This is a genomic window from Cupriavidus sp., assembly GCF_057315035.1.
Map to the genome: position 1 here is coordinate 57,121 of NZ_DBHKYV010000007.1, position 57,671 is coordinate 114,791.

46 protein-coding genes (2 of these 46 only partly in view) are annotated in these 57,671 nt (G+C 64.2%); 24 read left to right on the top strand and 22 right to left on the bottom strand.

Annotated features, from left to right (window positions below; genetic code table 11):
- Both ispH and hpnH read left to right on the top strand, forming a co-directional pair.
- Positions 1 to 578, top strand: partial view of a 4-hydroxy-3-methylbut-2-enyl diphosphate reductase gene (ispH, locus tag ACO550_RS12435; RefSeq protein ID WP_315592116.1) — the 3' portion only. Its footprint begins 421 nt before the window's first position; the window shows 578 of its 999 coding nt (coding positions 422-999); its start codon lies off the left edge, out of view; its stop codon occupies positions 576 to 578.
- Positions 579 to 611: 33 nt separating this feature from the next.
- Entirely contained in the window at positions 612 to 1,769 is a 1,158-nt protein-coding gene (gene hpnH / locus ACO550_RS12440) for an adenosyl-hopene transferase HpnH (protein ID WP_315592056.1), read from the top strand.
- 67 nt (positions 1,770 to 1,836) lie between these two features.
- On the opposite strand, the gene ACO550_RS12445 is transcribed toward hpnH, so the two are convergent.
- Positions 1,837 to 2,466 carry an ABC transporter substrate-binding protein gene (locus tag ACO550_RS12445; protein ID WP_315592055.1) on the bottom strand — a complete coding sequence of 210 codons (630 nt, stop codon included), beginning with the start codon at positions 2,464 to 2,466 and terminating at the stop codon, positions 1,837 to 1,839.
- 163 nt (positions 2,467 to 2,629) lie between these two features.
- Here ACO550_RS12445 and hpnN point away from each other — a divergent pair, with 163 nt between their 5' ends.
- Both hpnN and ACO550_RS12455 read left to right on the top strand, forming a co-directional pair.
- Entirely contained in the window at positions 2,630 to 5,356 is a 2,727-nt protein-coding gene (gene hpnN, locus ACO550_RS12450; protein WP_315592054.1) for a hopanoid transporter HpnN, read from the top strand.
- An 89-nt stretch (positions 5,357 to 5,445) separates the two neighbouring features.
- Positions 5,446 to 6,312 carry an MlaA family lipoprotein gene (locus ACO550_RS12455; RefSeq protein WP_315592053.1) on the top strand — a complete coding sequence of 289 codons (867 nt, stop codon included), beginning with the start codon at positions 5,446 to 5,448 and terminating at the stop codon, positions 6,310 to 6,312.
- A gap of 193 nt (positions 6,313 to 6,505) precedes the next feature.
- Here ACO550_RS12455 and ACO550_RS12460 read toward each other — a convergent pair whose 3' ends face one another.
- From ACO550_RS12460 to ACO550_RS12500, 9 genes are all read right to left on the bottom strand, one after another.
- Positions 6,506 to 8,869, bottom strand: coding sequence for a CHASE2 domain-containing protein (locus ACO550_RS12460; protein ID WP_315592052.1), 2,364 nt, complete (start codon positions 8,867 to 8,869; stop codon positions 6,506 to 6,508).
- A gap of 128 nt (positions 8,870 to 8,997) precedes the next feature.
- The gene (locus tag ACO550_RS12465) at positions 8,998 to 9,699 is read right to left on the bottom strand and encodes a response regulator (RefSeq protein WP_315592051.1); all 702 of its coding nucleotides are present in this window, start codon (positions 9,697 to 9,699) and stop codon (positions 8,998 to 9,000) included.
- Between the two features lie 226 nt (positions 9,700 to 9,925).
- A complete protein-coding gene (gene pelG, locus ACO550_RS12470) occupies positions 9,926 to 11,296 on the bottom strand; it encodes an exopolysaccharide Pel transporter PelG (protein WP_315592050.1) in 1,371 nt (456 codons plus the stop codon).
- Position 11,297: 1 nt separating this feature from the next.
- On the bottom strand, positions 11,298 to 12,893 hold the full coding sequence (gene pelF, locus ACO550_RS12475; RefSeq protein ID WP_315592049.1) for a GT4 family glycosyltransferase PelF: 1,596 nt from the start codon (positions 12,891 to 12,893) through the stop codon (positions 11,298 to 11,300).
- A complete protein-coding gene (locus ACO550_RS12480; RefSeq protein WP_315592048.1) occupies positions 12,890 to 13,876 on the bottom strand; it encodes a lipopolysaccharide N-acetylglucosaminyl transferase in 987 nt (328 codons plus the stop codon). Before ACO550_RS12480 ends, pelF begins: the two co-directional genes overlap by 4 nt.
- A 3-nt stretch (positions 13,877 to 13,879) precedes the next feature.
- The gene (locus ACO550_RS12485) at positions 13,880 to 15,343 is read right to left on the bottom strand and encodes a PelD GGDEF domain-containing protein (RefSeq protein ID WP_315592047.1); all 1,464 of its coding nucleotides are present in this window, start codon (positions 15,341 to 15,343) and stop codon (positions 13,880 to 13,882) included.
- A 30-nt stretch (positions 15,344 to 15,373) separates the two neighbouring features.
- Positions 15,374 to 15,922: a penicillin-binding protein activator LpoB gene (locus ACO550_RS12490; protein WP_315592046.1), complete on the bottom strand. Its 549-nt coding sequence runs from the start codon at positions 15,920 to 15,922 to the stop codon at positions 15,374 to 15,376.
- 42 nt (positions 15,923 to 15,964) lie between these two features.
- The gene (locus ACO550_RS12495) at positions 15,965 to 20,173 is read right to left on the bottom strand and encodes a tetratricopeptide repeat protein (RefSeq protein WP_315592045.1); all 4,209 of its coding nucleotides are present in this window, start codon (positions 20,171 to 20,173) and stop codon (positions 15,965 to 15,967) included.
- Positions 20,136 to 23,009, bottom strand: coding sequence for a bifunctional glycoside hydrolase 114/ polysaccharide deacetylase family protein (locus ACO550_RS12500; RefSeq protein WP_315592044.1), 2,874 nt, complete (start codon positions 23,007 to 23,009; stop codon positions 20,136 to 20,138). The genes ACO550_RS12495 and ACO550_RS12500 overlap by 38 nt, the downstream gene beginning before the upstream one ends.
- A gap of 931 nt (positions 23,010 to 23,940) precedes the next feature.
- Here ACO550_RS12500 and ACO550_RS12505 point away from each other — a divergent pair.
- The 8 genes from ACO550_RS12505 to ACO550_RS12540 all read left to right on the top strand — a co-directional run bounded on the left by ACO550_RS12505 (position 23,941) and on the right by ACO550_RS12540 (position 31,777).
- Entirely contained in the window at positions 23,941 to 24,144 is a 204-nt protein-coding gene (locus ACO550_RS12505) for a cold-shock protein (RefSeq protein ID WP_315592043.1), read from the top strand.
- 118 nt (positions 24,145 to 24,262) lie between these two features.
- Positions 24,263 to 24,793, top strand: a complete 531-nt coding sequence (locus ACO550_RS12510) for a BON domain-containing protein (protein ID WP_315592042.1) — start codon at positions 24,263 to 24,265, stop codon at positions 24,791 to 24,793.
- Positions 24,794 to 24,880: 87 nt separating this feature from the next.
- The gene (hpnD, locus tag ACO550_RS12515) at positions 24,881 to 25,729 is read left to right on the top strand and encodes a presqualene diphosphate synthase HpnD (protein WP_315592041.1); all 849 of its coding nucleotides are present in this window, start codon (positions 24,881 to 24,883) and stop codon (positions 25,727 to 25,729) included.
- A gap of 74 nt (positions 25,730 to 25,803) precedes the next feature.
- Entirely contained in the window at positions 25,804 to 27,813 is a 2,010-nt protein-coding gene (shc, locus tag ACO550_RS12520) for a squalene--hopene cyclase (protein WP_315592040.1), read from the top strand.
- A 5-nt stretch (positions 27,814 to 27,818) separates the two neighbouring features.
- Positions 27,819 to 28,505 (top strand): phosphorylase, encoded by a 687-nt coding sequence (locus ACO550_RS12525; protein ID WP_315592039.1) that lies wholly within the window; start codon positions 27,819 to 27,821, stop codon positions 28,503 to 28,505.
- A gap of 201 nt (positions 28,506 to 28,706) precedes the next feature.
- Positions 28,707 to 29,696, top strand: coding sequence for a tripartite tricarboxylate transporter substrate-binding protein (locus ACO550_RS12530; RefSeq protein WP_315592115.1), 990 nt, complete (start codon positions 28,707 to 28,709; stop codon positions 29,694 to 29,696).
- Between the two features lie 21 nt (positions 29,697 to 29,717).
- Complete coding sequence (locus ACO550_RS12535) at positions 29,718 to 30,917, top strand: CoA transferase (protein WP_315592038.1); 1,200 nt, start codon at positions 29,718 to 29,720, stop codon at positions 30,915 to 30,917.
- Positions 30,914 to 31,777 (top strand): citryl-CoA lyase, encoded by an 864-nt coding sequence (locus ACO550_RS12540; protein WP_315592037.1) that lies wholly within the window; start codon positions 30,914 to 30,916, stop codon positions 31,775 to 31,777. The genes ACO550_RS12535 and ACO550_RS12540 overlap by 4 nt, the downstream gene beginning before the upstream one ends.
- A 74-nt stretch (positions 31,778 to 31,851) precedes the next feature.
- On the opposite strand, the gene ACO550_RS12545 is transcribed toward ACO550_RS12540, so the two are convergent.
- From ACO550_RS12545 to imuA, 3 genes are read right to left on the bottom strand one after another with little or no spacing between them, the layout of a single operon-like run.
- Positions 31,852 to 35,301 carry an error-prone DNA polymerase gene (locus ACO550_RS12545; protein ID WP_315592036.1) on the bottom strand — a complete coding sequence of 1,150 codons (3,450 nt, stop codon included), beginning with the start codon at positions 35,299 to 35,301 and terminating at the stop codon, positions 31,852 to 31,854.
- Between the two features lie 9 nt (positions 35,302 to 35,310).
- On the bottom strand, positions 35,311 to 36,882 hold the full coding sequence (locus tag ACO550_RS12550; RefSeq protein WP_315592035.1) for a DNA polymerase Y family protein: 1,572 nt from the start codon (positions 36,880 to 36,882) through the stop codon (positions 35,311 to 35,313).
- On the bottom strand, positions 36,815 to 37,675 hold the full coding sequence (gene imuA / locus ACO550_RS12555) for a translesion DNA synthesis-associated protein ImuA (protein WP_315592034.1): 861 nt from the start codon (positions 37,673 to 37,675) through the stop codon (positions 36,815 to 36,817). Before imuA ends, ACO550_RS12550 begins: the two co-directional genes overlap by 68 nt.
- Before the next feature lie 220 nt (positions 37,676 to 37,895).
- On the opposite strand from imuA, the gene ACO550_RS12560 reads away from it, so the two are divergent.
- A complete protein-coding gene (locus ACO550_RS12560) occupies positions 37,896 to 38,219 on the top strand; it encodes a hypothetical protein (RefSeq protein WP_315592033.1) in 324 nt (107 codons plus the stop codon).
- Between the two features lie 13 nt (positions 38,220 to 38,232).
- Here the strand turns inward: ACO550_RS12560 and ACO550_RS12565 are convergent, their stop codons facing one another.
- The 7 genes from ACO550_RS12565 to ACO550_RS12595 all read right to left on the bottom strand — a co-directional run bounded on the left by ACO550_RS12565 (position 38,233) and on the right by ACO550_RS12595 (position 46,357).
- Positions 38,233 to 38,835, bottom strand: coding sequence for a nitrogen fixation protein NifQ (locus ACO550_RS12565; RefSeq protein WP_315592032.1), 603 nt, complete (start codon positions 38,833 to 38,835; stop codon positions 38,233 to 38,235).
- A 98-nt stretch (positions 38,836 to 38,933) separates the two neighbouring features.
- On the bottom strand, positions 38,934 to 39,431 hold the full coding sequence (locus ACO550_RS12570) for a DUF1579 family protein (protein ID WP_315592031.1): 498 nt from the start codon (positions 39,429 to 39,431) through the stop codon (positions 38,934 to 38,936).
- A gap of 180 nt (positions 39,432 to 39,611) precedes the next feature.
- On the bottom strand, positions 39,612 to 39,998 hold the full coding sequence (locus ACO550_RS12575) for a DUF2880 domain-containing protein (RefSeq protein WP_315592030.1): 387 nt from the start codon (positions 39,996 to 39,998) through the stop codon (positions 39,612 to 39,614).
- Between the two features lie 77 nt (positions 39,999 to 40,075).
- Positions 40,076 to 43,192, bottom strand: coding sequence for a CusA/CzcA family heavy metal efflux RND transporter (locus ACO550_RS12580; RefSeq protein WP_315592029.1), 3,117 nt, complete (start codon positions 43,190 to 43,192; stop codon positions 40,076 to 40,078).
- A 6-nt stretch (positions 43,193 to 43,198) separates the two neighbouring features.
- The gene (locus ACO550_RS12585; protein ID WP_315592028.1) at positions 43,199 to 44,356 is read right to left on the bottom strand and encodes an efflux RND transporter periplasmic adaptor subunit; all 1,158 of its coding nucleotides are present in this window, start codon (positions 44,354 to 44,356) and stop codon (positions 43,199 to 43,201) included.
- Positions 44,357 to 44,358: 2 nt separating this feature from the next.
- The gene (locus tag ACO550_RS12590; protein WP_315592114.1) at positions 44,359 to 45,750 is read right to left on the bottom strand and encodes a TolC family protein; all 1,392 of its coding nucleotides are present in this window, start codon (positions 45,748 to 45,750) and stop codon (positions 44,359 to 44,361) included.
- A 187-nt stretch (positions 45,751 to 45,937) separates the two neighbouring features.
- A complete protein-coding gene (locus ACO550_RS12595; protein WP_315592027.1) occupies positions 45,938 to 46,357 on the bottom strand; it encodes an auxiliary protein of the heavy metal cation-transporting efflux system HmyCBA in 420 nt (139 codons plus the stop codon).
- Positions 46,358 to 46,824: 467 nt separating this feature from the next.
- On the opposite strand from ACO550_RS12595, the gene ACO550_RS12600 reads away from it, so the two are divergent.
- The 9 genes from ACO550_RS12600 (at position 46,825) to ACO550_RS12640 (ending at position 53,332) form a co-directional block, all read left to right on the top strand.
- Positions 46,825 to 47,739 carry a dihydrodipicolinate synthase family protein gene (locus tag ACO550_RS12600; protein WP_315592026.1) on the top strand — a complete coding sequence of 305 codons (915 nt, stop codon included), beginning with the start codon at positions 46,825 to 46,827 and terminating at the stop codon, positions 47,737 to 47,739.
- 105 nt (positions 47,740 to 47,844) lie between these two features.
- Complete coding sequence (locus ACO550_RS12605) at positions 47,845 to 48,513, top strand: TRAP transporter small permease (protein ID WP_485994864.1); 669 nt, start codon at positions 47,845 to 47,847, stop codon at positions 48,511 to 48,513.
- A 1-nt stretch (position 48,514) separates the two neighbouring features.
- Entirely contained in the window at positions 48,515 to 49,780 is a 1,266-nt protein-coding gene (locus ACO550_RS12610; RefSeq protein WP_315592025.1) for a TRAP transporter large permease subunit, read from the top strand.
- Between the two features lie 66 nt (positions 49,781 to 49,846).
- Positions 49,847 to 50,848 (top strand): TRAP transporter substrate-binding protein DctP, encoded by a 1,002-nt coding sequence (locus ACO550_RS12615; protein ID WP_315592024.1) that lies wholly within the window; start codon positions 49,847 to 49,849, stop codon positions 50,846 to 50,848.
- 123 nt (positions 50,849 to 50,971) lie between these two features.
- Positions 50,972 to 51,661 (top strand): FCD domain-containing protein, encoded by a 690-nt coding sequence (locus ACO550_RS12620; RefSeq protein ID WP_315592112.1) that lies wholly within the window; start codon positions 50,972 to 50,974, stop codon positions 51,659 to 51,661.
- Between the two features lie 219 nt (positions 51,662 to 51,880).
- Positions 51,881 to 52,246, top strand: a complete 366-nt coding sequence (locus tag ACO550_RS12625) for a hypothetical protein (protein ID WP_315592023.1) — start codon at positions 51,881 to 51,883, stop codon at positions 52,244 to 52,246.
- 8 nt (positions 52,247 to 52,254) lie between these two features.
- Entirely contained in the window at positions 52,255 to 52,401 is a 147-nt protein-coding gene (locus ACO550_RS12630) for a hypothetical protein (protein WP_315592022.1), read from the top strand.
- A gap of 425 nt (positions 52,402 to 52,826) precedes the next feature.
- Positions 52,827 to 53,126 carry an RRXRR domain-containing protein gene (locus ACO550_RS12635; RefSeq protein WP_315592021.1) on the top strand — a complete coding sequence of 100 codons (300 nt, stop codon included), beginning with the start codon at positions 52,827 to 52,829 and terminating at the stop codon, positions 53,124 to 53,126.
- Positions 53,123 to 53,332, top strand: coding sequence for a hypothetical protein (locus ACO550_RS12640; protein WP_315592020.1), 210 nt, complete (start codon positions 53,123 to 53,125; stop codon positions 53,330 to 53,332). The genes ACO550_RS12635 and ACO550_RS12640 overlap by 4 nt, the downstream gene beginning before the upstream one ends.
- 35 nt (positions 53,333 to 53,367) lie before the next feature.
- On the opposite strand, the gene ACO550_RS12645 is transcribed toward ACO550_RS12640, so the two are convergent.
- The gene (locus ACO550_RS12645; protein ID WP_315592019.1) at positions 53,368 to 54,276 is read right to left on the bottom strand and encodes a LysR substrate-binding domain-containing protein; all 909 of its coding nucleotides are present in this window, start codon (positions 54,274 to 54,276) and stop codon (positions 53,368 to 53,370) included.
- A 172-nt stretch (positions 54,277 to 54,448) separates the two neighbouring features.
- On the opposite strand from ACO550_RS12645, the gene ACO550_RS12650 reads away from it, so the two are divergent.
- On the top strand, positions 54,449 to 55,513 hold the full coding sequence (locus tag ACO550_RS12650) for a hypothetical protein (RefSeq protein ID WP_315592018.1): 1,065 nt from the start codon (positions 54,449 to 54,451) through the stop codon (positions 55,511 to 55,513).
- A gap of 5 nt (positions 55,514 to 55,518) precedes the next feature.
- A complete protein-coding gene (locus tag ACO550_RS12655) occupies positions 55,519 to 56,673 on the top strand; it encodes a BamA/TamA family outer membrane protein (protein WP_315592017.1) in 1,155 nt (384 codons plus the stop codon).
- Positions 56,674 to 56,735: 62 nt separating this feature from the next.
- Here the strand turns inward: ACO550_RS12655 and ACO550_RS12660 are convergent, their stop codons facing one another.
- On the bottom strand, positions 56,736 to 57,671 hold the end of the coding sequence (locus ACO550_RS12660; protein WP_315592016.1) for a PhoX family protein. It continues 1,053 nt past the right edge of the window; 936 of the gene's 1,989 nt are visible here — the last part of the coding sequence; its start codon lies beyond the right edge, outside the window; the stop codon is at positions 56,736 to 56,738.

Below are 57,671 nucleotides of genomic sequence, written 5' to 3' on the forward strand. Positions count from 1 at the left end.
TCCAGAGTGAAGCCGACGTGGCACAATTGGAACTGGCGGTCGATGCCCCGGTGGCATATATCACCCAGACCACATTGTCCGTGGACGACACCCGTAATATCATTGCGGCGCTCGGTCGGCGTTTCTCCGATCTGGTTGGACCGGATACGCGCGATATCTGTTATGCGACGCAGAACCGCCAGAGCGCGGTGCGGGAATTATCCACGAGGGTGGATGTCATTCTCGTGATCGGCGCCACCAACAGTTCGAATTCGAACCGGCTACGAGAAATCGGCACGGAAAGCGGTGTGCCGAGTTACCTGATTGCCGACGGCAGCGAACTCGATCCCGACTGGGTGCGGGGCGCTGGCGTGATAGGCATTACCGCGGGCGCCTCGGCGCCCGAAGACATGGTGGAAGACGTCATCGAGGCCTTGCGCCGCCTTGGTCCGGTCGAGGTATCGACCATGAAAGGGATCGAGGAACATGCCGAATTCCGCCTGCCGGCTGAATTAGCCGATGCAACGCTGGCCCCAGGGGCCAGGAAGACAACTGATATCAGTGACGCCCAGCTTGCCGACCAGACGGCGACAAGCTGAAGTGAAAAGCTGAACCTAACAGGAAGCACCCCCTTGGCCATTCCGTTTCTGCAGGTCGCCCGCGTAGGCGCCTACATCGCACGCAAGCATCTCTCCGGGCAAAAGCGTTATCCGCTGGCCCTGATGCTCGAGCCACTCTTCCGCTGCAACCTGGCCTGCTCGGGCTGCGGCAAGATCGACTATCCGGATCCCATCCTGAACCAGCGCCTGTCCGTGGCCGAGTGCCTGGAAGCCGTGGACGAGTGCGGCGCACCGGTGGTTTCCATTGCCGGCGGCGAGCCGCTGCTGCACAAGGACATGCCGGAGATCGTGCGAGGCATCATTGCCCGCAAGCGCTTCGTCTACCTGTGCACCAACGCGCTGCTGATGGAAAAGAAGATCGACCAGTACCAGCCGAGCCCGTATTTCGTGTGGTCGATCCACCTGGACGGCGACCGCGAGATGCACGATCACTCGGTCAACCAGGAAGGCGTGTACGACCGTTGCGTCGAAGCCATCCGCATGGCCAAGGAACGTGGCTTCCGCGTCAACATCAACTGCACGTTGTTCAACGACGCCAAGCCGGACCGCGTGGCCAAGTTCTTCGACTCGGTCAAGGCGATGGGCGTGGACGGCATCACGGTGTCGCCTGGCTACGCCTACGAGCGCGCTCCGGACCAGCAGCACTTCCTGAACCGCAACAAGACCAAGCAACTGTTCCGCGACATCCTGTCGCGTGGCAATGCCGGCAAGAACTGGGCGTTCAGCCAGTCCACGATGTTCCTGGACTTCCTGGCCGGCAACCAGACCTACAAGTGCACGCCGTGGGGCAACCCCGCGCGCACCGTGTTTGGCTGGCAGCGTCCGTGCTACCTGGTGGGCGAAGGCTACGTGAAGACCTTCAAGGAACTGATGGAAGGTACCGACTGGGATGCCTACGGCGTTGGCAACTATGAAAAGTGCGCCGACTGCATGGTGCATAGCGGCTTCGAAGCCACGGCCGTGGCCGACACGTTCTCACATCCGCTCAAGGCGCTTGGCGTAAGCCTGCGTGGCGTGAAGACCGATGGTCCGATGAAGCCGGACCTGCCGCTCGACAACCAGCGCCCGGCCGAGTACGTGTTCTCGCGCCACGTGGAAATCAAGCTGTCCGAAATCGGCAACCTGAAGAAGGCCCAGGGCAGCCGCGCCGAGGCCGTGCAGGCCAACTGACAACTGATACGTCAGCGGCGCTCTCCCTCTCCCGGTTCATGGGAGAGGGGAATCTCCCCTCTCAGGCTCAAGCCCGTGCGTTGTGACTGGTCAGGTACTTGACCAGTCCATCCACACCATCTCGCGCCACGATGTCCGCAAACTGCTTGCGATAGACCTCGATCAGCCAGGCGCCCATCATGTTGATGTCATAGATCTTCCAGCCGTCGTTGCCGCGCTGTAGCCGGTAGTCGATCAGCATCTCGTCGCCATTGTTGAGCACGCGTGTAGCCACTACCACGTCGTTGGCATTGCTACCGGTCTTGGCTGGCTTGTAGGTGAACTTCGGGCTTTGCTCGCGCAACTGCGACAGCGACACTGCGTAGCTACGTACCAGCAGCGCCGTGAACTGTTCCTGGAGCGTTTTTTGCTGCTCAGGTGTAGCCTGCTTCCAGGCATTGCCCACGGCCAGGCGCGTGGTGCGGCCAAAGTCGGTGTAGGGCAGGAACTCGCGTTGGACCACGGCGGTAATTTTTGCAAGATCGCCGGCACGCGTTTCCGGATCGGTCTTGATCTTGGTGATCACACCCTCCACCGCCGACTGGACCAGTTTGTCCGGCGAAGCGCTGGTATTGGCCTGTGCATGGGCGGTGGAAACCACGGCCACGGCGGCAATGGGTGCAATGATGGCAGCGGGGAAAATTCCGTAACGGTTCATGACTCGAAGATGTACTGCGGCCGGAACGGCCAGTCGGGCCAGTATATAGCGGATCGACTTGCAGGGAACCGCATGACCCGCACGGCACGCGCGCCTTCAGCCGCTATACTCCGGGTGCCGCCCACGCGCCCCGCCGCAGCCGGGCGCTGAAGATACAGGACTCATGATCAGACCGCTGCTCGTTCGCACCGTCAAGTTTGCCACCGTTCACGCCTGGCTCGTGATCGGCATTACCCTGCTGCTCACCGTTGGCAGCGGCATCTATGCTGCGCGCAACTTCGCCATCAATACCGATATCAGCGGCCTGCTGGAATCGGACGCGCCATGGGCCAGGAACGATGCGCAGATCAGCGCCGCCTTCCCGCAGCGCGACAAGATGATCCTTGCCGTGGTGCAGGCACCCGCCAAGGAACTGGCCGATGCCGCCGCCAATGAACTGGCCGATGCGCTGCGCCAGCAACCCAAACGCTTCAAGGCCGTGGGCCAACCCGGCTCGGGCGCGTTCTTCGAGCGCAATGGGCTGCTGTTCGCCGACACCGCCAGTGTCAATGACATGGCCGACAAGCTCACCCAGGCCCGGCCATTGCTGAACAACCTCGCGCACGATCCCACGCTGCGCGGGCTGTCCGACCTGCTTACCACCACCCTGTCGCTGCCGCTGCAACTGGGACAGATCAAGCTGTCCGACATGGACAAGCTGCTGGGAGAAAGTGCCAGGACGGTCGACGGTGTACTGGCCGACAAGCCCGCTGCGCTATCCTGGGCCGGATTGGTCGACGACAGTCTCAAACCCAATGCCGACGGTCGTTCATTCAGCTTTATCACACTGTCGCCGGTGCTGGATTTCAGCGACCTGAAAGCCGGGTCGGGTGCCAGCGATGCGATCCGTGCCGCGGCCACGCAACTGAAACTGACCGAACGCTACAACGCCGTGGTGCGCCTGACCGGCCCGCAGCCTTTGGCCGACGACGAGTTCGCGTCAGTCAGCGACGGCGCCGCACTCAACGGCATACTGACGCTGGTCGTGGTCATCGGCATCCTGTGGATGGCGCTGCGGTCCGCCCGCCTGATCACGGCGGTGCTGGTCAGCCTGATCTCGGGCCTGATCATCACGGCGGCACTGGGCCTGATGATGGTAGGTGCGCTGAACATGATCTCGGTCGCGTTCGCGGTCCTGTTTGTGGGCCTCGGCGTGGACTTCGGCATCCAGTTCGGGGTGCGGTACCGGGCCGAGCGGCACGAGCATGGCGATCTGCAGGAGGCCCTGACGCTGGCCGCACGCGATGTGGCCGGTCCGCTGACACTGGCAGCCGCGGCCACCGCCGCCGCATTCTTCTGCTTCCTGCCCACCGACTACCGTGGCGTGGCCGAACTTGGCAAGATCGCGGGCGTCGGCATGTTCATCGCCTTCGCCACCACGTTCACGATGCTGCCGGCACTGATCCGCGTACTGGCGCCGCCGGGCGAAGACGAGATGCCCGGCTTCGAGTGGCTGGCGCCGGCCGACACGTTCTTCGAGCGGCATCGCAAGGGCACGCTGGTCGGCGTGCTGGCGGTGCTGATCGGCGGCGCCCCGCTGCTGCCGCACCTGCGTTTCGATTTCGACCCCTTGCACCTGAAGGATCCGCATTCGGAGTCGATGTCGACGTTGCTGGCGCTCAAGAATGCGCCGCAAGCCGGTACCGACGACGTCAAGGTGCTGGCCCCGACGCTGAAAGATGCCGAACAAACCGCCGCGAAACTGAGGAAGCTGCCCGAAGTTGAGCGCGTGGTAACACTGAAGACGTTCATTCCCGACGATCAGGCACCAAAGCTGGCCATCATCGCCGGCATGGCGAAGAACCTGATGCCGGTACTGACCCAGCCGACCGCTACGCCCGCCGATGATGTGCGCAGGGTCGCGTCGCTGCGCAATGCGTCGCGCCAGCTGTCCCTGGCTGCCGAGGATCACCCTGGCCCGGGCGCCGAATCCGCCGCGCACTTGTCGCGGGCGCTGAAGCAGCTCGCCGATGCCTCGCCCGCCGTCCGCGACCGCGCCGAGCTCGCCATTGCGTTGCCGCTACGGCTGGCACTGGGCACGCTGCAACGCGCGCTGCAGCCCGCGCCCGTAACCCAGCAGACGCTGCCACCGGAACTGGCGCGTGACTGGCTGGCCCCGGACGGGCAGGCGCTGGTCAACGTGAGTCCGAAACTGCCGCCGCCCGGCGTCAAGAACGAAGCCGCACGAGAAGCCGCGCTGAGCCATTTCGTCGCCGTCATGGCGCGCGTGCAACCCGACGCGACGGGCGGCCCGATTGCCATCAAGGGATCGGCCGACACGATCATGACAGCGTTCATCCATGCGGGCGTGTGGGCCGTACTGTCGATCACGGTACTGCTGTGGATCACGCTGCGCCGCGTGGGCGATGTGCTGCGCACGCTGATTCCGCTGCTGGTTTCCGGCCTCGTCACGCTGGAGTTGTGCGTGCTGTTTGGCATCTCGCTGAATTTTGCCAACATCATTGCGCTGCCGTTGCTGCTTGGCATTGGCGTGGCCTTCAAGATCTACTACGTGATTGCGTGGCGCCATGGCAAGACCAAGCTATTGCAATCCAGCCTTACGCACGCAGTGCTCTACAGCGCCGCCACAACCGCTACCGCTTTCGGCAGCCTCTGGCTGTCGCACCATCCCGGCACTGCCAGCATGGGCAAGCTGCTGGCGCTGGCGCTGGCCTGCACGCTGGCCGGGGCGGTGTTCTTCCAGCCAATCCTGATGGGACGCCCGCGCCGGCAACTGACCGGCCGCGCGGAACCGCTGGGTCCTTCGCTGCCCCCCCTCACGGTGGCTACGACCATGGCACAATCTGCCGATAAATCTGCAGGGCCGGATTCAGGCAACTCCCGGCGCTAGCCCGGGCTGCCAGCCCGACGACAGTTCGGACAGTCAAGCCAGGCGGTCCGTCTCCACGACAAGAAACCGAAAAGACCGACCGTCTCAACATGCTCTCCCGCTTCATGTCCTTGCGCGCCGTGGCGCCTCAATCGTCCCGGCTGGCCAGCGCGCTGGCCGCCGCATCGCTGACCATGCTGGCCGCTGGCTGCGCCACCGGCCCCAATGCCAATCCGCAGGATCCGCTCGAACCGATGAACCGGGCGATCTTCACGGTCAACGACAAGGCCGACGAGTACGTGGCCCAACCTCTGGCCAAGGGCTACAAGGCCGTGACGCCGGAACCCGCGCGTATCGCCGTGACCAATTTCTTTGCCAACTTCTCCGATGTGGGCAACTTCGCCAACAACGTGCTGCAGGGCAAGGTAGTCGATGCTGCCGAAACGATGATGCGCGTGGCCATCAACACGGTACTGGGTATCGGTGGCCTGATCGACATCGCCACCGCGGCCGGCATTCCGCGGCACTCGCAGGACCTGGGATTGACGCTCGGCACCTGGGGCATCCCGTCGGGGCCGTATCTGGTGCTGCCGCTGTTTGGCCCAAGCTCGTTCCGCGATGGCGTGGGCGTGGCCGGCAGTTTCTACCTCGATCCCGCGCACTATTTCGATCCGGCCTGGCGCAATACGATGTTCGGCATCAACGTGATCAACGTGCGGACCAACATGCTGGGCGCCACCGACCTGCTGTCGCAGGCCGCGCTGGACAAATATGCCTTCGTGCGTGACGCCTACATGCAGCGTCGCCAGTATCTGCTGGGCGATGGCAGCGGCGCGCTGCCATCGTACGAGGATGACGAGGAGACGCCGGCCAAGCCTGCCGATGGCGAAGCGCCAAAGACACCCGCGACCTCGACCAAGCCGGAAACACCTGCCACGCCGGCTACACCGGCTCCTGCGCCGGGCATGGCGAAGTAACGTAGGCCTTCACTGTACCCTTGGTGGTCTCCCCTCTCCCGCGCTGCGGGAGAGGGGAGCCAAACCGATGCCCAAAAAAATGCCCACGCCGGGGCACGACGTGGGCCTGAAGACCACGGATGCGGTGTCCGTGACCGACAGATCGTAGGCAATTTTTGCAAAATCGATTGCCAACAATTGTGTCGACAAGCTTTCACGCGGCGCGACGGCGCAGTGGCAGCCAGATCGAGAACGTGGCGCCCTCGCCTGCATCGCTCCTTAACATGACGCGTCCGCCGTGGCGCTCTGCCACGGTTTTCACAAAGACCAGTCCCAGCCCGCTACCCGATGGTGCGTCGTTGCCCTGGGCATGCACACGGCTGAAAGGCCGGAATAGCCGGGCCTGCGCCTCACGCGCGATGCCCGGTCCGCGGTCGGTGACCTCGATCGCCATGTAGGGGCCGAGCCGGCGCAATCCCACCGTGACCGGCGCGCCGGACGGACTGAACTTGATGGCATTGCTGACCAGGTTGGCAATCGCACGCACCACCAGCATCGGTGCGGCACGCAACACGATGCCATCGCCGTCGAGTTCCAGTTGCAGTTCGACACCCCGCGACTTGGCCAACGCCCACAATTCGTCGGTGGCATCGAGCACCAACGCGGTCAGGTCCACGTCGGCAAACACCAGGTTTTGCGATTCCGCCTGCGCCAGGCGAATGAAGTCGTCTGCCAATGCCAGCGTGCGATGCGCATGCTCGCCGATACGTCCCAGCAACTCGTGCTGCGGCAAGGCCCGGTCGGCGCGCGACTGCAGGTCGATCAGTGCCAGGATCGATGCCTGCGGGGATCGCATGTCATGCGACAGGAAATGCAGGGTCTGCTCGCGCTGCCGCTCGGCACGGCGCACCGCGGTGATATCGATCAGGCTGACGATCACGCCGGCAGGACGGCCCGCCTCGCCGTGCAGGGGCGCACCATGCAGCAGGTAACGGCGATCGTCTTCTGTGGCCAGTTCCACGCCGTGTGAATCGGACGACGACGTCACTGGTCCATCGGCATCGAGCGCGTCGCATAGTGCATCCCAATACGCGAGGCCCGGGCCCGGCACCGGAAACAATGTCTCGACGATATCAGGCAATCCGGGCCGGTCGAGTCCGCCGTAGGCGTCGGCGTAGCCGTCGGTACCGGGCAGCGTATCGAGGCCCGCGGGCCGCGGCATCTCGTTGATGCCCTGCAGCACTGCCGGCGCCAGGGCCACGGCACGGCGGTTGGCCACCAGGATACTGCCATCGAGATTGCAGATCACCGTGGCCTCGGGCAGGCTTTCCAGCCCGTCGGACAGGAAGCGCCGCATGTCACGCAAGCGCGACGTCATATCGTAGACCGCCTGCATCCGGCCATCGAGCGAGTGGTCGACACGTGTCGGCGCCGCCAGCAACCCAGGTTCACGCGCCAGACGCACCAGTTCCTCGGACAGGAAGCGCAACGCTGCCTCCTGGCGCCGCCAACTCCATAGCGGATAGACCAGCAAACAGCCGAAGACTGCCGCCGATGGCCCGAACCATAGGTGCATGCCACCTGCCAGCATGACGCTGCCACCGACCAGCGCCGCCACCAGCACGCCCACCGCAATCAACGCATCGCGCGGCGTGAGCATCCACGCTGCCAGCGCGGCCAACAACACCGGCAGCAACGTAGCGAACCAGCCGGCCAGTTCCGGAACCCGCACGATGCCGGTGCCGTCGCGCAATGCCTGCAGGACATTGGCCAGGATCTCGGCGCCGCTCATGCCGTGGCCGTCATGCGATACGGGGGTAGGAAATACATCGCCCAGGCCGGTGCCCAGCGCGCCGATGATCACGTACTTGCCATGGAAATAGCCCGCGCCGAGCTGGCCCGACAGCACATCCAGCACGGAAACCCGCGCGAACGTGCCCGGCGGTCCGACGAAGGGAATCCGCAGCCTGTCCTGGCTCAGCAGGCCGGCATGGTCGATGCGGGTGGCCGGTTCGTGGCGGAACGATTCCGGCGAGGGGTTCGATGGCTGGCCGTAGGCCGCCATCGCGGCCGCGAAATGCCAGACCGGCTGGGCGTCGCCATTGGCTTCGCGCAGGAACACCGAGCGCACTGCACCGTCGGCATCGGGGTTCATGTTGATATGGCCGACGCGGGCTGACAGCCCGTCGAGCGGATACCGCATGACGGCCCCCGTAACGGTAGTCTCGGCCACGACAGGCAGGATCACGTTGCGTGCGCGCGCCACGGCCCGCTCAAGGTCCAGATCGTCAGCGGGATAACGGATATCGGGCTCTGACAGGACGATATCCATGCCAATCACGCGCGGCTTGTCGGCCGCGATATGGTCGACCAGTGAAGCCAGTACCGAGCGCCGCCACGGCCAGCGCCCGATGGCGCCGATGCTGGCATTGTCCACGGCCACCAGCACAATATCGCTGCGTGCCGGATGCGGCTGGCTGGCAATGGCGAAGTCGAGCACGGCCTGGTCCGCACGGTCAAACCAGCCCAGCCGCGCCGTCGCGGCGGTGACAACCACCACCGCGGCGAGCAACAGCACCCATTCGACGCGTGTGCGCCGATGGAAAAAGGCTGCCGCGGTCCTGCGGGATACCGTTCTAGACGCCACGTTCCACGCCCCCCGGCACCAGCAGGCCCAGGTAAGCCATGCGGCCGCGGCGTCGCTGCTCAGGCATCGGTGTTACCCGCGATCTCGAAGCGATAGCCATGCGAATAAACCGAGGTCAGGCGCACGCCGTGTCCGGGACGCAACGCCAGCTTGATACGCAGGCGCGAAACATGGGTGTCCAACGTACGCGAACCGGCATCCATGGCCCTGCCCCAGACCGCCTGCTCGATCACCTCGCGCGACATCAGCCGACCAATGTTGCGGAACAGGAACAGCGCCAGGTCGAACTCGCGCGGCGACAGGTCGACGGCCTGCCCGGCCAGCGCAATGCTGCGCCGGCGCACGTCCACCACATAGTCACCCTGGCGGATCAGGTCGTCGTCATGCACCGTCTCGGGATAGGCGCGGCGCAGCAGCGCGCGGACCCGCGCCACGAACTCCGCCGGCCGCACCGGCTTGGCTAGATAATCGTCGGCGCCAACGGTCAGGCCCGCCACGATATCGGCTTCGTCGACGCGGCTGGTCAGGAACAGGATCGGCGGCAGACGGCCCGAGTGCTGGCGCACCCAGCTGACCAGCTCGATACCGCTGGTGTCCGGCAATTGCCAGTCCATGAGTACCAGGTCGAACGCCTGGTCTCGTAGCGCACGCAGGAATGCGGAACCGGTTGCAAAGCTTGCACAGGTAAAACCCGCCTCATCCAGCAACTGACGGATCTGCTCCGCCTGTGCGGCATCGTCCTCCACTGAGGCAATTCTCATCTACTTCCCTCTGATGACTGCGGCCGGTGTCGGGCACGGCCGCGCCATGTTACCGAAACGCGCCATGGCACGTCGAGGCTACGTTAGAGGGGAATCGCCTCGCCGTGTGTTGCAGGCACCCCGAACCCATGCATTTTTCTTGCGGGCGTAGGGAAAACGTGACCTAGAAAAAAGCCGCCGCCCTGATTCAGGCGGCGGCTTGGACACATTACCTCGCAGGTGATGCTCACTGCAACATATAGGTCTCGTACTCGAGCCGGTCGAGCTTGCGGTCCAGCAGGTACAGCGACAGGGCCACCACGATCAGCAGCGATACCGCAAAGCCGTAGCCATACCATGCCGGCCCCAGCGACAGCGTCAAGCGGGTCAGCACGCAGTTCAGCACCACGAACGTGCCGGTCAGCATCAACACTTCGCGGCGACGGTCCAGGTAGAAGTAGATGTTCAGCACACCCAGCAGCACCACCTGCAGGCTGGCGCCGATCACGTCCACATAGAGCAGCGGCAGGTACAGCTCCGAGATACCCAGCAGCCGCAACAGCCAGCCGCCGATCACGAACAGCAGCAGCGACGCGATGGCCTGTACCTTGACGATCTCGTACAGGCCCAGGCGAATGGTCTGGACCATCGTGTTGCGCATGTCCTCGATATGTTCGAGCGAACTGCCGCCACGCACCGCGTTGTAGAACGCGTCGTAGTACTCGACGAAATCGGTCTCGATCCGCACCAGGAATACCGCCATGCCCGGGATAATCGCGAGGTAGGCCAGGAACACCGGGATGTCGTAGATGATCGACGCATGCAGCGGGCCGATCACGGGCTGGCCCGTGGACGGCGCATACCAGAACATGAACTTGTCGATCCAGATCCCTAGGTTGTAGAACAGGCCGATCGCCACCAGGCTCGGATACGCATAGCGCTTCTGGAACACCTCGAACGACATGAACCGGTGGCTCGTGTAGTTGCGGTAGATCAGCGTGATCATGCCCACCAGCAAGCACAACTGGCCGAACACGAAGCCCCCCAGCAGGCCTTCCAGTCCATGCGAGCGCAGCGCCAGCGCAGCCAGCACGGTAATCGTGTAGCCGACGAAGAACGTCCACACGATGGCCTTGTACTGCTTCATGCCCGACAGGAAGATCGCCGCGATCCAGATATTGCTCATGATCACGAAGCCCGCGATCATCAGCAGACGGTACAGCACCGACTGCTCCGGAAACGCCCAGACAGCGCAGCCAAGGCCGATCACGCCGGCCAGCACCGTGCAGAGCAACGCCACCGCGTGGTAGTTGGACAGCACAAGGTCGGCCCGGCGTTCGAACAGGCGGTCCGACGTGAAGCGCGTGAACGACAACTGCATTGGCCCGGTCAATATCAGGCTGCACGCTATCAGGTAGGTCACCGAGACCTGGAACTGCGTGATCAATGCGCCCGGTATCACCCAGCCGATCGACAACAGGCCGATCAGCAGGATGCCCAGGATCGACAGCACCCAGGGGCCCGAGCTGATCACACCCGCGTAGGCATAGGCGCTGAGCATGCCCGACAGGCTGTCCCGTCGGAGCATCTTGCGAAGTTCGAATCCAATGCCTGCCATCTCAGCGTTCTCCCTGGCCCGCGTGGTGCACCGGGCACCGGGCGGGACTGGCGCCGTGCGGGCGGCGCGCGTTATCCGGCATGTCCATCAGTTCCGTGTAGAGCGTGCGATAGCTGCCCACCATCTGTTCCTGCGTGTAGTAACGCTCCACGCGCGCAATGCCGGATGCCTGCGCCGCCTGCCAGCGCTCCGGATGCTGCAGCAGCCCCAGTGCGGCATTGGCCAGCGCCGCCGGATCGGCAATGCGCACCACGTCGCCCGCGGCGCCGAGTGCGGCATCGTCACCGGGCAGTCCGAAGACCAGTTCGCTGCACGAGCCCACATCGGTGGTCACGCACGGCACGCCCGCGGCAAAGCCCTCGAGCACCACCAGCGGCAGGGCCTCGGAAATCGAACTCAGTACCAGCACGCCCACCTTCGGCAGCAGTTCGTCGATCTTCTGGAACCCCAGGAACTTCACCTTGTTGCCCAGGCCGAGGCTTTCCGCCAGGCTGCGGCACTCGCGTGCGTATTCCGCATCCTCGTCCTCGGGGCCGGCAATCCAGCCTTCGGCATCGGGGTACTCGCGCACCACGGTCAGCATCGCGCGGATAAAGGTCTTGATGTCCTTGATCGGCACCACACGGCCGATCAGGCACAGCACCGGCGGCACGCCCGGCGCACGCTTGTCGCGCAGCGCCGACAGGCGCGGCAGGTTGATGCCGTTCGGGATATTGCGCGTGCGCTCGGCCAGCGCGCCATCCAGGATCTGGCGGCGGCGGTTGCCCTCGTACAGCGCGGTGATCTCGTCGCCGGCCTCGTAGCAGACCCGGCCCAACGTCTCGAAGAAGCGCACCCAGAGTTCGCGGAAGTAGCTGATCTGGGAAATGTCGCGCTCGAAGATGTTGCGGTTGTCGCGGATCCACTGGCTCTGGAACAGGTCGATCTTGCGTTCCTTGGTGTAGATGCCGTGCTCGGACACCAGCAGCGGGCGTCCGTTGCGATGGCGCAGCATCGCGCCAAGGAAGCCCGCGTAACCGGTGGACACCGTGTGGTAGACCTTGGCCGGAATCAGCCCATCGGCAATCCGCACCAGTTGCCACAGTGGCTTGTGCATGATGCGGATGGTCCAGAAGTAGTCCGTGAACGACGGGTCCGTGCAGAACTTGCGGTACTGGTCGGTAATGGTGTCCCAGGCGCGCTTGCTGTAGAGGAACGCATCCTCGGACAGCGCCCCACCCTCGCGCAGCGCCGGCATCAGTTCGCGGATCAGTTCGCCGGCCTCGGCTTCCTTGCCCGGTTCGCGCAGCAGTTCATGCAGCGCGTCCGAGCGGTCGAACGCACGCGCGTCGCCGGGGGTGCCATGCACCAGCGGCGGTGGCGGGAAGTCGTACAGGAAATGGGTTTCCAGATGCACCACGTTTTCGGGCAACTGGTAGACCATGTCGCCATAGTCCTCGCGGCGGCTGCCAATGAAGACGATGCCGAAACGGATATCGGGAAACGCGCGGATCATCTGGTTGACCCAGCTCGACACGCCTCCGCTTACATACGGGAACGTGCCTTCCAGCAGCAGCATGACGTCGGCGGACGTCCCCTTGACAAGAATTTCACTCATGATTGCCAGTACCGCAGCAGGGGCCGCACCAGCGGGAGCGGCGAAGGACTGTCGAAGGCCGCCATCAGCTTGCGCACAGCGGCATAGTCGCGTTCCAGGTAGGCGGCTTCCGCCAGCAGCGGCAGCACGCGCTCACGCGCAAAGCCCAGTGCCTCGGCACGGGCCAGGAATTCGCGCGCCTCGCCGGGCGCATTGCGCGACAACGCCAGGCGCCCACGCATGTACCACAGCGCGGCATTGCTGTCGTCGACCTCCAGCGCTGCGCTCGCGTAGCGTTCCACCTGGCTGGCCGTATAGCGATAGACATCGCCCTGCACCAGGTTCTGATAGATCAGTTCCCAGTACAGATCGGCCAGGCGCTTGTTGATTTCACCGCGTGCCTGCGGGGTATCGGCCGCCTCCAGGCGCGGCAACTCCGCCAGGATCTTCTGCGTGAGCTGTTTTTCCGCGCCGTCGAGCATGCCATACGCCAGCAACCGGATATCGTCGGTGCTGTCGGCCAGCAGTTCGCGCAGGACCGGGCTGGCCGTGCGCGTCGGCATCGACTGCATGGCCACCAGCGCCGTCATGCGTTCCGGCAGCGGCGCGCGGGTATTGCCCAGTTGCGCGCGCAGGCGCGCACCGCCACCGTGCGTCACGCGCTGGATCAGGTGCGTGACAAACTCGGGCAGCGCCACCGAGGCAATGCCCGCGCTGTCGCGCCGCTGCGGGAACAGCTTCGCGAACAGCAGGCTGCCCAGGCAAACCAGGACCCCGCCCAACGGCACGAAGAAGCAGAACGTCGCCAGGTAGGCGTAGCTCCATGCAAACGGCGTGCGGAAGCGCCGCGGCAGCAGCCGCCACAGTGCCAGTCCGAGCAGGCCCGCCGCCAGCGCCTGCAATGCCAGGAACGACAGCAGTAGCGGCAGCCCCGTGCCGCCATGCAACAGCAGGTAGATTGCGGCGATCTGGATGGCGGTGCCGCCGATGGTGAGCTTGCCCATGCGTCAGCCTGCCTGGGTCTGGCCGGCAGCCGGTGCCGCGCCGATACCGGGCGTGGCATCGGCCGAGGCGGCCGCGGTGGTATTGCCGTCGAGGTGGCAGCGATGCAGCAGGCGTACCAGCGCCTCTTCAGCACCTGCCGCCGGCACCGGCAACGTGTACACACCGATATGCGCGGTGGCGAAATCAGTCCCGAACTGCGCGCGCAGCATGTCCTCGATACGCACCAGGTAGGCCGACACGGCCTGGCTGTCCGACAACGGCATCAGCGTCAGCATGGCACGCTGGTGCACACCGCGCGCGGGCCAGGCCACGTCCAGCGCCCGCCGGCTACGCACCACCTGCTCGAACAGCGCATCGCGTGCTTCGTCGAGGTCGAACACCAGCGCCACCACCGAGCTTTCGATACCGGTTTCGCGACGCAGGCGCGACAGCCGCGCATAGTCGAGCGCAAACGCGTACGGAATCGCGGGGGCCAGTTCCTGGATGCCGTGCGTGGCATGTGCATGGTCCACGCCATCGGCGTAGTAGCCCATCAGCACCATCAGCAACTGCAGGTTCTCGTAGGTCATCGACAGGAACGGCATGCGCTCCACCACCAGCACGCCGATCAGGCGGTCGGAACCCGCCAGCACAGGCGCCACGGCCACGTAGCGCGTCTGCGCATCCTGCTGCAGGCCCGTGGAGCGCAGGTGCGCTAGTTCGCGCGTGTCGATGCAATGGCGTACCAGCGGATCATCGATATCCAGCGAGAACGCGGGACCGATCGATGCCACCGCATCGGGCAGCAGTTCGTCGCCGTCGCAGGCATAGAGCGCGGCGCCCTCCACCTGGCAGGCTTGCGCCACCACCTGCAGCATCGGCTGGGCGCCAGCCAGGCGTTCCGCCCGGGCGCCGCGTGCCGCATCCTGCATGGCCACGCCGCGCAGTTGCGACAGCGTGTCACGCAGCGTGGTCGGACGGGCCAGCAAGTCATTTTCCAGCCGCGCATGCGAGATGCGCAGCAGGTAATGGTTCTTGGTCAGGGCGGACAAGCGCTCGTCGAGATACCGGTTCACGGCGCGCGCACGGGCCAGGCGCGTGTTCCACACATCGCCGAACTGCCCGGCCACCAGCACCAGCAGCAAGCCCCCCAGGAAGAACATGCGCGGGAAGGCCTCGTTGTGGGCGCCGAGGTTATCGAAGAAAAACCAGCCGCCCAGCAGCATCAGCACCGCACCCACGCCAACCAGCGTGCCGTAGCGCAGCGCCAGGATCACTGGCAGCACCCATGCCCACGGAAAGCCCATGCCCAGCAGCAGCGGGTTTCGCGGCAGGATCGCCCAGGCAATGGCCATGGCCACCACCATCACGACGATCATTTCCAACACGGCCGCCGCCCCGCCTCCCGCGGGCGCCAGCCAGCGCGCATAGCGACCGCCAAGGCCGATGCCCTGCCCCTGGCGCGTTTTTTCCGCGGTTCTAGCCACGCTTGTCACCCGTCCTTTTCCGACTCAATCTCAACCTTGCATCAGCGGTGCCAGCAGGCGGCGCAGCAGCTTCTGGGCCACACCCGACAACGACTCGCGGCTCCAGCCTGCGTTGCTGCCCGTGGCCGACCACACCACCTGGCCGGTGGCCACGTCGATCAGTTGCAGCGAGATACCGACAGCCGGCTCGCCGTCGACACCCACCTTATAGCGCCATTCCTGCACGGCACCGGTCAGCGCATAGCGCGCGCGTTCGCTGCGTGCCCAGTCCAGCGCCTTGTTCACGGCCTCACGCTCGGCCGGTTCGAACAGCGTTTCCGGGTTCAGCGATGCAGGATAGCGCTTCAGGTTGACCACGCCGCCCGTCTTGAGCAAAGACTCGGCGATGGCTTCGGCACGCAGGCCAGCCTGCGGCGTCTCGGTGTAGTTGACGATCGGCAGCACGGCCACCGTGTCGCCGGCCGCCATCTGCGGGGCGCGGCCCACGTCCGTCACGGCGCAACCGGCCAGCCACAACGCTGCCCCGATCGCACCGCACCATGCCATCAGCCGGCCCATGCGGGTATTGGTCTTGTTCATCTTCGATCCCCCTCGTTACCTTGAAAACTTGATCATCAATCGTCAATAGAGCCAGCGATAGCGCAGGCCGACTTCGGTCAGCGGCGTACCGCCAGTGCGGGACGACGTTTCATGCAATACATACAGCGACAGGTGGTCGTTGCCGAACACCGATCCGGCCACGCCGGCCTGGCCACGGAAGTTGTGGCCCGCGCGCGAGTCATACAGCGCGCCGGCTTCCAGGAACGGCCGCCATTTGCGCGTGTAGTCGTCGATCAGGTCGGTGCCGAAACTGAACAGCACACCGGCCTGGGTGAAGTTCTGCGGCATGTAGAACGCCGGCGTTGCCTCGTCGTCATCCGCCGGCATCAGCCGCTGCATCGTGGGTGTCAGCGTGCCGCTATTGGTGTTGTAGATGGCACGCGTACCCACCACACGCACCGTGTAGTCAGGGTACTGCGTGCGGATCCGATAGCCGGCCTCGACGTCGTAGACCATGCCACGTCCCAGCGCACTGCGGTCCTGGCCATAGAACTTGTTGTACTGGACCCGTCCGCTGATGAACTCGCGCAAGCCCAGGCGCCACGTAGCGCCCAGTTCCGCGACGTCCTTCATGCCACCAACGCGCAATTGCGACGATTCGTCGGCCGGCTGGTTGTAACCCAGCGTACCGGTGTACGACACGCGGCCTTCCTGGTTCCATTGGCCCGTCAAACGTGCCGTGGTAAAGCTCTGCAGGCCATCGCGGCGGCCCACGCCCAGCAGCCAGCGCTTCTGCGTATCGCGATAGGTCAGCGCCAGTTCGGCCCGGCGGTCGGCGGCCGGCACATTGTCAAGCTGCGTGCGGTCGGTGGTACGCTGGTCGCGGAACACGCCACGCAGGTTCACCGCGTAGCCATCCCACAGGCGCGCGCCACCGGCCAGGCTGTACTCGTAGAATTCGAGCGGCTTCTGGTGCAGGAACGTGACGCGCGGCTCCAGCGCCTGCGCATTGAACAGCAGCGCATCCTCCAGCGTTTCCTGCAGCGTGTCGTCGCTGCGCGCCAGGTCCTGTGTCTCGAACGCCTGGGTCTGCGCGGCCGACAGCCGGTCCAGCTGACGGTTGGCCTCGATCTGGCTCGCCACCGGCACGCGGCCGGCCTGGCGTTCCATGATCCGGTCGAGCTGGTTCATGTCGTTGTTGTCGAGCGCGATCGAGATCTCGGCATAGGCCGGACGCTGCAGACGGTTCACGTACTGGCGCGCCAGCCATGCACGCGCAAGCTCGTTCGATTCCGACGACATGGCCCATGCCAGTGCCACTTCGCGGCCGGCAGCGGAAAGCTGGCGCTGGCGGCGACGGTCGCGTTCTGTCAATGCGGCGGGCGGCGCCACCTCGAGCGGCGGCAGGCCTGGCACGTTGCCCAGTTGCGAAGGCGACTTCGGGTCGCCCGGCAGCGAGCGGCGCGCCGCCACTTCGGCACGATCCCGGCGCAGCATCTCGATCACCAGAGTGCGCGAGACATCGCCCGAGGCAAAGATCTGGCCCAACGCCACTTCCTGCCGGCGCAGGTCGGCGCGTGCCGGACCGCCCTGGTTGTCTTCTTCCTCGCCGTCCGGCTGGTCGTCCTCGTCCGAGTCAAGTTGACGAGCCTCTGCACCCAGGCGGCCCGCCGACGACCATTGATGATGGAGATCGATCCACGCCTGCTTGCGGATACGCCATGCCATCGACGTCTGGCCAATGGCCTCGTACGCATCGGCGGTCAGGCCCAGCCACAGCGGATCGGCGCTCTTGCCTTGCTGCATCTTGAGCAGGTAGTGCAGCGCCGTACGCCCGTCCTGGAACCGCATGGCACCGGCCGCATAGGCACCCCACAGGCTCGGGTCGGACTCTGCCTCGGGCTTCAGGCGCTGCATCACCGCCCGCACTTCGCTATCGGTGCCCATGTCGACGAGCGCCCACAGCAATGCGGCGTAGGTTTCGCTATCGGCGTCGGACTGGCTGACCGCATGGCGCAGGTCGGCCAGCGAGCGGTCGCGGTCACCGGTCAGGCGCCAGTATTCAGCGCGCCGCATCAGGAACGCAGCCGAGGACTCCGCCTCGCGTTTCTGTTCCGGTGTCAGGCCCGCCAGCAGCCTCTCGATGCGGATATAGGCATGGGCACGCGTGTAGTAGTAGACCGCCAGTTGCAGCTGGTCGAGCTTGCCGTTCTTGCGCCAACCGGCTTCGGCGATGCGGCCCGCATCGATCGGGGCACGGTCGTAGTACTGGATCAGGTTCGAGAAATCCGCTTCCTCGGTGTCGCGCACCTCGTCGAGACAGTCGTTACGCGCAGGGCCCACCGGCATCTGCATGCAATGATCGTCATGCGATTCGGCCATGGCGATCATCATCTGCCGATAACTGTCCTTGAGCAGGTCATCGCGCTGCGTCAGGCGCGCCAGCTCGGTGAACGTGCGCCAGTACAGCAGGTCCTGCGGGCCGGCGTTGCGGCGCGCGGGCAGCATGGCATCCATGGCGGGCTGCAACTGGCCCTTCACGTAGAGCATGTTGGCGCGCTTGAGCGCATACAGCGGGCGCGCACCGTAGCGCTTCTCCAGCTGGCCATACAACGCGTAGGCACGATCGTCCTTGCCGGCACGCTCGGCCAGCGCGGCATTGCGCTCCATTACCTGGCGGCCGTTGGGCCCATTGGCCAGGGTATCCAGGAAGGCCATGCCGGCTTCCGGCTCGCCCAACCGCTCGTAGGCTGCCACCACCTCGTCGATGGTCTTCAGGTTGCCGCCCGTGGCACGATGGCGCAATGCCGCCAGATAGGCCCGGTCATCATTGAGACCTGGCGCCAGGCGCATCACGTTGTTCCAGGCCCGCTCGTCGTTGGTGGCCTGCGCGTATTCGAGCCAGCTCTGCAGCGCGATCATCGGCTGGCGGTTCCATTCGGAAACCTGCGCCAGCCGCTCGCGCCAGACCGGCTCGTTCGGCAGTTTGCGCACCGCGGTCTGCGCCACATTCTGGGCCTGGTCGAGCTTGCCCGCGGCCAGGAACACGCGGTAGGCCAGGTCGTAGTCGTCGGCGTTGAACGCCTTGCCCGCGGCCACCGCCGCAGCCACGTCGGCCTTGGCCGCTTCCTGTGCTTCTGTCTGCGTAGGATTGCCGGCGGCAGGCTTGGCGGCGACGGGCACCGACGCCCCCTGGGCGACATCGGCCGCCACATGGCGAACGCCGAAAGCGCCCATCTGCTCGCGCATGGCCACACCGCGTGGACCATCGAGGAAAACATAGCCCCGCGCCAGCCACGGCTCGGAATCGGATACGCGACGCACGGCCACCGGCGCTGCCGCATGGCGCGCCTCGTCGCGGCGCAACTCGGCCAGCGCGATCTGCGCCGCACCCGAGGGCTTGTTGGCCGACAGCTTCAGCAAGCGCTCCACATACTTCGCGGCCACGTCGGGCTTGTTGGCCGCCAGCGCCAGCCTGGTCAGGTAACGCAGCACCTCGGGGTCGTCGAGCAGCTTGCCGCCGCGGCGCTCGGCCTGCACCAGCGCTTCGTCGAGCAGGTTGCCCGATTGCAGGGTCTGCAGCGCCTGCAGGAACAGCGTGCGCTGCTCGTACAGGTTCTTCGAGCGTGCCTGCGCTTCGAACAGTGCTTGCGCGGAATCGCGATAGTTGCCGCCGGCCAGCGCAATGCCGGCGAGCTGCTTGTTATAGAACTCGGCATTGGCCGGATCGCGCGTGCCCAGCGTGCGATAGAGGATCGCGGCCGCGTCGGCATCGCCGATCTGGCGTGACTGGGTGGCCAGCGTCTGCAGGTCGGCCAGCGACCAGCGGCGCATGACGTTCGCCGCGGTAGCCTGCTTGAGCAGATCCTTCATCAGCGCCAGACGCTCGGCGCGCTCGGGCGACTCCGGCTGCGCCGCATAGGCGCGCTGCTGCGTGATCTCGATGCGGGTACGCAGGATCTGGCCGGTCAGGTCCTGGCCCTGCACGGCCAGCATGCGTTCCAGCATGTGCTCGGCATCGTCCAGCCGGCCGCTACGTGCGTACTGTTCGGCCAGCACGCCCATGAAGCCCGTATCGTTGGGGGCCACGCGCGACCATGCCTCGAGGTAGGCCACGGTCAGGCCATCGACGGTACGCCCCTGGCCGAGCAGGCGCTCGCGCAGCGTTTCACGCGGGAACATCAGCGCCAGGCCCACCCCCACCATCGCGGTAAAGGTCAGGACCAGCGCCGGCGGCAACAGCCGCTCGCGCTCAGGCGCCGCAGCGGACTTCGACTTGTTGCTGGACATGGATCGGATCATTGACCGCGGGAGTATCGAAACGCAGCGTGTTCTTTTCGCGCACACCGCTTACGGGCTTGCCATCGATGGTCACACTGCACTGGCCGGCATTGGCAAGCCGGAAGAACGGCTTGTAATAGCCGGCAAAGCTGAAACGGGTGGTATTGCCATCGCGGCGCCAGTCGCGCACCAGGCCGTTGGCCTCGGGCAGCTCAGGCACGGCGCGCGTGGCGGCCGGCACGAAGCCGAACCGCGCGTTGCCGCCGGAGAGATGCACGTACACACCACCACCGGGAGCGGCCGACGATCCGGTCACGCCGCGCGCACTGGCCACGTCGGGCACGCCCGCGCCGGTCCAGCGCAGGTTGCGCAGGTTGCCGTCGCCACGCACCAGCCAGGCACCGCTGGCGGGCGCGCCACTGGCGCCATCGCCCAGTTCGCGCGCCACTGCCATGCCTTGCCAGTCCAGCACCTTGAGCACGTAGTCGGTGGAATGCATCGGCAACAGGTTCTGCGTCAGCACGTAGTCATACACCTTGCGCAGCGCCTTCAGCGACGCCACCTTGGTGCCCGAGTAGCTGTGGTAGTAGATGTTCACGGCCTTGAAGCGATACGGCTTCTCGGTCAGCTCGTAGGTCTCGATCACGCGCTCGAAACCGTAGTACGGGCCATGCCACAGGTTGGTGTAGATGTTCTCGTTCTGGTTGGTGGCGAACACCTGGAACGTGTGGTCGGCCTTGTGCACGCCCAGTGGCGCAATCGCAGTCCAGGTCGGATTGCTGCGCGTGATCATGGTGTCGCCGCCGTTCATGTTCAGCACGCCCGCCGCATCGGTCAGCTTGAGGGCTTCGGGCGGTGCCTGGCAATCGCCAGGCCAGAGCAGCATCTTCACGGGCTTGTTGGGCGACAGCACCTTGTTGATGTAGTCGATCGACCCGCCGATCTCGCGGTTCAGGTTCATCTTGTAGCCCGGGATCGCGAGGTGGAAATCCTCGTCGCCCTCGCTGACCTTGGCGTCGTTTTCATGGCCCGGCACGGTACGGCCCCATTCGAACGGGTGCGAGTACGTATGGGTAGCCACCTCGACGTAGGGCTGCGCGAAAATCTTGCGCGCGATCGGCTCCAGTTCGGGCGACAGCTTCGGATACATGCCCGCCTTGCCCACTTCGCCCTCGATGACCGACATCGTCATCGGCAGGCGGTACTTGTCGAAGATCTCGCGGAACAGCACCTCGCCCGAATAGCCGCCACCGGGAATCTCGGCCTTCGAGGCAAAACCGTCGCCGTCGATATGAATCGTCAGCAGGCGCCGGCCGCTTTCCGTGGTGGTGTCGGGCACCGGCATCTGCGGCAGGCGCAGTGCCTCGCGCAGGAAATCGAGTGGCTGCACGATCCAGCGGTCCTGGTCGTTGGCCGAGTTCTGGCGGACCGCATACGGGTTCGTCACGAAGCCGCCCCACGAAGTGATCGCTGCCGCGTCATAGGTCAGCGTGCCCGAGCGCAGGCGCAGCAACGAGCGCGTACCCGCCGCACCGTCCTGCACCTGGACCGGCACCGCCTCGACCCGATCTGGCGCCACGGGCTGCTCGAAGCCCATCATCCGGTCCTGCGCCACGATCTGCACCGGACCCGAGACCCGGCCCTTGACCGTCTTCAGGTTCAGCATCCGCGCCAGCGAACCGCCCACCTGCGCGCCAAACCCGTTCATGAATACGACCGGAATGCCTTGCGCAATCTGCTTTTCAGCCCACGCGTAGAAGCGGCCGGGGTTCTGCGTGAAATTGCCATTCGACCAGACCACTACGCCCGCGTAGCGATCGGGCGTGATCTCGGGCAGCGGATCGCGGGTTTCGGCAAAATCCACGCGATAGCCCAGGTAGTTGAGCGGCATCGACACAAAGCGCACGCCTTCGCTGTTGTCGATCACCACGCCAGCCTGGCTTTCCTGCACCACCAGCACACGGCGCGGCAGCACTTCGATCTGGCCCACGCCAACCGTCTGCAAGCCCGAGTCCGTCACGTACGGCGTGATGTCGAGCGCGCGGATCTGGCGCGCGGTATCGCGCTGGCATTTGCGGTCTGCCGGCGGGCAGTAGTCGATCGAGATGACCGGCAGCTTGTACTGTTCACGGACGATGCGTGCCTGGTTCAGCAACCAGTCGCGGTCTTGCTGGCTGACTTCCGTATAGGCACCCTGGGCCTGGTTCCAGCCGCGGAACAGCGATTCGAACACCACGCCGTACGCCAGTGCGTGCACCTGCGGCAGGATCTCGAAGCCCCGGTTGAACAGCAGCTTCGCATCGGGATAGCGCGCCTTGATGGCCTGGATCACCCGTACCATGCCGGCTTCCTGCCTGGCGCGTTCGGCATCGGTCTTGGCCACGAGGTGGTAGGAATCGAGCGTATCGAGGAAGAAGCCGCGGTAGCCGCGCTCCCACAGTGGCGCGATCACGTGGTCGACATAGAACGCCGGCCAGCCGTCGGCAGCCTGGTCAACCACGCGCGCATTCCACGCGTCGTTGTTGCCGGTCAGCCACGCCTTGGGGATGTCTTTAAAGTATCCACGGCTTGGCAGTACCTCGCCCACGCTTACGTAGGCGAACCAGGCCGTGTTCGGGGTCTTGGCCTTGCGCGGGTCGAAGCCGCTGTCGGGCTCCACCACGGCCACATCGAAGGCCTGCAGCAGGTCGACCGGCGGCCTGGCGCCATAGTGGAAGGCCACGTTGGGGGCTGTCGGCGCCGTGTCGGCCGCAGCCGGCGGAACCTGCGCCAGCGCGTCCGCCGATGGCGTCAGCGTGCCCAGCACTACGCCGCCCAGCATCGCCACCACCGCCACGCCAAGCATCGCGTTGCGGCAGGCTCGTGCGAACGAACGCCTCGGCGTGTCACGCCCAACCTCTTGGAAAAATCCCCGGATAGATCGCTGCAATCGCTTCACTGGCTGTTACCCGCTCTCTTGTTCTGGTTTGGCGCGCGGTTGTGTTTGCGCGTCCAGCTGTATCCGCCTGGGCGGACAACGCCCGCAATTATGCAGGCAAGATCATTCGAACTAGTGTTTTTACTAATTCTCAGGCAGGTCGGATGCTAGGGCATCCTTCCCGAAAGGATTGTCAAAAATTGTGCCGAAAGGTCATGACATTCACAGGACACGGGCGTACGGAAACATGCCAGGTACCGGCATACGGAATCCGACAATCTCGGGAAGTTGCAGCAGGATGGGTGTCCCGGCACAGGCCGGGCATCGCCAGAGGCGGGCGCCGCACGGCCCGCGGGCCACCGGCGTCGACTACGAATACATTGACATCTGAATCCCCGTACGCGCGGGCGCATGCGCGCCCAATTTCAGCGTACGCGCATCATTGCGCGTCGCAGGTTGTGGTTATATGGACATTGTCCGGACATCATCCATTGGTAGCCATAGTCCAAATGGAGTAAGCACGAATGGCGACGTTTGTGGCAGGCATCTGCCCGAAAGCCGGATCGGCATGCCTCGCCCATACGTTCTGCCGATACCGTGGATATCGAAATGCCTGTCATATCATTGGCAAATCTAATCTGATGTCAGACAAATCCCGAAATGATGTAGAAAACTCTAATATCTGCTGTTTGCATGCCGAAACACCGTTAGGGGCTTAGTCTGATTGACAGGCGAAAAAAAACCGGCAGAATGGCTGCTCGCATGTGCACCGGCCTGTAGCGTCTTGCTCCGGTTCGTAGTGGGCAACATGCTTTGTCGGGCAATTACGCTCATCTGAAATTCAAGGTTGGATAGGAATATGGAAACCGGTACCGTTAAGTGGTTCAACGACGCCAAGGGCTTCGGCTTCATCACCCCTGACGCAGGCGGCAACGACCTGTTCGCGCATTTCTCGGCGATTGAAGGCAATGGCTTCAAGTCGCTGAAGGAAGGCCAGAAGGTTCGCTACGTCAAGGCCATGGGCCAGAAGGGCGAGCAAGCCACGAAGATCCAGCCCGTCTAAGCTGGATCTGCCGGGCAATTCATCTTGCCTGGGAAGCCCCGCTTCGGCGGGGCTTTCTGCTTTTTGCAGAACGATAATGTATTGCCTTGCTGACGTTTCGGCCCGCCGGCGTATTAATTTGCGGACCGCATGGATTGGCGGCTTTCTGCTTGCCAGCCTGATATGCGCGACAAAATTCGCGCATGCTCAGACGCTGCGCAACTTTGGCAACGATCCATTCATCCGGATATCACAAGCCATTGCCGAATGCCCGGAACCGGCAGGACCACGCGTTTCCGAAGAAGAATGGAAACGCGAGGCGCATCATCGCATCGAAGAAGGCAACCATTGCTATGCGGAAGGCCGTTGCCGACTGGCCAATGCCTATCAATATGACAAGGATATTGCCGAGGCACTGCAGCGGCGCCTGGACACACTGCGCCGAACCCAGCCCGCCTGGCAGAAGAGTTCGCTCTGGATCATGGTGCGCGGACGCTGGCTGACGGTTCAGGGTTGCGTATCGCCGCGATTCAATCGGACTGCATTCCTGGCAGCGCTGCAAGAGATTCCAGATGTGGAAAAGGTCATCGACCAGATGACGGACACGCCCGCACGTGGCGTACCGTACACACAATATGGCGTATCAAGCACAAATCACCCGAACCAGTGAAGTTGCTATAATCGCCCGACTCTGAAAAACCCAACCTCAGGCCGTTCCCATGGGAAAGGTCTGATATCTAGCGTGCCGAGGAAACCCGTGGCCGGTACTGAAATCGCAACGCCAGGCGGGCAGCTCGCCGGACCCGCTGTGTCCGCCGGCAGCTCGTTCCATACGGCCATGCGAATCCTGCCGCCGTCGCAGCGGCAGGCCATGTTCGAGATCTACGCGTTTTGCCGCGCCGTGGACGACATCGCCGATGGCGACACCCAGCATGCCGACCGTCTGGCGGCGCTGGAAGACTGGCGCGCCGACATCGCGGCCTGCTATGCAGGCCATGCGCCGGCCGCGTTGCGTTCGCTCGACGAGCAGATCAAGGCGTTCAATCTCCAGCAGCAGGATTTCTGCGACGTCATCGACGGCATGATCATGGACGTCGTGACCACGATCGTGGCGCCGGACGCGGCCACGCTCGATATCTATTGCGACCGCGTGGCCAGCGCAGTCGGCCGGCTGGCGGTGCGCGTATTCGGCCTGGAAGAGCAGCCCGGCATCGAACTGGCGCATCACCTTGGCCGCGCGCTGCAGTTGACCAATATCCTGCGCGACATCGACGAAGACGCCGATATCGGCCGGCTTTACCTGCCCGCCGAACCGCTGGCCGCCGCCGGCATCCCGGCCGGCACGCCGCACGAGGTGATCAGCCACCCCGCGATTGAAACAGTCTGCCGCGGCATCGCCCGCGAGGCCCAGGCACACTACGATGCCTCGGCTGCCATCATGGCACGCTGCCCGTCGCGGGTGGTGCGCTCACCGCGCATCATGTACGAGGTCTATCACGAGATCCTGACCCGCCTGCTGGCCCGTGGCTGGCAAACACCGCGGGCGCGCGTTCGCGTGCCCAAGGCGCGGCTCATCTGGATCGTGCTGCGGCATGCCATTGCATGACCCCCGTGTATAGGTATTACCGATGCGCGCGGCCATTGCCGCGGCATCGCCAATAAAGAAGTGCCCCCGAATTGATGAACCAGGCCGCAACGATCACCCGCCCGCAGGACGACGCGCTGAAGCCCAGCACCCCCCGCCCTGTCCAGCCATCCCTGCCCGATCCGCTCGATGCCGGTATCGCGCATGCCGTGGATACCCTGCTGGCCCAGCAACAGCCCGATGGCCACTGGGTCTATGAACTCGAAGCCGATGCCACCATCCCGGCCGAGTACATCCTGATGGTGCACTACCTGGGCGAAACGCCCGACCTGGTGCTCGAAGGCAAGATCGCCAACTACCTGCGCCGCATCCAGAATGCCGACGGCGGCTGGCCGCTGTTCCATGCGGGCGCATCGGACGTCAGCGCCAGCGTCAAGGGCTACTTCGCGCTGAAGATGGCTGGCGACGATCCCGAGGCCGAGCACATGCTCCGCGCGCGCGCCGCCATCCACGCGCTGGGAGGCGCCGAGGAAAGCAACGTCTTCACGCGCACGCTGCTGGCACTGTACGGCGTGATGCCGTGGCAGGCCGTGCCGATGATGCCCGTGGAAATCATGCTGCTGCCCGAATGGTTTCCGTTCCATCTGTCGAAGGTCTCGTACTGGGCGCGTACGGTCATCGTGCCGCTGCTGGTGTTGAACAGCCTGCGTCCGCAGGCGCGCAACCCGCGCAAGATCGGCATCGACGAACTGTTCCTGCGCCCGTGCCAGGCGACCCGCCTGCCGCGCCGCGCACCGCACCAGAGCCCGCTCTGGGTTGGCGTGTTCCGCGCGCTCGATGCCGTGGTGCGGGTGGCCGAGCCATTGTTCCCGCGCACCATGCGCCAGCGCGCCATCGAGCGGGCCCGCGCCTTCACGGTCGAGCGCCTCAATGGCGAGGATGGACTCGGCGCGATTTTCCCGGCGATGGTCAACTCGGTGCTGATGTTCGATGTACTCGGCGTACCCGAGAGCGATCCGGACCGCACCATCGCGCGCAAATCCATCGACAAGCTGCTGGTCGTCAAGGATCACGAGGCATATTGCCAGCCTTGCCTGTCACCAGTGTGGGACACCTCGCTGGCCAGCCATGCGCTGCTCGAAGTCGGCGAGCCGCGCGCAATTGCCGCGGCATCGCGCGGACTGGACTGGCTGGTGCCACTGCAGGAACTGGAACTGCGCGGTGACTGGACCGTGCGGCGCCCGAATGTGCGGCCCGGCGGCTGGGCCTTCCAGTACAACAACGCGCACTACCCCGATGTCGACGATACGGCCGTGGTGGCCGCCGCAATGGATCGGGCCGACCGGGGTGACTGTTCGAACCGCTACACACCGGCCATCGCACGCGCCTGCGAGTGGGTCATCGGCATGCAGAGCTGCAACGGCGGATGGGGCGCGTTCGAACCCGAGAACACGCATCTCTACCTGAACAACATTCCGTTCGCCGATCACGGCGCGCTGCTGGACCCGCCCACCACCGATGTGTCGGCACGCTGCCTGGCCATGCTTTGCCAGCTCGGGCAGATGCCTGCCAACAGCGAGCCCGCCGCGCGTGCGCTGCGCTATGTGCTCGACGAACAGGAAGCCGACGGCAGCTGGTTCGGCCGCTGGGGCACCAACTATATCTATGGCACGTGGAGCGCGCTTTGCGGCCTGAATGCCGCCGGCATCGGTGCGGACGCACCCGAGATGCAGCGCGCCGCGCAGTGGCTGGCATCGATCCAGAACGAAGACGGTGGCTGGGGCGAATCGGGCGACAGCTACAAGCTCGAATACCGCGGCTACGAAAAGGCGCCGAGTACCGCGTCGCAAACGGCATGGGCCATGCTGGGCATGATGGCTGCGGGCGCGGGCCATCACCCGGCCGTGGCACGCGGCGTGGAATACCTGCTGCGCACGCAGGCCTGCGATGGCTTCTGGGATGAACCCTACTTCACGGCCGTAGGCTTCCCGCGCGTGTTCTATCTGCGCTACCACGGCTATTCGCGCTTCTTCCCGCTCTGGGCGCTGGCGCGTTTCCGCAACCTGCTACGCGACGGCAATCACGCCGTGGCCTGGGGATTGTGAGCGCCGTGGCATCCCCGCAATCGCTGGTACTGGCGGTGAGCGGGATGGATTTCGAAGCCCGCATCGCCGCGGGCCCAGGTATCGAGACGTTCTACGGGAAGCGCGACGTGCTGCTGGCGCGTGCGCTGGATATCCGGCTGATGCAAGGCTGCGCCGGCGTGATCAGTTTCGGGGTTGCCGGCGGCCTCGATCCCACGCTGCCGCCTGGCACGATCATCATCGCCACCGCCGTGCGCAGCGGTCAGACATCGTACAGCACGGCCCCCTACTGGACCGCCGCGTTACGGCGCGCGCTGCCCAATGCGGTATGCGGCCTGCTGGCCGGGTCCGATGCGCCCGTGCTCACCGTGGCCGACAAGACCACTCTTCATGAAGCCCATGGCGCGCTGGCCGTGGACATGGAATCGCATATCGCCGCGCGTGCCGCCCAGGCACACGGCATTCCGTTCGCCGCGCTGCGCGTGGTGATCGATCCGGCCGACCGGCCGGTGCCACCGCTGGCCGTGGCCGGCATGGCTGCCGATGGCAGCACCGACGTAGGCGCAATTGTCCGCGGCCTGCTCAAGGCACCGCACCAGATCGGTGGCCTGCTGCGGCTCGGGCGCGACGCATCGGCCGCAAAGACGGCACTGAGTGCCGCACGTCACGCCGTTGGCGCTGGCTTCGCCCTACCGGCACTCGCCGCGGCCTGACGCCGCACACCTGTTTTCCCCTCCCCCTGGTAAATCCCTCGGTTTGCTCCCTCTCCCGCATTGCGGGAGAGGGAGCTTTACGTCGCATTTTTCTCACGCCCTTGACAGTTCCCGCTCCCCCTCCTATTCTCCGCTCATTCCTTCTTTAAGATCATCGTTCTATCTTACGAAACGATGAAAATCGGAGACCGCATGACCCGCATGACCCGCACTACCTTGCGCCGCAAGTTCGCCCTGTCCCTGCTTGCCTTCGCCGCTGCCCCGGCCCTGCTGACCGTCCCGGCCTTCGCCGCCGATGCCTACCCCAGCCAGCCCGTGCGCCTGGTGGTGCCATTCCCGCCGGCTGGCGGCACCGATGTACTGTCGCGCCTGGTCTTCAACAAGGTCGGCGCGTCCACGCATTGGACCGTGGTGGTGGAAAACCGCGCCGGTGCCGGCGGCAATATCGGGCTCGACTCCGTGGCCAAGGCCCGCGCCGATGGCTACACGATCGGCATGGGGCAGACCGCCAACCTGGCCATCAACCCGTCGCTGTACCCGAAGATGCCCTATGACGCCGTCAAGGACTTCACCCCGGTAGCACTGGTTGCCGCGCAGCCCGTGGTGCTGATCGTGCGCCAGGACTCGCCTTACAAGACGCTGGCCGAGCTGGTGGCAGCGGGCAAGACCAAGCAACTGTCGATGGCATCGGCCGGCACCGGCACGGTGGGCCACCTGACCGGTGAGATGTTCCAGCGCCGCGCAGGCATCAAGGCGCTGCACGTGCCGTACAAGGGTGCATCGCCCGCGCTGACAGACCTGATGGGCGGTCAGACCGATTTCTATTTCGCCACGCCGCCGATCGCCATGCCGATGCTCAAGGCTGGCAAGCTGCGTGCACTGGCCGTGACCTCGGGCAAGCGCGTGGCATTGCTGCCTAATGTGCCCACGGTGGCGGAACAAGGCTATGCCGGCTTCCAGGCCGAAGACTGGAAGGCACTGGTGGCCCCGGCCGGTACGCCGGCGGACGTGGTTGCTCGCCTCAACGCCGAAGTCAACAAGGCACTGAAGCAGCCTGACACCATCGCCAAGCTCCACGACGAAGGTAGCGAGCCGCGTGGCGGCACGCCGGCGGAACTGGCCGCGTTCATCAAGAGCGAAAACGCGCGCTGGGGAGCCATCGTCAAAGAGTCTGGCGCCAAGGTCGAATAATTTTCTTTGTGGCAGGACCCTATGCAAAAGCCGCTCCGCAATATTCGCGTGCTCGACCTCACCAACGTGCTGGCCGGGCCCTTCTGCTGCCATCAACTGGCCCATATGGGCGCCGAGGTCATCAAGGTGGAAACGCCGGGGACCGGTGACCTCGCGCGCCAACTGGGCGCCGATGCCGAACTGAACCGCAAGCTGATGGGCGTCTCGTTCCTGGCGCAGAACCCCGGCAAGCGATCGATCACGATCAACCTCAAGCACGCGCGCGGCAAGGAGGTCTTCCGCAAGCTCGTGCAGGGCGCCGACGTGCTGGTCGAGAACTTCCGCCCCGGTGTCATGGCTCGGCTCGGACTCGGCTTCGAGACTTTGAAGCAGGAAAATCCGCGCCTGATCTATTGCGCGATCTCGGGGTTCGGGCAGGATGGTCCGCTTTCCGACCTGCCCGCCTATGACCAGATCATCCAGGGCATGTCGGGCGTGATGAGCATCACCGGCGACGCGCAGTCCGCGCCGTTGCGCGTCGGCTATCCGGTATCGGACACGATCGGCGGCATGACGGCTGCGTTTGCCATTGCCGCATCGCTGGCCGACAAGGAACGCACCGAGGGCTATTTCCTCGATGTCTCGATGCTCGAAGCCACGATGGCCACGATGGGCTGGCAGGTCTCGAACCATCTGATCGCCGGCAAGAACCCGGTGCCGATGGGCAACGAGAACATGACCGCGAGCCCGTCCGGCACGTTCCGCACCGGCGACGGTCCGCTCAATATCGCAGCCAACAAGCAGGAACAGTTCGAGGCCGTATGCCGCGTAGTCGGACGTCCCGATCTGGCCACCGATGCGCGCTTTGCCGAACGCCAGGCACGCCTGGCCAATCGTGCCGCATTGACGGCCGAACTCGAGGCGGAGCTCGCAAAGAAATCCGCGACCGAATGGTGGCAACTGCTTAACGAGGCGGGCGTACCGGCCGGCCCCGTGCTTCAGGTGCCCGACGTGCTGGCACATCCGCAGGTACGTGATCGCGGCATGATCGGCGACTTCGCCAATGTTCCAGGCGTGGACCGCGATATCCGCCTCGTGCGCACCGGCTTCAAGGTCAACGGCACCGCGCCGTCCGTGGATACCCCACCGCCTCAGCTTGGCCAGCATACCGACGACATTCTTGGCGAACTTGGCTACGGCGCCGACGACATCGCCACCCTGAAACAGGAACGCGCACTATGAGCGAAACTTCCGCCAACCCATCGATCGACGCCGGCCAGCAGGCCTCGCAGGACTGGTGGCGCACCAAGATCATCGACATGAAGCCCGGCGAGATCCGCTATCGCGGCTACCCGATCGAGCAACTGATCGGCAATGTGTCGTTCGCGCAGATGATCTGGCTGATGCTGCGTGGCGACCTGCCTCAGAAGCGCCAGGGCGAACTGCTCGATGCGGCATTGATGGCTGCGGTCGACCATGGCCCGCAGGCACCCAGCATTGCGATTGCGCGCATGGCCGCCACCTGCGGCGTGGGCCTGAACAATGCCATGGCGTCGGCGGTCAACGTGCTCGGCGACGTGCATGGTGGCGCGGGCGAACAGGCCGTCGAGCTGTATCACGATATCGCGCGCCGCGTTGACGAAGGCATGGTCTTCGATGAAGCCGTGACGGCAGGTCTGGCGCAGTATCGCGACCTGCACGGCAAGTTTGTATCGGGCTTTGGCCACCGCTTTCATCCACTGGATCCGCGTGCACCGCGCCTGCTGGCGCTGGTGGACCAGGCCGCGACCGATGACGTGGTGTCGGGCCGCTATGCCGCGATCGCACGTGCAGTGGAGCGCAAGCTTGGCGAAGGCCGTGCGAAGCCGATTCCAATGAACATCGACGGTGCGACGGCCGTCATCTATGCGGAGCTGGGTTTTCCGGCACCGCTGGCGCGTGGACTGTTCTGCCTGTCACGCTCGGTGGGCATCCTGTCGCACGCCTGGGAACAGACCCAGCAAGGTGGCCGCAACAAGGGCCCGATTCCGCGCCAATTCATCTGGACGTATGACGGCGAGCCGCAGCGCGATGTGCCGTTGGGCGATGGGATGTCGGCATAGCGAAGGCTGGCCCTCACCCCCGGCCCCTCTCCCGAGCGCGGGAGAGGGGAGAAGACCATTGGTAATTGAACGCCTCAATGAAAGTCGCGGCTGCCTACCATCAGGCGGCCCAGTAGCGGGCTCAGGTCCACCAGTTCCTGCGCCACCAGGTGCCTGACCTCGCCCTGCCGCTGCCAGGTACCGATCACGCCGAGCAGCGTTGCCCCGAGTACCTCCTTGCGCTGGCGCTCGACCAGGTCGGGCCAGATGATCACGTTCACCGCGCCGGTTTCATCCTCGATCGACGTAAAGATCGTACCGCTGGCCGTGGAAGGACGTTGTCGCACCGTGACGATGCCGCATGCGCGCACGCGGCGCCCGTTGCCCAGGCGCGCCAGCTGTTGCGCCGTGATGTACTTGAGCGCGGCCAGCCTGCGGCGCAGCAGCGCCAGCGGGTGGCACTTCAATGACAGTCCCAGGCTTGCATAGTCGGCGGCCACGTCTTCGCCAAGCTTCGGCTCCGGCAGTTCCAGCGCTTGCTCGCGTGGCGCGGCTTCATGCAGCAGATCGCGATGCGCGGTCTGCACTGCGGCACCACGCGCATGCCAACGCGCCTGCCGACGATGCCCGGCCAGCGACACCAGCGCGTCGGCGGCCGCCAGTACATCGATATCGTGAGAATCCAGCGTCGCGCGGCGCGCCAGGTCTTCCACGCTATCGAAAGGCCGCGCGGCACGTGCCGCCTCGATGCGCAATGCGGCTTCCTTGCGCATCCCCTTCACACGATCCATGCCGAGCCGTACATCGCGATAGCGCTGCCCCTGCCGTTGTGGTTCGAGCGCGCTTTCCCAACCGCTGAGCGTCACGTCCACGGGCTGCGTGACCACCCCGTGGCGGCGCGCATCCTGCACCAGTTGCGATGGCGAATAGAAACCCATCGGCTGGCTGTTGAGCAACGCGCAAAGAAAGGCTTCGGGATAATGGCGCTTGATCCAGGCGCTGACGTAGACCAGCTTGGCAAAGCTGGCCGCATGGCTTTCCGGGAAACCATACTCGCCAAACCCCTCGATCTGCTTGCAGATGGCAAGCGCGAACGATTCGGGATAATCGCGCGAGGTCAGCGCGCGCACCAGCGCCTCCTGATGCTTCTTGAGATCGCCACGACGACGCCATGCGGCCATCGAACGCCGCAACTGGTCGGCCTGCCCTGGCGAGAAACCCGCCGCCTCGATAGCCAGCTGCATCACCTGTTCCTGGAAGATCGGGATACCCAGCGTACGACCCAGCACGCGCCGAATCACGTCGTTGAAATAGGTCGGCAGCTTGCCGGTGCGGCGCAGTTCCTCGCGCCGTTTCAGGTACGGATGCACCATGCCGCCCTGGATCGGACCCGGCCGCACGATAGCCACTTCCACCACGAGGTCGTAGTACTGGCGCGGCTGCAGGCGCGGCAGCATCGACTGCTGTGCGCGCGATTCGATCTGGAACACACCGACGGTATCGGCCTTGCAGATCATCTCGTAGGTAGCGTCGTCGGTCTCGGGCAAGTCTTCCATGCGCGTGGGCAGGCCGGCGCGATCAGGCTCGGGATTCGGGATCATCGCCAGCGCCCGGCGGATCGCGGTCAGCATGCCCAGCGCCAGCACGTCCACCTTCAGCAGGCCCAGCGATTCGAGATCGTCCTTGTCCCACTGGATCACGCTGCGGTTCGCCATCGCCGCGTTTTCGATTGGCACCAGCCGCGACAGCTTGTGCCGCGCGATCACGAACCCACCCACGTGCTGCGACAGGTGGCGCGGAAAGCCACGCAACTGCTCGGTCAGGCTGGCCCACTGCCGCACGGCCGGAGAATCTGGATCGAGCCCGTAGCGCGAGATCCGCTCGATGAATGCGGTGCCGCCATCCCACCAGGCCTGGCCCTTGACCACCTGCTCCACCACGCCCGGGTCGATGCCAAGCGCGCGCCCCACGTCGCGCAACGCGCTGCGCGACCGATACGTGATCAGCGATGCGGCCAGCGCCGCACGATGACGTCCGTACTTTTCATAGATGTACTGGATGACCTCCTCACGCCGCTGGTGTTCGAAGTCCACGTCGATATCGGGAGGCTCGTCACGTTCGCGCGAGAGAAATCGGCCAAACAGCAGGTTGGCCTGTTCAGGGCTGACCTCGGTGATATGCAGGCAGTAACAGACCAGCGAATTGGCCGCCGAGCCACGCCCCTGGCACAGGATGCCGCGCTCGCGTGCAAAGCGCACGATATCGTTCACGGTCAGGAAAAACGGCTCGTAGTGCTTTTCCTCTATCAGTTCGAGCTCGCCTTTGAGCTGCGCTTCCCACGCGGGCTCCATGCCGTGTGGGAAGCGTTCCTGTATGCCACGTTCCACCTCGGCACGCAGGTAACTGATCGGCGTATATCCATCCGGTACCAGTTCCTCGGGGTATTCGTAGCGCAAGGTGTCCAGCGAAAAACCGCACTGGCCGGCGACCTTCAACGTCTGCGCCAGAGTCTCGCGCGGATATAGCCGCGACAGCACCTGCCGCATGCGCAGATGGGCCTCGGCATTCGGTGCCAGCGCCGTACCGCAGCTGGGCAATGGCTGGCCCAGGCGAATCGCGGTCAGTACGTCGGACAGCGGCTTGCGCGAACGCACGTGCATATTGACCGCACCAGCGGCCACTAGCGGCACGCCGGTTTCCTGCGCTACCTGCTGCAAACGCTCACGATGCAGCGTTTCGGCATGGCCTTGCAGCAGTTCCAGTGCGATCGATGCCCGTTCGCCAAAGGTGTCGCGACACCAGCGCGCCTGCGCCCTGAGCACCGCGAGGTCGGCACAGTAGTCGGGCAACAGGATTGCCTGGCAATCGGGCATGCCACGCAGATGGGCCTGCGCCGGTTGCGGCGCGGCGAGATCGGCCGGATAAAGCAGATAGCTGCCCTTGTCAGCGCGCGTGCGGCCCAGCGTGATGAATTCGCAGAGATTGCCAAAGCCGTCGCGGTTGCAGGCCAGCAGCACCAGCCGTGGGGGTGGCATGCTGTCTTCGGGGGTGGCCGTCAGCGTGAAACGGCTGCCGATGACCAGGTTGAACGCATCGGCCGCGGCGGCACGCGCTTCGAGCACGTGGTGACGACGCACGGCGTCATCGCGACTGTCATCCGATTTGTCATCGCGACTGTCATCGGCATACCCATGGTCCGCGTCATCGATGGCATCCCCGGCATCCTCGCCTTCAAGCGCGAAAGTCCGCAGCTCATCGGCATCGTCGCTATCCCCAACCGTTTGCCCCGCCGCCAGGCGCCGCGCGCTGCGCGCCACCGCTTCCCACATGTCCTCGCGCAATACCTTGATGGCATGATGCGCACGCGCCGTTCCGGCCACGGAGCATTCGTCGGTCAGCGCCAGGCCGCTGTAGCCGAGCTGGAATGCACGGGCAATCAGTTCCTGCGGATGCGATGCGCCATTCAGGAACGTGAAATTGGAAACGCAATGCAACTCGACATAGTCGGGCAGCGATGGCAGCAACGCGGACAGACCGGGCAACATCGGCAAACCTCAGGCAAACAGGCCATGCAGGAACCAGCGGTATTCACCGCCGTCTTCCTGCCCGTCGCGCGTGGGATGGCCCGGGCGCTCGCGATAGACCCAGCAACGCAAACCGTCGGCGCGCTCCGCAATAAAGTAATCGCGTGTGGCCAGGCCGCCGTCCCACCAGCCGGCTTCGATACGCTCGGGGCGTGTCAGCATCACCAGTGGGCCGTGGTACACGGGACGATGCTTCTCCACGCGCAATGACTGCGGCGCGTCCAGCAGCCATAACGGGCGCTCCGGCGGCGCCGCGCCCGTTGCCATGCCACGCGCCGGCACTGTATCGACCGGACACCACCGGTTCGCGCGCTCGGGGCGGTGGTCGGGCAGCGGATGCGGTTGCAGGACATTATCGCGACCCAGCCGGGCCACCAGCGTATCGATCAGCCGACCCAGTTCGGCCGGTTCCGCGGCGGGGTCCGGAAACAGCGAGTCGCTTTGCGGCATGCAGGTTTCCATCGCTTCCACGCGCAGCCCCAGCCCCCCTACTGGCGCATGAAAACGCACCTTGTCGAGCTTCTCGCGCAGCAGTCTCGACAGGTGCACCGGGTCGCGGGTCGGCTGTGCCAGGCCCAGCGGCACCGATGTGCTGTCGGTATCCTCGCCCAGCCGGTAGCGCTCATGTTCCAGCACCAGTACACAACGCGTGACACCGGCCTGCTGCGCGGCAAGCCAGCCCGACAGAGCCAGCAGCAGCCGCTGCGCGCCAGCCAGCACTCCTTCCGCCGATTCGATGCGCCCTGGCAATTCCATGCGCTGCGCGAACGTCGGCGGCGCCTCGAACCACGAAAAACCCGTGGGTGCATTGCCATAGGCCTGGTCGAGCCGCGCCAGCAACCCGGTGCCAATGCGGCGCGACAAACCCGCGCGCGGCAGCTGGCGCACCTGCCCCAGCGTGCGGCAGCCAACGCCTTCCAGCCATTCGGGATCGGCCAGCGCATGCAGGCATTCCACGGGCAGTTGATCCAGCAGGCGAGTCATGCGCGCCGCCTGCACCGCGCGGCGGGCTGGCCTGACAATGCCGCGCGAAGTCTTGCGCAACGGCTGGCGTGCCAGCCATGCCGCCCCCTGTGCCGTGGTGCCGCTGCCGACCTGCGCGAACGTGCCCAGTTGCCGCACGCGCGCGCGGATCGCCTTGCATAACGCGCGATGCCCGCCAAACAGGCGCAGGCTGGCCGTGACGTCCAGCATCACCGTGGCCGCCTCGGCTTCGGGATCGATGGTGACGGCCGGCGTGAAATGGAGCAGCGTCAGCGCCACCGCAGTTACCAGCGCCACCTCGGCAGCCGGATCGCGGTCGAGCTGCACCACATCCGCCGATAGCGCCTGCACGCCGCCACGCCGCATGCCGTAGCACACGCCCAGCGCCATGGCCGGGCCATTGGCCAGCACCACGCGCTCGTGTTCCACCACCGCCACCGGCAACTGTTGCAGCGTACCGGCGTCGGGGGTGGCGGAGGCACCGGCGGGCTCAGGCCAGCTCGGTTGCAGCGCGTCCAGCGACAGGCGCGGCAGGTGCACCGCGATCCAGTACGTCATCGGCAACATGATCGGAACCCGCCGGCACGGCAGGTGTAAGTACCGCTGGCACGCCCGTACGCCGCGGCACATGGGCCATGCCTTCGAGCGGCAACAGCAGCGGCGTATCGCGGACCGGGCCGCGCCGCTTGTGAAAAACGATCGACATGAGATTGCCCGGCAACGGCGACAACGCAAGCCGCAGCACTGCCGGCGACGATTCGTGCAGTACACGGATCGGGCGCAGCACCCACACCACGGTATCGCCGGCCTGTGCCAGCACCTGCAGGCGCCGCAAGGCCTCTGGCCGTGCGCCGGCCAACCAGACCAGCACCGCCCCGAACGCCTGGCTGCGCAGCATCTGCTCTGCCGCCCAGAGCATGTCCGTGCGCTGCGACGCCAGCGTTGCCGCCGCTGAAGGACGCACCCAGTAAAGCTGGCGCGCGGGCAGGCGTGCGTCGCCCAGGCTGCCGGCATTGGGCAGGTACGGCGGATTGACCAGCCCGATGCGCCGGCCACCGGCTGCCAGCATGCGCAACGCCGGCATCAGCAGCCGCAGTTCGCCCGCGCCGTCCTGCGTCAGCAGCAATTCCGTCACCGCGCCCGCCGGCCAGCCCCCTCCCGGCAGTTCGGCCGTCAACGCGTCATAACCGGTCGGGCAGACCGGCAGCCGGCCGGCATGGCCAAGCTGACCCGCGCGCCAGAGGCCGGGATAGCGCTGCTCGAGTTCACGTACCGATTCACGGGACGTGGAGGATGGGGGCACATGTGCCTGCGCCAGAAGCGGCGGCTGGACATGCGATGACGCGGTCATGATGGTGATGGAGCCACGCCGCAGGCGAAGCGCATAGGATTTTGTCGAATACTGTATGTTTATACAGTATCGATGCCGGCGCAAGAGGCAATCCGCAGAAGATATTCAATCGGCGCTTTTCATTGGAAATTTGCGCGCCTGCCACGGATTGGAGCGACAGATTGCAAACAACTGTCAAGTGACATTGTGAAGTGTCAGGCAGTGCGGAACAATGCGCAGCATGAAACGGAATACGCGCGAATGCGTGCATCTGCTGATCGAGGGGTTACTACGCCACGGCCCGGTGCGCCGTGACGCGCTGGCCGACGCGTGCGGCCTGTCCGCCGAGGAAACCACGCGTGCCCTGAAAGCCGCGCGGCAGATGAGCGTGATCGATCATGTACCGTACGGTCCGGGCACCCCGCCGGCGGCCGTCTTCTACCAGCTGACCGGACGGCAACTGCCGGCGGCCCGCAAGAGCTCACGCGTCCCGCCCGCCCCCGACGACCGCTTCCAGCCGCTGCTGGAAGCCTGGTGGCAAAGCAGCGAACTGGATCGCGCCTGACACTGCTGACGGCTCAGGAAGACCGCAGCAGCATCCCCTGCGGCAATGCCACGACCGATTCGGCGCCGTGGCACGACGCAAAGTGATCACATCCCTCGCACGACGGCTCCGGACAAGGATGGATGTCCAACCGCTCGCAGACGCGGTGATAGAAGAACTTCTTCCATTTCATGTCAGTGGTATTGGCCGCGAACACCGGCGCGAACACCTGCTGGAGCAAGGTGGACACATCGTCGCGTCCCGACAGCCCCATGTCCTGCCATAAATGCGTATGACCGAAACACCCCGACGCCAGTGCATGCGCGGCCCAGTGCACGTCGGGGCCGTACTGGCCCGGCGTATGACCGTCTTCAAGCATTTCCACCAGATCCGGAAACTCACACGGCAAGGCTTCAGGATCCTGAGGTGGTACATCGGGCTCCCATCCGGCCGCCGCGGCACCCGGAAAATGGTGGTCGAGCATGCGGCGGAATTCCGCCGGCGGCAACCCCAACCACTGCGCGAAACGCGGCAGGCGTCCCGCGCAGGCGGTTTCCAGCACGCCGGCCAGAGCCCGGGTAACAGGGTCTCCGGGGTGGGCGGCAAAAGCATCCAGCATCAGCAGCGAACGGTTCATCTTGGGACAACAGGCGAAGGCGGACCCGCGCCGGTGGCGGGTATCGCATCGCAATATAGTCCCGTATATAACGGGTAGTCAAACCAATCCGCGGACTGCTATTTCTCGCGGCGATACCGCGCCTGCATGATCTGCGTCCATTCGCCGTTATCGGCCTGCATGAAGGACGTCAGCGTGCGGTTGTCGTCATCCTGGAACGCAATGACATCGCGGTACCTGGCCATCTTGCCGGCCACGACATTGCCATCGGGCGTGAAGGCCGGGCCATCCGCGCGCAGCGTGAGCGTGCGGCCATCGGCTTCGAGATCGCCTTCGTAGATCCACATATGCGTCATCATCGAGCCGATGAAGGTCCCGACGAAATGCTTGCGGGCGGGATCGTAGCCAAGCGTCATGACCGTGGTGGACTGACCGCATCCGGGAAACTCCCCCTCGGAGCGGCTTTGCACCCAGACATCGCCAACCAGGCTGAATTGCTCGGGAATCTTCCACTTCTCGGGTGCAGCATCAGGCCCCATCTGGGCCTCGCCTTCCGCCACCCATTTGCCAACCAGTTTGTGCAGCCAGCGATGTTCGCTGGTAGGTTCGATCTTCATGCGAATAGTCTCCATTCGGGTTGCAACAGACCGCCATACCCGGTTGTGTACAGCGTACACAAAAGGTTAGGAAACGATCTGGCCGATGTCCACATTTAACTCGCAAGATGACAGGAATTTAATGTTGCAGCGACAGCGGGCGGCCACGCCCGCTACACCGTCCCCGCTTCACTGCAACAGTTACTGAGGCAGCCTGACTTTGGGAACGATGAACTGGTTGCCCGGCGCGCGCATCACGTCGCATTGGGCCTCGCCCTTGCGCGCCTCGCCAGCCTGGCTGACGAACTCGATACTGCCCACCACGCTGTAGACGTCCTCGGCCACGCGGCGCGTGGTGCTTTGCAACCAGCGGAACTGGCCCGGATTAGGCATCCTGGCCTTGACCGCCTCCATGCAGGCAAACGGCGCCTCGGGCGCTTCGGGCTTGCCACCGCGCTGGCCGAGTTCAACGTTGACCGACGCATCCGGGCCCGGGGCGGAAGCTGCTGCCGACGCGATCATCGGCAACGCCACGGAAGTCACAAATGCGATCGACATTGCCAGCTTGCTGCGCGTACGCGTTGTCACGGTGTATTGACTCCAAAAAGAACGGCCGGCATGCGTACTGCATGCCGGCCGGTTGCCATTGTACTGCGGCTGTGTCCTTACACCGACATATCGCGCGCTTCAGGCTTGCGGTCGTCGAACCAGCGGTACAGCGTTGGCACCATGACCAACGTCAGCAGCGTCGACGTGATCAGGCCGCCAATCACCACCACGGCCAGCGGACGCTGCACCTCGGAACCCGGGCCCGACGAGAACAGGAACGGTACCAGGCCCAGCATCGCGATGGTCGCGGTCATCATCACCGGACGGAACCGCTGCGTGGCGCCGCGCACCACCGCATTGCGCAGTGACATGCCCGATTCGCGCAACGTGCGGATATACGACACGAGCACCACCCCGTTCAGCACTGCCATGCCCCACAGCGCGATAAAACCCACAGACGCTGGCACCGACAGGTACTCGCCAGTGACAAACAGCCCGATAATGCCGCCGATCGATGCAAACGGCAGCACCGTAATGATCAGCGTGGCAAAGCGCAACGAGTTGAACAGCAGGAACAGCAGGAAAAAGATCGCGGCAATCGTGATCGGCACGATCAGCTTCAGGTGGCCCATTGCACGTTCCATGTTCTGGAACTGGCCGCCCCACTCGTAGTAGTAGCCCTCCGGCAGCTTGACCTTGGCTTCGGTCGCGGACTGCAGCTCGGCCACGAAGCCGCCCAGGTCGCGATCCTTCACGTTGATCATCACCACCACGCGGCGCTTGCCCATCTCGCGGCTGATCTGCGCGGGACCATCGCTGACCTCGATCTTCGCCACGCTCTGCAGCGGTACCTGCACGCCGTCAGGCGCCTGCACCAGCAGATTGCGGATGGCCTGCACGTTGCTGCGGAACTCCTCGGGCAGACGCACCGCCGCCGCAAAGCGACGCTCGCCTTCGAAGATGTCCGTGGCACGCTTGCCGCCGATGGCGATCTCGATGATGTCGTGGATGTCCGATACGTTCAGCCCATAACGCGCAATTGCCTGGCGGTCGATCTCGATCGACAGGTACTGCTGGCCCGAGATCCGTTCGATACGGATGTCCTGCGAGCCTTTGATACCTCCGGCCACCCGTGCGATCTCACCGGCCAGTTCGCGCAGACGGTCGAGGTCGTCGCCGAAGATCTTGACGGCAATATCCGAACGCACGCCGCTGACCATTTCGTCCACGCGGTCCGAGATCGGCTGTGCCATCACGATCTGCACGCCAGGAATGGCCTTGAGCTTCTCGCGAATCGCGTTGGCGATATCGTCCTGAGTCCATCCGTCAGGCCACTCGTCACGGTCCTTCAGGCTGGCGATTGGCGTCGATTCATTCTGGCCCTGCGGGTCGGCCGGGCTTTCGCCACGCCCCACGCCTGACACCACCGACTTCACACCGGGCACTTCGAGCACCAGCTGGTTAGCCTGACGCTCGAGCTTGATCGACTCTTCCAGCGAGATGTTCGGCACGCGGTCCAGCGCCGGCACGATCGAGCCTTCCTTCATCTCGGGAATGAACGATGTGCCAAGCAATGGCACGATCAGGACCGTGGCAACGAACATGCCCACCGCCCCGAGCACCGTCTTCTTGCTGTTGAGCAGCGCCCAGTGCAGCATGCGCAGGTAGTGGCGCTTCATGAAAGCAATCACGCGTGTGTCATGCTCGGCACCGCCCTTGAGCAGATACGCCGACAGCACCGGTGACAGCGTCAGCGACAGCAGCAGCGAGATGGCCAGCGCGATCGAAATGGTGATGGCCAGCGGCGCAAACATCTTGCCTTCCATGCCCTGCAGCGTCATCAGCGGCAGGAACACCAGGATGATGATGCCCACGCCCACAATCACCGGCGTGGCCACTTCCTGCACCGCCTTGACCAGCACCTCGGTGCGGGTCAGGCCGGACTTCTCGGCGTGGCCCAACCGCTCGAACGCGTTTTCCACGACCACCACCGAGCCGTCCACCATCAGGCCAATGGCGATGGCCAGCCCCCCCAGCGACATCAGGTTGGCCGACAGCCCCATCCTGTTCATCACGATAAACGTCAGCAGTGGCGTCAGCACCAGCGTAGCCAGCACGATCACCGACGAACGCACGTCACCCAGGAACAGGAAAAGCACGATCACCACCAGCACCACGCCTTCGAGCAACACCTTGGTGACGGTCCACAGCGCAGCATCCACCAGTTCGCTGCGGTCGTAGTACGGCACGATCTGCAGGCCGCCCGGGATCATGCCCTTGTCATTGATCTCGGCCACGCGCGCCTTGACGCGGCTCACCACTTCCTTGGCGTTGCCGCCGCGCATCATCATCACGATGCCGCCCACGGCCTCGGTCTTGCCGTTCTTGACGACGGCACCCTGCCTGACCTCGTGGCCAATCGTCACCTGCGCCACATCGCGCAGGTAGACCGGCGTGCCGTTGATTTCCTTGAGCACGATGCTGCCAATATCGTCGACGCCCTTGGCCAGACCCACGCCGCGAATCAGGTACTGCTCGGCATAGTGCGGCAGCACGCCGCCGCCCGAGTTGGCGTTGTTACGCGCCAGTGCCTGGTAGACCTGCTGGATATTGACCTCGTAGTGGCGCATCCGCTCCGGGTTCACCAGTGCCTGGTATTGCCGCACATAGCCGCCCTGTGAGTTGATCTCCGCCACGCCCGGAATCGAGCGCAACAACGGGCGTACCACCCAGTCCTGCGCAATGCGGCGCTCGGCCAGTTCCTCCTGCGTCAGTTCGCGGTCACCGTCGTCGGTGCGATCCAGCGTGTACTGGTACACCTCGCCCAGCCCGGTCGATACGGGTCCGAGCACCGGTGACACGCCTTCCGGCATGCGGCCCGTCACTTCGATCAGCCGCTCCATGACGAGCTGCCGCGCAAAGTAGACGTCGGTCTTGTCGGTGAACACGAGCGTGATCAGCGACAGGCCGGCCTTGTTCAGCGAGCGCATCTCCTCGAGTCCGGGCAAGCCGGTCATCGACATTTCGATTGGTACGGTGACGAAGCGCTCCACTTCCTCGGGCGAGCGTCCGGTGGCTTCCGTGGCGATCTGCACCTGGACGTTGGTCACATCCGGGAATGCATCCACCGACAGCTTGCCGGCGGCGCGCAGGCCAAAGAAGAACAGCACCACCGCAATCACGCACACCACCAGCCGCTGCTTGATAGCGGCTTCCACAAGCGATGTAATCATGGCGGCTTACCCCTGTTCCAGGCGTTTGCGCTCGTTGTCGAGGTGGAACGCGCCCTCCACGACCACGCGGTCGCCAGACTTGATGCCACCCTGCACCACGCGCATGCCATCGCTCTCCGATCCCAGCTTCACCTTGGTCAGGCGGTACTGGCCCGGCGCGGTTTCCACATAGACCTGCTCGTCGTTGCCATCGCGTACCACGGCCGAGCCTGGCACCACGAGGGTATCGATTGGCTTGCCTGCAATCAGCATGCTGGCCAGCATGGCGGGCTTCAGGCGTCCCTCCTTGTTCTCCAGCTCGGTACGAACCAGCACCGTGCGCGATTGCGGATTGACCGTACGGCCCACGTAGATGAGCTTGCCCGTGATGCGGCCGTTGCTGTTGACCAGCGAAGGTACTTCGATATCGACGTTTTGCCCTTCCGCCACCTGCGCGGCCTGTTGTTCGGGCACTTCCGCCACGACCCACACGCGCGACAGGTCGGCCACCGTGTAGAGCGCATCGGCAGGCTGAACTACCTGGCCCTGCGCTACGTTACGTTCGACCACCGTGCCACTGATGCTCGAGAACACCGGCGAGTATGAATCGATACTGCCGTTCTTCGCCAACGCCGACACCGCCGCTACCGACATGCCGAGCACACGCAACTGATCGCGATAGGCGCGCATTTCGGCCGCCGCAATCGCATACTCGCTCTGGCGGCGCTGCAGTTCGGCACGGCCGATCACATCGGCCGCAAACAGCTGGCGCGCGCGTTCTGCATTGCGTGCCTGCAGTTCGTTCTGCGCTTCGGCTTTCAGGAATGCCATTTGCGCGGCGCCGAGTTCACTGCTGTGCAGGCGGGCCAGCACCTGCCCTGCCTTCACTTCCTGGCCCAGGATTGCATAGAGATCGGTCACGCGACCCGTGACACTGGCGCCGATGCGCGATACACGCTGTTCATCGAAATCGATCCGACCTGCCACGCGCAGCATCTCGCTGAACGGAGACGTGGTCACGGCCGTGACCTTGAGTGTTTTCTGCAGGTTTTCTTCAGGCTTGACGATGCCCGGTGGCAACGCCGGCGCCTCGGCCACGGCTTCGGGTTCTTTTGAGCAGCCAGCCAGCGACATCACCAGGACGACCGCGGCTGCAATGGAAAGCAGGGAATTGGAGGGACGCATATTCAGTTCAGATTCGGGGAAACGGGCATGGAAGGCGCGACACCGGCATGGGAGCCTGGCGTGGCCGACATGAGCTTTTCAATCTGGATGGCGGCAAGCTGCATTTCGTACTGCGCGTTGATCAGTTCACTGCGCGCATTGCGCAACACGCGCTGCGCGTCGAGATAGTCGAGAATGCCGCGCTCGCCGAAACGGTAGGCGGCTTCCGCCACGCCCAGCGCCGATTCGGCCTCGCGCACGATGCCCGACTCCAGCGCCGTGACCTGGGCCTGCGTGATCTCGTATTGTTGGTATGCCGTATCGAGTTCCTGTGTCAGTTCGAACTCGCGGGCCTCCAGCGCGGTGCGCGCCTGCGTGGCCTGTGCAGTGGCTTCACCCACCGGGCCGCTACGGCGGTCCCACAGCGGAATGGTCATCACCAGACCGATCTGCGAGACATTGTTGTCCGGCTGGCGATCGGTGCTGGCGCGCACCGACACTTCGGGCCAACGCAGCGAACGCTGGTAATCCACACCAAGGCGGGCGCGTTCCAGTTCACTGCGCCGCTGGTTCAATTCCGCGTTGTTGGCCTGCATGGCATCACGCAAGATCGCCAGGTTCGGCACGTCTGGCGAATTGGCCAGGCTACCGGTCAGCGCGTATCGCGCCGGCATGGCGCCACCCACTTGCTGGCGCAGCGAAGCCTTGGACTGCTCGACGCGCAATTCGGTGGTCTGCAGTGTCTTTTGCGCGGCCAGCAGTTCGGTATCGGCCTTGATCAGTTCATAGCGCGGCGCTTCGCCCACGTCCACGCGTACCTTCGCGCGTTCCTGGATCTGGCGCGTCAGTTGCAGGTCTTCGCGCGCTGCGGCCAGTTCGGTCTCGCGGCGCAACACCTGGAAATAGGCGGTCTTGACACGTGCGGCCAGTTCGGCGCGGAAGGTCTGGCGCTGGGCTTCCGAAGCTTCCAGGCCACGGCCGGCCATTTTCTCGCGCAGATTGCGCTGGTTCGGGTAGTCGAACTTCTGGACGAACGCATAGGACGGCGCATTGCCGCTCGCCACACCGGGCTGCTTGCCCGACAGGCGGCCATACATCACCTCTACCTGCGGGTTCGGGTAAGCGCGGGCGGTGTTGATGGCTGCGCTGGCGGCATCGACATTAGCCTGCGCGGCGTCTACACCCTTGTTGGTCGATTGTGCGAGTTCCAGCAACTGGGTCAGTTCGAAGGTCTCGGCTGCGGGTGTAGTAGCCCGCGGCATGGCCTTGGCGGCGAGCTTCAGCGCGGGGGGCGCAACTGTGCCCGGCTGGGCTGCGGACGCAGTGGCACTGGCCGGCACGGGTTGCGCGGCCCAGGCCGGCGCCGTCACGAGCGACAGCGACGCGACCCAAGTCAACGTTGTGTTGGTCTTCATGTCGGAAAGAATCAAGCGGTACGGCTGCCCGACGCCCCACGACAGCCGCGCCGCGCGCATGCCGGCAATGAAACCGGGAGCGGACGGCAAGGCACGGGCCGCGACACGCATGTCGCGGGCATTCGGGGGCGCGAAGGCAGGGAAAGCGCCCCGCCGGGACGTCTAGTCCGGACGGGGGCCTGGAGAATCAGGCGCGGAGATTGGGCGGCCGGAACAGGCCTTCAGACTCGAACATGCTGCGTGCCGTGGGCACCTGGACCAGATCCTCCACGGATTGGCCGAGTTCGAATGTAGGGAGCACGAACAGTGCGCTGGTCTCGTCGACCGCATCGAACAGATCGAGCGGATCGAGCAGGTCGGCCGACCAGATATTGCAATAGCCCGGCGGCGGACCATCGTCGGCAACGTCGTCGGCGCCATAGTCCGGATCGCCCGGCAGGACGATCTGCGACAAATCGTCGCCCACGGCCATGACCGCATAGTCCGGCGCTTCCGCCATCTGGACGTTCTCGACCTGCGGAGCAGCCGCACGCACATTCGCCGCTGCCGCAAGGGACAGCGTCGACAGGCACAAGGCAGTCAACAGGAACAGGACCAGACGTATCAAGGTGGAGGGCGCGATAACGGGATGAAAGGCTTGCGGACGAAAACCTGGCAACGCTCGACGAGCGATTGCTGCGGTACAGCATTGTAACCGAACGCAACAATGGACCCTGCGAAGGGCGGCAAGTTCCGTTGGCGAGTGCCAGACCTGGGCGTTACGCGGCTCCGCAGTCAGCCCACGGAAGAGCGGCGGCACCTCCCGCGCGCCTCTCGCATTTCGGTGCAGCTAACCCGTCAGTGGTGCACGCCATGCCCCGCTTCCGCTCACCGGGAAAACGGACGCCCCCCCTGATCCACCTCCAATCCCCCACCCCAGGCCGATTTCCGGTCGCCCGCCAATGCGGGTTTCCACTGGCATCGATCTTGCTGGATTATCTTCCAAAGATATCCTTAATATATTTACAGAATATCTGCAGCACTGTGCCGGACCGTCCGGCACCGGATTCTACGTTTCCCAACCGAGGAGTTCTCATGAGCAATCCCCGCTGGACTGGCATTTTTCCGGCCGTCACCACCAAGTTCCATGCCGACGAGCGCATCGATGCGGAAGGCACCATTCGTCACATCGATTTCCAGATCCGCAATGGCATCCACGGCCTGGTTACCTGCGGTTCGCTCGGCGAGGCCAGCACACTGAGCCTTGAAGAAAAGCTCGATGTCGCGCGTATCGCGCTCGAAGCCGCCGACGGACGTATCCCGGTGCTGGCCAATGTGTCCGAGACCAGCACGCGCGACGCGCTGCGCTATATCGACGGTGCCAACAAGCTTGGCGTGGCCGGCTTCATGGTGATGCCGTCGGTGATCTACGTGGCCGATGCGCGCGAAGCCATGCAGAACGTGCGCGCCATGGCCGACGCTGCCCAGAAGCCAGTCATGGTCTACAACAACCCGGTCGCCTATCGCGTCGACCTCAAGCCAGAGCACATGGCCGAACTGGCCGACTGCAAATGGCTCGCCGCCATCAAGGAAAGCACTGGCGATATCCGTCGCGTGACAGACCTGCGCAATACGCTCGGCGACCGCTACCAGATCTTCATGGGCGTCGACGACCTTGCATATGAAGGCCTGGCACTGGGCTGCGATGGCCTGCTCGCCGGGGTGGGCTGCGCGTTCCCGCGCGAGACCGTGGCGTTGTTCGAGCTGATGAAGGCAGGCAATTTCGCCGAGGCCCTCAAGCTCTATCAGTGGATGACGCCGATGCTCCATCTCGACGTATCGAACAAGCTCGTGCAGAACCTCAAGCTGATCGACACGCTCGTTGGCGTGGGCAGCGAACACATGCGCCGTCCCCGCCTGCCGCTCATTGGCGAAGAGCGCGCGTTTGTCGAAAAGGTCGTGCGCCAGGCCCTGGCCACACGGCCCGCGCAATATCAGTCGGTGGCCTGACCAGCCCGCTGTGCCCGTACCGGTGGCGCGCCGCAACACCGCGCCACTGGCACCCAACTTGCTCGAGCCAGTGCCGATTCCACACCGAACAGGAGCCTTTCAGCAATGTCCGATCTTTCTTCCATCACGGCAGCCGATGCGCGCGACCGGACGCCCGACACGGCGCCCGATCCCGTGCCCGTTGCGCGGCCGGTGCGATGGGTGCTCCGTGTTTCGGATGGCGTGCTGGCCATCGAGCGCCTTTGCCTCGGCGGCCTGATGACGCTGCTGGTATTGCTGATCCTGCTGAACGTGGTCACGCGCTATACGGGCCTGCCGCTCTACTGGGTAGACGAAGCTTCGGTCTACTCGGTGGTGTGGCTTACCTTCGTCGGTGCGTCGATCATGACGCGGTTGCGCCTGGACTTCGCGGTCGGCCTGCTTACCGAACACCTGAGCCCGAAAGCCGCCAAGGCGGCCAAGGTCATTTCCACTGCCGGCGTGCTGGCATTCGGCCTGGCGATGATCGCGATGTGCTGGCTGTGGATGGATCCCGTCGGCATCGTGCGCCATGGTTTCGATGCGAAGGAATACGCGGCCGAGTCCTTCAATTTCCTCTACACCGAACACACGCAGACGCTGGAATGGCCGATGTGGGTGCTTCAACTGATCATGCCTCTGTTCTCGTTCACGCTGAGCCTTCACGCGCTGGCCAACCTGCTCGAGGACCTCGAACTGTCGCCACGCCGTACCTTCCCCGAGTTCCAGGTCGGCAATTCCGAAACGGTGAACTGACATGGTGACCACGCTCTTCTTCTGCGCCGTGATGCTGGTCGGCGTACCCATCGGCATCTGCCTCTGCCTTTCCGGACTGGCGTTCATCTTCAGCACCGGCGACACAGTGCTGCTGCAGTCCTTCCCGACACAGATGTTCGCCGGCGTCGACAGCTATGGCCTGATTGCGATTCCGCTGTTCATCCTGATCGGCGAAATCATGAACAGCGGCGGCATCACGCGGCGGCTCGTCGACCTGTCGATGGCATTCATCGGCTCGGTCAAGGGCGGCCTGGCCTACGTCAACATCCTTGCCAACATGCTGGTGTCGTCGATCATCGGATCGGCTACCGCACAGGTGGCCATCATGGCGCAGGTCATGGTGCCAGAGATGGAGAAGCAAGGGTACGACAAGACCTTTGCGGCAGGGCTGACCGTCTACGGCGGCATGCTCGGCCCCATCATCCCGCCCTCTGTGATGTTCGTGGTGTATAGCGTGCTGGCGCAGGTCGCGGTCGGCGACATGCTGATTGCCGGCATCCTGCCAGGCGTGCTGCTGACGATACTGTTCTTCATCATCATCGCCATCATGGGGCTGTTCTACGACTACCCTCGCAGCGAGCGCAAGTCGCTGCGCGAGCGCGCGCTGACCGTATTCCAGGCAAGCCCTACGCTGCTGATCCCGATCGTGATCGTCGGTTCGATTCTGGCCGGCATCGCCAATCCCACCGAAGCCGCCGCCGTGGGCGCCCTGGCTGCCGCGCTGGTCGGACGCTTTGTGACGAAGGAATTCGATCTGCGCACGCTGCCGGCCATACTGCTGCGCTCCGCCATCTACTCGGCGATCGTGCTGTTCCTGGTGGCCGCGGCGGCGGTGTTCTCGTGGTTGCTGATCTACGGCAAGATCCCGCAGATGGTGGCCACCTGGATCCAGACCGTGGCGCACAGCCCGATCGCTTTCCTGCTGCTGGCCAACGTGATCCTGCTGATCATCGGCACCGTGATCGACGGCATCCCGGGACTGATCATGACGGTGCCGATCCTGCTGCCAGTGGCCACCGAGGTCTATCACATCGATCCACGCCATTTCGGCGTGGTGATCGTGATCAACCTGGTGCTTGGCCTGATGTCTCCGCCAGTGGGCCTGAGCTTCTTCGTCGCCTCGGCGGTGACCGGCGCCAAACCCGGCAAGATGTTCATGGTCACCATGCCGTTCTTCCTGATCAGCTGCGTCGGGCTGGTGCTGCTATCGCTGTTTCCAAGCCTGTCGATCGGGCTACTGAACTAAGACTCCATTCCTTCCTCGTCACGTTATCCGCTTCATCGTCATCCACCCGAAAGCACAGGAGCCGTCATGTCGCAATTTACTCGTCGTCGCTTCATCAAGACCACCGCGCTGGCCACCGTGGCCGCGCCACTGGTGATCACGTCCACCACGCGTGCAGCCACCACCAAGGAGTTCCGCCTTGGCCTGATCACGCCGGCCGGCCATTCGTGGAACCGCGCCGCGGTAGCCTTTGGCGAAGCGCTGAAGAAGGAGACCGACGGGCGGCTCAGCGTCACCGTGTTCCACTCGGGCCAGCTTGGCAATGAATCGGCAATGATGCAGCAGCTCCAGTCGGGCGCGCTCGACATGGGCTGGATCCAGGCCGCCGAACTTGGCTCGCGCGTCTCGACCGTGGCCGCCATCAACGCGCCGTACCTGGTGCGCTCCACCAGCAGCGTGGCAAAGCTGGTGCGCACACCTGCCGCGCTCAAACTGCTGGACGCCTTGCCTCGCGAAACCGGCACCATCGGGCTGGGCTGGGGCATCACCGGCATGCGCGTGGTGTTCGCCACCAAGGACATCAATTCGCCCGATGATCTCAAGGGCATGAAGCTGCGGATCAACCCGACTCCGGTCTATCGCGACTTTTATTCGATGCTAGGCGCCGCGCCCACGCCAATTCCCACCCCCGCGGTATTCGATGCCATGACCAACGGCCAGGTCGACGGCCTCGAGGCCGATATCGAGCTGTCCTGGAACCAGCGCTACGACAAGATCTCGAAATCGCTGCTGCCGATGAATGCGTTGTTTATGCCGTTTGCCCCACTGGTTTCCGGTCGCATCTGGCAGGGCCTGGACGCCAAGGACAAGGACCTGCTGCGTGCGCTGGTCAACCAGGCGCTGATCGCGCAAAGCAACGACATCGTCACCACGGAAGCCGGCCTGATCGACAAGCTCAAGCAATCATCGGTGAACTTCAAGAGTGTTTCGAACTACGACCCGCAACCGGTGATAAGGAAGTTCGACGACATGTGGGCCGCCAAGGCGCCGGCAATTCCCGAACTGCGCAAGATCGGCGCCACGCTCTGACAGTTCCGGCATGAGGTGCCGTTCACAGGCTGCGGCATAATGCGTGACGCCGCCCCATGGAACCCCATGGGCGGCGTGTTGACCCGGTTGTCAGGCGCGAGCCACGCTGCCACTTCCTTCGAGATGCCTATCCTTTCCAAGACCCAGAACGCTGCAGGGCGCGTCGCCCCCGAGAACGCCAAGCGGCGCGCCGCCGATGTGGCCTACGACAAGATCGAGACGATGATCTCCAAGCTGGAGATCGCGCCCGGCAGTCCCGTGGTCGAAGCCGAGCTCGCCGAGATGACCGAACTTGGCCGCACCCCGGTGCGCGAGGCACTGATGCGCATGGTGTCGATCGGACTGATCGTGCAGCAGCCGCGCCGCGGTCTCATGGTGTCGACCATCGATGTCATGGATCATCTCGACGTGATTGCCACGCGCCGCGCACTGGAACGCCTGATCGCCGCCAATGCAGCGCGGCGTGCCACCGAGGTACAGCGCAAGGCGCTGATCACGTGCGCGCAGAAGATGGTCAAGGCGGCCCAGCGCGGCAACCTCGACGAATATATGGCGGCCGACCAGGCGCTCGACCATGTCAACCACGCAGCGTGCCGCAACCGGTCGGCCGTCAAGGCTGTCATTCCGCTGATCGTACAGTGCCGGCGCTTCTGGTATGCGTACCAGCATGAAGGCGAAATCACCGAGGGCGCCCAGGCTCATCATGCAATGGCCGAAGCCATTGCAAGCGGCAACGAAGCCGACGCTGCTCGCGGGGCCGAACTGCTGATGGACTACCTGGAACGCTTCGCGCGTCGCGTGATCGACGCTTGATCAGACGCGTGATCGACACAAAAATTTTATGTGCGGGCATGCGCTTTCGCAGTTGGATCAAACAGCCTTTATCGGACACACAAGTTTACTAGCCATCCGCGGGTAGCCCTGCTTAGACTCGACGCCATTGAATCCAGTCAAGTGGAAGGGGGCGTTGTGGGATGGTTCTTCATCACGGTCTTATTGCCGGCGTTAGCACCACTGATCGCAGTGCTCTGCATGCGCATCCTTCCGATTCCCCTCTCGGCGGCAAAGCTGTCCGTGGTTAATGTCTTCAAGGACGGGCAGCTTTGCTGGGCAGCCATTGGCGTCTGCATCTCTGGCTTGTACGAGCTCGGTGAAGCGGCCGCCACGGGCGCAGTCATGAACTTCGATTTTCATCACTACCTGCTTAGCGCCCTGGTTGCCACGCTAGTAGTCGCAAGCGTGTTCGCGGCAGGCGGCGCAGTCTTCCTGACGCCGCATGAGCGGCCGCGGGGTGTCTCATGGGTCAGCCATTTCCGATTAATGTCGTGCTCGCTTGGAGTAATGGCGATCGCGGCATTCCTTTACTCAGTCGTTCACTTTGGTTTTTTCACGCACTAGGAGGCGTCATGCACAACCTGACCACGTGGCTACGATATCGCGTCAGCACGCCGGAACTCTACATCGCGTCGCTCTGCAATGCGGGCTGTATCGTCATGGGCATCATGGCGGTATGGTTCGTCTGGGTGATTCTCTCGATGAAGGGATTCATCTAGAACTTGTCCCGACGCCACACAAAGCGGGCAACTTCCAACTATTGGCCCAGCCTATCCACCGCATAACAAACCGGTCTTGGACGCTATGGCTGGAAAAGCGGATCATCGCAGTCAACGGTTTCCCCCACCCACCGGAGTCTTCGGTCAACTACCCCGGCCTATAGGCCGGAGCTTGCAAGGCAACTGGAAAGCTCGGGTTGACCAGGCAAAGCGGTAGCCAACCCGCTACGTTGCGAATAGGTACAAGACCGACGTAGGGATGCTTCCTTAGTCCCTACCTCTCGAAGCCCCGATTGCAGACAAGCGACAGGGTAAGCACGAAACGGATCAGGGCAGATCGCCGGTTCGCAACATTGCCGAAGGGAGACGCCCCGCAAGGGGCGCGTAACCAGGCCCGTAAGGGCACCTATTCAGGAGAAGCTTCCATGGCAGTCTTGGTGTTGGACAAGCACGGCAGGCCGTTGATGCCGCGCAGCGAGAAGCAGGCACGCCTTCTTCTCAAACGTGGCCGTGCGCGCATCAGGCTCGTTCAACATCCAAACGCCGATGGCGTCGTGCAGGGAATCAGCCATAGCCGTTGTTCGCTGGTGCAGCGGGCAGACGGATATGGCTACCACTTTCGCCCCAAAGATAGCCCTAACAGAGGAGAAGCGGGAGAAGGGCGTGCCGCGCACGCCGCGCTATCCATCCCCGGACTGAAGTCCGAGGTTTCCCGCGCAGCATGATGAAGTCCGCCCTACTCGCCCTCTGTGGCGCAGCCTCCCTCCTTGCCTCGCTTTCGGCCATCGCCGGCCCCGACTTCACTGTCATCGAGCGAGCGCGAGCCAATGCGCACCAGCGTCAGCAGGTCAAGGCCGCCGACTGCAACACCGCGAACAGCACCGCAGCCAGCGCGCCGCGTGCCGCCCTGGCACCGATCCATACGAGCTGATTGTCCGCTTTGGATCGTAGTGTTGAAACAGGGCGCTAGCCGGTTGTCAAATCCGCCACTCGCCCTGCTTCCGCTACGAAATCGATAAACCTGCGCACGCGCACCGGTATATGTGTGCGGTGAGGGTAGTACATATAGAGTCCGACGTTATTGCTGTCGAACTGCGGCAGGATTGGCACCAGACTCCCGGCGGCCAGATCATCGCGCACCAGGTAGGTCGATAGCTGGCCAATACCCATGCCGGCACGCACGGCCGCGATTTCAGTCTGCACATCGTTGAATGTCGCCACGGCTGGCACGTCCTGGAACACCAGGTCGCCATCCACGTTGAGTTCCCATGGCACCATGCGTCCAGTGGCCGGTCTTCGGAAGCCGGTGCACGCGTGCGTCAGCAACTCGTCCAGCGTGGTGGGCTCGCCATGACGTTTCAGATAGGATGGCGCCGCGCAAATCACGAGCGGCAAATCGCACAGGCGCCGTGCCACCAGGTTCTGGCCGGGGCTGGTACCTGCACGGAAACCCACATCAATACGCGCCTCAACCAGATCCGTGAACAGGTCGCTTAGCACCAGGTCGAACGTGATGCCTGGATGCGCGTCGCGAAACGCCTTCATCAGCGGCACCAATACATATGTGCCAACCGACAGCGGTGCGGTCAGGCGAATCACGCCGTCATCCTCGCTTTTTGCACTGCGCACCTGCGCAAGGGCTTCATCGAGTTGCCGCAATCCGGGGTCGGCCAGTTCGAACAGCCGCATCCCTTCGTTGGTCAGGCTCAACTTGCGTGTAGTCCGGTGCAGCAACCGCACGCCCAGGTCTTCCTCGAGCGTACGTACCGCCTTGCTGACGGCCTGCGGCGTAACCCCGGCCTCGGCAGCAGCCCGTGCAAAGCTCTTCGCCCGTACCACGCCAAGAAACAACGTCAAGACACGCGCCCTGTCCATGGATCCTGCGGTTGATTCACAACCGTGAGTTGGCAATTGCGCAAGGATACTCCGCCGACGGTCCAGTCCGAATCGGTTTTTCATAAGTCATCGGACGAAAACATTCACTTCGGCGCATAGCGACTTTCACGCAAGATCGGGATTCCGGAGCGACCCGAGGAGAAGACGCGTCATGTCAGCAACCGCCGGCTCAACACGCAGCCTTGTCGGCCGCTGGCTGGCCAGCCTGGCGCTGGTGGCCCTGGCAACCGCGCCGACCGGCGCCCAGGCATGGACCGCGGGCGGCGGAGGCGGCGCTGCCGCCGCCACGATGTCACCCGATAGCCAGTCGGGCCCGTATCGGGGCATTGTTGGCCCGGTTGGCACACCGGACACCCCGCCGGCCGAACCCGCGCAATGGGACCGCGCGCTGCCATTCTTTGCGCAGCGCGTGATCGACAAGGGCTACAACCTGCCCAACCCCTACGACATCGGGTACTCATATTTCAACGGCTACCAGCGTTACCAGTTGAGCGGCCTGCAGGTTTCCGCGGGCAATAACCCATTGCGCGCGGCAGATTTCGTCCAGTTCCAGCAATCGCGCATTCATAACGTGTCGAACCAGGTGCAAGTGGGCGGGTGGTTGTTTCCGTTCATGAACGTGTACGGCATCGTCGGCAGTGTCCAGGGCAGCGGCTCGATCAATATCAATTTCTCGTCGCTGACCGATCTGGAGCGGTTCTTCGGTATCAACATCGGCTGCGGCGGACGCCGCCCGCGCGCCGAATGCGGCAAGCCAATCAAACTGCCAACCCAGCAAGCCAACTACAGCGGCCATACCTACGGCGGCGGCTTCACGCTGGTTGGCACCTACAAGCAATTGTTCTTCGCACTGCCGGTCACCTACACGGTATCGGACATCTCCATGTCGGACACGCCCGTCAAGTCGATCAACATCGGTCCGCGCGTGGGATGGAACATCCGGCTTGGTCACGGGCTGGGGCTGCTGACCCCTTATGTGGGCGCCACATATTTCCGCACGCGTGCCACCATTACCGGCCATTTCGACGTGCCATTACCCGACACCGACGGACAGACCGCGCGCCTGAACTACCAGATTGGCGAGCATGTGACCGGCTACTGGAGCGGATCGTTCGGCGCCAACTGGACCATTAACCGCAGCGTCGGCGTGCTACTGGAAATCGGCTACGGCTACAACCGCAGCAATGTCATCGCTACCGGGTTCCTGCGGTTCTGACACCCATGCGCCCAGCCACCCCCATCCTCGCTTTCATGCTCGCCGCCAGCGCCGCGTGGGCCAGCGGCGCCCTGGCCCAGGCCACGGAGGCCGAGCATACGGGCTGGATCGACAAGATACTCAACAAACTGGGCGCATCGAAGGAAGTCGACCTCAGCCACGGCATCGACTGGGGCGTGTTGCCGGGGCCGTTCTACAACCCTGAAATGGGACTTGGCGTGGGAGCCGCTGCCATCGGTCTCTACAAGCCGAAGAACGCGGAGCAGGACACGCAGTTGTCCACGTTGACGCTGCATGGGTTTCTTACCACCAGCGGTGCAGTGGGCATCGGCGTGGACAACAACACGTTTTTTGCTGACGACAGCTACCGCTTCGTCTTCACCGGCGCGCTGATCAATATGCCGACGTCATACTGGGGAATCGGCTATGACAACGCCATCAACGACGCCAACAAGGAAGGCTATACCCGACGCGGCGTCGTATTCCAGCCCCGCGTCATGGTGCGTGTACGGCCCAACATCTATATTGGAGGTGGCTATGACTTCGAGTACGACGACGCGGCGCAACTCGAACGCGGCGCCAGTAGTGCGCTGGCCACTGATCCGCATGGCACGCACGTGATCAGTAGTGGCCTGACCGCGCATTTCTCCTACGATACCCGTGACTTCCTGCCAAACCCGTATCGGGGCCAGGCCTTCCTGCTCAACGGCACAGTCTACCGTCGCGGACTAGGCAGCGAAACCGACTTCGAGACACTGGAAGTTACCTATGACAAGTACTTTCGCATGCGCGACCGCGACGTACTGGCTTTCGATCTCTATGGAAAGTTCAATTGGGGCGATGTGCCATGGAGCATGATGTCAAAGCTTGGCGACAACCGGCGCATGCGCGGCTACTTCATGGGCCAGTACCGCGACAAGGCCGTGCTGACCGCGCAGGTTGAATACCGCTGGCATATCGTTGGCCGCCAGGGCATGGTGTTCTGGCTCGGCACGGGCGCCATTGCCAGCAATCCCGGCGCGCTGACCTCTGCACACTGGCTACCCAACGCGGGCATTGGCTATCGCTTCGAGTTCAAACCACGCGTCAACGTGCGCTTCGACGTTGGCGTGGGCAGCAATACCAAGGGGGTCTATTTCCAGATCAACGAGGCGTTCTGAGCGGCCAATGAAAAAGCGCCGTGGACCTTCAAGCCCACGGCGCTCCGACCCATCCTGCCGTATTACTTGCCGATCTTCAGGCTCGTCGCATCAGCGGTCAGGTAACCCACGGCCGCACCGTAACCATCCTTGTAGTTGGCATACACCAGCGGCTCGACCGTGGCCTTGACCGCGGCCTTGATACCGTCGCCCGCGTGCTGGAAATTGCTCATGATGTAGGTCCAGCCATTGATCTCGTCCACGGCATGCAGGCCCGTCGACTCGCCGCCGGCCGGCACCGACATCAGGCGCGACAACTTCTTCGTGTCGATGTTGTAGGCCCACAGGAAGTTGTTGGTGTGCTGGCCGCTGTCTTCGCCAATGAACAGCGTGCGCAGCTTTTCCGAGAACTTCAGGTTATCCGGGTTGGCGATCGTTTCGGGATCGGCGGTATTGCCCAGTGCATCGGCGGCAATATCCTTGCCGACGATCAGCGCCTTGGTATGCACCGGCACCCATTCGCTGTTGATTGCCGCGCCAGTGGTGTCCTTCTGTCCGCCAGACAGTTGGTGCTGCATCACGCCACCGGCGTTGAGCGCGGCAGGCACGCCGATATTGCTTTCGGCGTTCCAGCCCTTGGCGGTGTTGCCCGTGACCATCGAATCGACGATGTTCTGCAGCGCGGAGTAGGCAATCTTGTCCTTGATATTGACGGTCGTGCCTTCCATCTTGGTAAAGCCCATGCTGCCGCCAGCCACAAACGCATAGCGGTGCGTTTCCAGGAACGCGGCAACCAGTTCCTTGCCGGCCTTGACCTTGATCCACTGAGCCTTGCCGCTGAGCATGATCTTGCTGAACGTCGTATCGGGAATGGCGTCGAGTGCCGGGTCGGTAGTCCGCACGTCCATGATGTCGGCAATCACGTGCGACTTGGCCCAGGCTTCTACCTGTGCGCTGGTGGCATGACCAAGCTTGACCCAGGTCAGGTCGGCGCCGGCGGCGCTCGGGTCGATCGAGAA

Excerpts from the sequence above, each read along its gene's own strand:
- ACO550_RS12605 (WP_485994864.1), top strand. The coding sequence starts at position 47,845 with ATGTCCGATCTTTCTTCCATCACGGCAGCCGATGCGCGCGACCGGACG.
- ACO550_RS12560 (WP_315592033.1), top strand. The coding sequence starts at position 37,896 with ATGAAACGGAATACGCGCGAATGCGTGCATCTGCTGATCGAGGGGTTA.
- ACO550_RS12445 (WP_315592055.1), bottom strand. The coding sequence starts at position 2,466 with ATGAACCGTTACGGAATTTTCCCCGCTGCCATCATTGCACCCATTGCC.
- ACO550_RS12585 (WP_315592028.1), bottom strand. The coding sequence starts at position 44,356 with ATGCGTCCCTCCAATTCCCTGCTTTCCATTGCAGCCGCGGTCGTCCTG.
- ACO550_RS12620 (WP_315592112.1), top strand. The coding sequence starts at position 50,972 with ATGCCTATCCTTTCCAAGACCCAGAACGCTGCAGGGCGCGTCGCCCCC.
- ACO550_RS12565 (WP_315592032.1), bottom strand. The coding sequence starts at position 38,835 with ATGAACCGTTCGCTGCTGATGCTGGATGCTTTTGCCGCCCACCCCGGA.
- hpnN (WP_315592054.1), top strand. The coding sequence starts at position 2,630 with ATGATCAGACCGCTGCTCGTTCGCACCGTCAAGTTTGCCACCGTTCAC.
- ACO550_RS12570 (WP_315592031.1), bottom strand. The coding sequence starts at position 39,431 with ATGAAGATCGAACCTACCAGCGAACATCGCTGGCTGCACAAACTGGTT.
- ACO550_RS12645 (WP_315592019.1), bottom strand. The coding sequence starts at position 54,276 with ATGGACAGGGCGCGTGTCTTGACGTTGTTTCTTGGCGTGGTACGGGCG.
- ACO550_RS12530 (WP_315592115.1), top strand. The coding sequence starts at position 28,707 with ATGACCCGCACTACCTTGCGCCGCAAGTTCGCCCTGTCCCTGCTTGCC.
- ACO550_RS12630 (WP_315592022.1), top strand. The coding sequence starts at position 52,255 with ATGCACAACCTGACCACGTGGCTACGATATCGCGTCAGCACGCCGGAA.
- ACO550_RS12610 (WP_315592025.1), top strand. The coding sequence starts at position 48,515 with ATGGTGACCACGCTCTTCTTCTGCGCCGTGATGCTGGTCGGCGTACCC.
- ACO550_RS12625 (WP_315592023.1), top strand. The coding sequence starts at position 51,881 with ATGCGCATCCTTCCGATTCCCCTCTCGGCGGCAAAGCTGTCCGTGGTT.
- ACO550_RS12465 (WP_315592051.1), bottom strand. The coding sequence starts at position 9,699 with ATGAGAATTGCCTCAGTGGAGGACGATGCCGCACAGGCGGAGCAGATC.
- ACO550_RS12550 (WP_315592035.1), bottom strand. The coding sequence starts at position 36,882 with ATGACGTACTGGATCGCGGTGCACCTGCCGCGCCTGTCGCTGGACGCG.
- ACO550_RS12545 (WP_315592036.1), bottom strand. The coding sequence starts at position 35,301 with ATGTTGCCCGGTCTGTCCGCGTTGCTGCCATCGCTGCCCGACTATGTC.
- pelG (WP_315592050.1), bottom strand. The coding sequence starts at position 11,296 with ATGGCAGGCATTGGATTCGAACTTCGCAAGATGCTCCGACGGGACAGC.
- imuA (WP_315592034.1), bottom strand. The coding sequence starts at position 37,675 with ATGACCGCGTCATCGCATGTCCAGCCGCCGCTTCTGGCGCAGGCACAT.
- ACO550_RS12540 (WP_315592037.1), top strand. The coding sequence starts at position 30,914 with ATGAGCGAAACTTCCGCCAACCCATCGATCGACGCCGGCCAGCAGGCC.
- ACO550_RS12580 (WP_315592029.1), bottom strand. The coding sequence starts at position 43,192 with ATGATTACATCGCTTGTGGAAGCCGCTATCAAGCAGCGGCTGGTGGTG.
- pelF (WP_315592049.1), bottom strand. The coding sequence starts at position 12,893 with ATGAGTGAAATTCTTGTCAAGGGGACGTCCGCCGACGTCATGCTGCTG.
- ACO550_RS12535 (WP_315592038.1), top strand. The coding sequence starts at position 29,718 with ATGCAAAAGCCGCTCCGCAATATTCGCGTGCTCGACCTCACCAACGTG.
- ACO550_RS12635 (WP_315592021.1), top strand. The coding sequence starts at position 52,827 with ATGGCAGTCTTGGTGTTGGACAAGCACGGCAGGCCGTTGATGCCGCGC.
- ACO550_RS12590 (WP_315592114.1), bottom strand. The coding sequence starts at position 45,750 with ATGAAGACCAACACAACGTTGACTTGGGTCGCGTCGCTGTCGCTCGTG.
- shc (WP_315592040.1), top strand. The coding sequence starts at position 25,804 with ATGAACCAGGCCGCAACGATCACCCGCCCGCAGGACGACGCGCTGAAG.
- ACO550_RS12655 (WP_315592017.1), top strand. The coding sequence starts at position 55,519 with ATGCGCCCAGCCACCCCCATCCTCGCTTTCATGCTCGCCGCCAGCGCC.
- ACO550_RS12490 (WP_315592046.1), bottom strand. The coding sequence starts at position 15,922 with ATGAACAAGACCAATACCCGCATGGGCCGGCTGATGGCATGGTGCGGT.
- ACO550_RS12455 (WP_315592053.1), top strand. The coding sequence starts at position 5,446 with ATGCTCTCCCGCTTCATGTCCTTGCGCGCCGTGGCGCCTCAATCGTCC.
- ACO550_RS12600 (WP_315592026.1), top strand. The coding sequence starts at position 46,825 with ATGAGCAATCCCCGCTGGACTGGCATTTTTCCGGCCGTCACCACCAAG.
- ACO550_RS12615 (WP_315592024.1), top strand. The coding sequence starts at position 49,847 with ATGTCGCAATTTACTCGTCGTCGCTTCATCAAGACCACCGCGCTGGCC.
- ACO550_RS12505 (WP_315592043.1), top strand. The coding sequence starts at position 23,941 with ATGGAAACCGGTACCGTTAAGTGGTTCAACGACGCCAAGGGCTTCGGC.
- ACO550_RS12495 (WP_315592045.1), bottom strand. The coding sequence starts at position 20,173 with ATGTCCAGCAACAAGTCGAAGTCCGCTGCGGCGCCTGAGCGCGAGCGG.
- ACO550_RS12480 (WP_315592048.1), bottom strand. The coding sequence starts at position 13,876 with ATGGGCAAGCTCACCATCGGCGGCACCGCCATCCAGATCGCCGCAATC.
- ACO550_RS12650 (WP_315592018.1), top strand. The coding sequence starts at position 54,449 with ATGTCAGCAACCGCCGGCTCAACACGCAGCCTTGTCGGCCGCTGGCTG.
- ACO550_RS12500 (WP_315592044.1), bottom strand. The coding sequence starts at position 23,009 with ATGCTTGGCGTGGCGGTGGTGGCGATGCTGGGCGGCGTAGTGCTGGGC.
- ACO550_RS12640 (WP_315592020.1), top strand. The coding sequence starts at position 53,123 with ATGATGAAGTCCGCCCTACTCGCCCTCTGTGGCGCAGCCTCCCTCCTT.